The sequence below is a fragment of the Limisphaerales bacterium genome, assembly GCA_014382585.1.
In the GTDB taxonomy this organism is placed as follows: Bacteria; Verrucomicrobiota; Verrucomicrobiia; order Limisphaerales; family UBA1100; genus JACNJL01.
In genome coordinates, this window is record JACNJL010000037.1 from 1 (window position 1) to 57,671 (window position 57,671).

Here is a 57,671-nt window from a genome sequence, read left to right on the forward strand (position 1 = left end):
ACGGTTTACGTTGGATCTAAGGACAAAAAACTCTATGCCATCAAGACCGACAGCAAAGGTCTCGCCAAAAGCCCGTGGCCCATGCGTGGGCAGAATGCTCAGCACAACGGTCGCGCATCCACGAAGGAATAAAACCCAATTAACGCGCGGCACCTCGGCCTTGCCGCTCGCCGTGGCTGGCCACAGTGACGAGGTAGGGCGGTTTCTCCGAAACCGCCTCGGCGCGCTCGGAGAGCATGCCCTCCCTTGGCTTATGCCAGAATCTCGCGAACGACTTTCCCGTGCACATCGGTCAGGCGATAATCGCGACCGGCGTGGTGGTAGGTGAGGCGTTCGTGGTCGAGGCCCATGAGGTGCAACAGCGTGGCCTGCAAATCATGAATGTGCACGGGGCGATCGGCGATGTGGAAACCGAGTTCGTCGGTGGCGCCCAAGGTCACGCCGCCGCGGACACCGCCGCCGGCGAGCCATAGACTGAAGGCCTGCGGATGATGATCGCGGCCTTGCGAACGGTTGAGGGTGGGATTGCTCTCGACCATCGGCGTGCGGCCGAATTCGCCACCCCAAATGACTAGCGTGTCGTCGAGCAAACCGCGTTGCTTGAGATCCTGCACGAGCGCGGCGCTGGCTTGATCGGTGGCGCGGGTGTTGTTGGTAATGTTGCCAGCAACGTTGGAGTGGGCGTCCCAGCCGGAGTGATAAATATTCACGCACCGCACGCCGCGCTCGATCATGCGCCGCGCCAGCAGACAGGCGCGGGCGAAAGAGGGTTTGGCGGGATCGGCACCATAGAGTTTGAGGGTCTCGGGGCGTTCGCTTTTCAGGTCCATCAACTCGGGCGCGCTGGCCTGCAGGCGGTAGGCCATTTCATAACTCTCAATGCGAGTGGCGATCTCGGGATCATTTTCGATTTCCAATCGACGCCGATTGAGCGCGCCAATGAGATCGAGTGAATCGCGCTGAAGCTCGGCATCCACCCCGGCTGGCCGGCTGACGTTGAGGATGGGATCGCCGGAATTGCGGAAGCGCACGCCGGCGTGTTTGCCGGGCATAAACCCGGCCGACCACAGGGCCGAGCCGCCGCTGATGCCGCCGCCGGTGGAGAGCACGACAAACGCGGGGAGATTGTCCGTCTCCGCGCCGAGCCCGTAGCTGAGCCACGAGCCGAGACACGGCCGGCCGGGCTGGGCGAAGCCGGTGTTCAGGAAAATCTGGCCGGGCGCATGGTTGAATTGATCGGTATGCATCGACCGAATGATGGCGATGTCGTCCACAACCTTGGCGAGGTGCGGCAGTTTATCGGACAACTCCGCGCCGGATTGGCCATGGCGCGCGAAGGGAAAGCGCGGCCCAAGCACGGCGGCATCGCGCTGAATAAAGGCATAACGTTGATCACCGATGACCGAGGGCGGCAGCGGTTTGCCCTCCAGCGCCTTGAGCTGGGGTTTGTTGTCGAAAAGCTCCAGCTGGCTCGGCGCGCCGGCTTGAAAGAGATGGATGACCCGCTTGGCTTTCGGGGCAAAATGCGTGCCCGCCGGTTTGCCAAAGGTATTGGATAGCAACCCCGCCAACGCCAGCTTGCCCACACCATACCCGCACTCCCGAAAAAAGTGCCGGCGGGTTGGGTTGGCCGCGGACTCGGGCACGGCTGCGGACTCGCAGGCTCGTCCCTCCATTTTAATTGCGCCGATGGAGGGACGAGCCTGCGAGTCCGTTGGTTTATATTCAGAATTCATCACGCTGCCTCATGCCATCTCAAGACATTCAACTCCCCTTGATAGGCCCATGGTTCACTCTCTTCAACCAAGCCCGCCCGCACTGGGTTGTTTAACACATATTGCCACTTCGCAGAATAGCTCTGTCCCATCCGCAATTGCCGGTCAAAAAAATCCTTTTGCCAGATTGGTTTTTGACTGGCGACCGGCCATTGCCGCGTGGCCTTGCCTCGCCACTTAAAAACCCAATCGCGCAATGCCGAAACTGGATGGGTGGCTGGGGCACAAAACAAATGCAGATGATCCGGCATCAGCACATACCGGCCGACCAACCATGCCTCAGAATCTTTCCAACAGCTGACCAGCAATTTGTGGATTTCATTTTGAGCCAGCAACATCCTTCGATCCTTAACGCAGACGGTTAGGAAGATGATCACCGATTGGTTGGGACGACGGGTTGTTGCATGATGCGGGAGCGTTTTGCGTTTGGGGTGGGGTTCGGGCACGGCCGCGGACTCGGCTGCGGACTCGCAGGCTCGTCCCTCCATTTTAATTGCGTCCATGGAGGGACGAGCCTGCGAGTCCGTTGGTTTTGTTTTATTCATTCCAGCTAATTGCGGGTAATAAATTCATGGGTGTTCAGGAGCACATGGGCGAGGGAGGCCCAGGCGGCGATGGTTTCCGCTGGGGAGGGCGGCTGGGGGCCGGCGATTTGCGCGGCCATTTTTTTATCGGCGGTGAATCGCCTTTTTTGTTTGGCGACATAGTCGCGCATGATTTTCATCTCACGCGCATCGGGCGGGCGGGTGAGGACGCGTTGAAACAAAGCGCGCATCACGGCCGGCTCAGCGCCTTTTTCCTGCGCGGCCCATTGGCCGAGGGTGCGGCTGGCTTCGTTGATGAAATTGTTGTTCAGCATCAACAACGCCTGCAGGGGCGTGTTCGACGCTTCGCGGCGGGCGACGCAGGCTTCGTGGCTGGGAGCGTCGAAGGTGTCGTGCATGGCGTAGGGCATGGAGCGTTTGCGATGGGTGTAGAGACTGCGCCGATAACGATCCGGGCCGGTGCTGGTGCGCCAACCGCCGCCGCCATAGATGCCTTCGCCGATGCTCTTGGTCTGCGGCGGAAACACGCTGGGACCGCCGAGCTTGGGATGCAGCAGGCCACTCACGCGCAGCACCGAATCGCGGATTTGCTCGGCGGACAAGCGAAAGCTCGGGCTGGTTTGCTGGCGGTAGGTGGCGCTGGTGACGAGGCGGCGCAGGAGTTTTTTGCGGGACCAATCCTGACGCATGAACTCCAACGCCAGCCAGTCGAGCAGCTCGGGCTGCGTGGGGGCGGCGCCGGTGTAGCCGAAATCCTCCAGCGTGGGCACGATGCCTTCGCCAAAGAGCGCGGCCCAGTAGCGGTTGACCACCACGCGTGCGGTGAGCGGGTTGCGCGGATCCACCAGCCAACGCGCGAGCCCTAGCCGGTTGCGCGGTTGCCCCTCAGCCAGCGGCGGCAGGAACGGCAGCACTTCAGGCCGGACCAGTTCGCGCGGAGAAAGGAATTCGCCACGATGATGCCGATGCGTGAGGCGGGTGTGCAGCAGGGGCCGTTCCTGCATCACCAGGGTGGTGGCGGGTTTGGGAAACTTTTTGCGCAACGCCTCGATCGGCTTGCGCGCCGTGGCCAAATCGTTCGAGCTTTCGAGATACCAAAACTTCAGTAACGCCCGGCTCTGGCCGCCCACCGTCTCGGCCGGGCGCGCCAGCAGGGTTTCAAACTCCGCCGGCATATCCTTTGCCTTCGCCGGCCGCTTGCTGGTGGTCACTGCGATACGGAATCGTCCGAGGCTTGCGGAGTAGTGACGGCTGAAATCCATTTTGATTTTCAGCGATTTCGCCGTGAGCGGCGCCTTCAACTGCCACACCGCCTGACTCGTCTTGCCCTCGCGTCCGCTCACCGACCAGCCGGTTTGCAAATCGCCATCCAACGCCGCCATGGCGCTCGGCTTGCCGCGGCCGATCCATTGTTTGGCGTAATTTTCCGTGCCGTGATGCAGCCCCACCGTTTGGCCATCGGCGGTGACCTGCAATTCGCTCAGGAAAAAATCGCCCTTCGGCCCTTCATAATACGCGCGGCCCGGGCCCTGTTTCGGCAGGCGATCATCGGGCAACGCCTCCAGTCGCAGCGCGGTGATGCCCGCGGGCAAATTGCGAAACTCCAGTTCATAGGTGTCGTGTTTGGAGGCATCGCCCTGCACGAAAATGCGGCCGGCATCATCCAGCTCCATCCAACTCCGGCTGGCCGTCCCGTCGAAGGGCTTCAACGTCCGCCACTCAATCGCCTCGGCACGGCCGGCCGCGAGCCAAGCCTCGAATTTCTTTTCGTCCACCGGCATCTTGGCCATCGCCTCGGCCATCTGCTGATGCAGGCGTTCCTCCTCGGCGGTCTGCGCGGGCGTGGGTACGGGCAGCTCGGGTTCGGCGGTGTTGTTCATGAACGCCATCATCTCGTAGTACGATCGATGCGGCACGGGATCGAACTTGTGCGTGTGACATTGCGCGCACCCGAGCGTGAGGCCCAGCCACGTGGTCGCTGTGGTGTTCACTCGATCGACCATTGCATGAAAACGAAACTCGAGCGGATCAATGCCGCCCTCTTCATTGACCATCGTGTTGCGATGAAAGCCGGTGGCCACGCGTTGGGCGCGGGTGGCCTTCGGCAACATGTCTCCGGCCAGCTGTTCGATGGTGAATTGATCAAACGGCAAATCGTTATTGATCGCCTGAATCACCCAATCGCGCCACGGCCAGATGGAGCGGGGGCGATCCTTTTCGTAGCCGTTGGTATCCGCGTAACGCGCGAGATCCAACCACGGCTGCGCCCAGCGTTCGCCAAAATGCGGGCTGGCCAGCAGCCGATCCACCAGCCGCTCATACGCGCCCGGTTTTTGATCTGCCACAAACGCCTGCACCTCCGCCGAGGTGGGCGGTAACCCAATGAGATCCAGCGACACGCGCCGGATCAACCGATATCGATCCGCCTCGGTCGACGGTTTTTGTCCCGCCGCTTCCAGTCGCGCCAATGTAAACCGATCCAACTCGTCCCGCACCCAGCCCGCCTGTTTTACCTTGGGCAAAGCCGGTCGTTTCGGCGCGATGAACGCCCAATGCTCCGTATACACCGCCCCGCCCTGCACCCAATCGCGCAGCACTTTTTTCTGGGCCGCACTCAAGGGCTTCTTTGCCGCCACCGGCGGCATCACCTCATCGGGATCCGCATGATCAATCCGCTCCAGCACCTGCTGCAACAGCTCTGCCTCGGGCCGTTCATCCAGACGCAGCTTGGCCTTGCGCGTGTTTTCATCCGGCCCATGGCATTTGAAACAATGCTTCGCCAAAATCGGCCGCACCTCCCGCTGAAAATCCGCCGCGTGCACCGCGCCGGAAACCAGCACGCAGGTCAATTCAACCCACTGACGGATGCTATTCACTATTGTTTGGCGGGTTTGTAGATCAGTTTGCCGGGAGACTTGGCCGCCACAAAGTAGTGCAATACGGCGTTGGTTTTGTCGTCTACGAGTCGCCAAACGTGGCCTGCGTAGGTTTGTTGCTGAGTATGATCGGTGGGGCGCATCTCGGCTCCAAACGAACGGGGATTGCCGTTGAAATCAATCCACTCCAGACGGATGGATCGTTTGCTGGCATTGGATATATAAATGCGCGTGCGATCGGGTGTGCGTGGCGAACGCCAATTTTCTGACTTGGGCGAAATGAGTTGCAGCGTCAGGGCGTTGTCCGGCGCAAGGGATTCCAGCCCGGATTCGAATCGCTTGTACCACGCTTTTGATGGGGCACTCCACGTGAAGGTGGGCGCCTTTCTGGCATCGTAGCCCTTGAGGTGCGTCGACGCGGGCTTGCGATCTGCCGGGCGTTGATAGCGCCATTTGCCATCGCCAAATACTTCCTTCACGAGCTTGGCGAGGCGTGGATCGTATTGTTTCAGCTCAGCGCGCGTGTTCACGTGGTTGTGGTCGAAATCATTTTCCCGGTTGGTGCCGAACCATGATTGCACGCCCTCGGCCCAGTACTCGTAATGGTTGCGGCCGGCATATTTCCCTTTCCAGAGCTGCTGCTTCACGGCGGCCTTATAAGTTGCCTCGAGCCGGTCATCAAAGGTGGGATCGGTTTCCGAGAGGCCCATCTGGTGGATGGCGTGGGCAAGTTCATGGATAAGAATATTTTCCGTTGAGTAGGGATCTTTCGGGTAGAGCAATAGATTTTCCTCGCCACAGCTTACAGCCGGCCGTTCAGGCGTGGCGCCCAAGCCACGCGCGCGCTTGTTCCAATAGAGCCGTGGCTGCAGGTTGCTATGCTCGGGAATCTGCGTGGTGTATTCGTGATGGGCCATGATGGCAAAACGCACCTTGTTCTTGGCCATCGCTTTCAGGATATCATCGCGCGGGCCAACCATTTGCCGGATGAGATACGCCGCCTCCAACAGTGCGTAGTCAGAAACATTTTTGGAGGACACAATCGAGAACCCGCCCACGTCCAAGTGCTTTTGGTAAAACGCATCCAGCTTGAGTGCCGCCCGCACTTTGACTGGGGGCGCGGTGACCTTTGATGGGGGTGCTGCTGCTAACAGCAATGCGGCAAACACGGAGGTGCAAACAAACAATCGTTGAAACAGCATATCGCCTGATAAACTGCCGCACCGCTACTGACAAGCCGAAACGTGTTTTGTGATGTGTGAATCGGCAATGGGTTTTGGAGGGACGAGCTTGCAAGTTCGTTTGGATCGCCCAAGGACTCGCAAGCTCGTCCCTCCATCATATGCTCACTTCACCGTTTCGGCCCCGGCAATTTCTGGGTTCTTGTAGGCCGTCTTAATCAGCTTTTTCAACGTGGGCAGGTGGGCGTCCTCGAGCTGGTTCAGGTAGAGGCAGGATTTGCCGATTTTGTGTTTGCCCAGTTTGGCGAGTAGCGCGGTTTGCTTTTCGAGCACGCAATGCAGATAGAGCGTCAGGTTTTGTTTGCGCGGCGAGAAGCCCACCGGGAACCACTCCCCCTCACTCGTCTTGCCGCGATACCGGAAGCTCCCGAACCCGACGATGGTCTTCCCCCACATCGCCGCCGGCTCGCCTGTCAATTTTTGCATTAAGGCCAGCACCGCCAAACAATCCGCCCGCCGTTGCTCGTCTGTGATGCTTGCCAGAAACGCATCCACTTTTGCGTCATTCTTTTGTGTTATTAGTGCCATGCGCAAAGCTCACCACAGAAACTGGTTTTTCGCCAACCAGAAAAGGCATTTCAAATAATCAGATAGCCTTCAATTCAACCATGAATAGGCGCTTGTCTTGCGCGTCTATTGGTACAGGGTTTTTTCCACTAACCCGCCCCATCAACCTAAATAGTTATGAAGAAAATTATTGTCTCGCTTGCTCTCACCTTCGCGGTGGCGCTGGTCGCCAACGCGGAATCACCCAAGGCTAAAGTTAAAACGCTCAAGGTGGGCGATGCCGCACCGGTTTTTAAAATCAAGGACACCAACGGTAAGCAAATTGACCTTGCGCAACTGACGGTCAAGGGGCCGGTGCTGGTGCGGTTGACCTGCGGCTGCCTCGGGTGCGACCGCGAGCTGCCGTATTTCCAGGCCTTGCACAAGGCGTATCAGAAGGAGGGCATCCGGCTGGTCGCCGTTTTTGCCGAGCCGGATGAGAAATTTGCCAAGTACGCGAAGAGCAAGCAGTTTAAGATGCAGTACGCGCTGGATCCAAAGCGGAAGAGTTGGAATATCTTTGGCACCAAAACGATGCCGAGCAATTTCCTCATTGGCAAAGGCGGCAAAGTCATCGCTATCAGCAAAGGCTGCGATCCCAGCGGCCTCATCGCGCGCAATCTCGGCAACCAGACCGCCACGCTGTTGAACACCGCGCAGGTGGACATCAAAACGCAGGTGGACAAAAACAAGAAGCCGACGCAGAAATCACAGCCGAAGAAATAGATTATTAGTTACTCAAAGCGCAGGGGTTACCCTGCGCTTTTTTATGGCTGGCACCGTCCGGCTGCTGGACTATAATTCCCCCATGCATCATTGCGGGCAGTTTACAAATTCATCGCTCACGCGGCGCGCCATGTTGGCGCGTTGTGCGAATGGGTTTGGCGGGGTGGCACTGGCGTCGTTGCTAGCCGATGAGGCACAGGCGAATGCCAGCAACCCGCTCGCGCCCAAGCCGCCGCACTTTGCGCCCAAGGCGAAGAGCGTGATTTTTCTCTACATGGATGGCGGGCCGTCGAGCGTGGACACCTTCGACCCCAAGCCGAGGCTCACGAAAGAAAACGGCAAGCCTTTCGGGCTCAAGATGGAGGCCACTCAGTTCAACAGCCGCGGCAAGACCCTCGGCAGTCCGTGGAAGTTTAAAAACTACGGCCAGGCCGGCATCCCCATCAGCGATCTTTTCCCGTACGTGGCCAAGCAAGCGGACAAGTTGTGCGTGATCCGCTCGATGACCTCCGCCTTTTCCGAGCACACCACCGCCAATTATTTTTTGCACACCGGCTTCGGCCAAGTCGGCCGACCGAGCATGGGGTCGTGGTTTAATTACGGCCTCGGCACGGTGAACCAAAATTTGCCGGGTTTCGTTGTGCTCAATGGCGGACTCATTCCGCCCGGCGGGCTCGGTTGTTTTTCCAATGGCTTTTTGCCCGCTGCATATCAGGGCAGCATTTTCAAATACGGCGCCAAGCCGCTGGCCAATATCGTCCGCACCGAGCGTACGCAGGAGCTGCAGCAAAACAAACTGAACCTGCTTCGCACACTCGACGCCGGCGTGGTGGGCCGGCTCGGAAAGCTGGACCAAATCGAATCGGCCATCGCCAACCACGAACTGGCCTTTCGAATGCAAAGCGCCGTGCCGGAGTTGACGGGTCTCAAAGGCGAAACCGACGCTACTCAAAAACTGTACGGCCTCGATGCCAGTTTCAAAAACACCGCCACCTTTGGCCGCAACTGCCTCATCGCGCGGCGGCTTGTCGAGCGCGGCGTGCGGTTCATTCAACTCACCTGCCCCGGCGGCAATGGCGATCGCTGGGATCAACACGGCGGCCTCAAGGCCGGCCACGAAAAAAATGCCAAGTCCGTCGATCAAGGCATCGGCGCGCTGTTGCAGGATCTCGATAGCCGCGGTTTGCTCGACAGCACGCTCGTCGTTTGGATGGGTGAATTCGGCCGCACCCCCTTCGCCCAAGGCAACAACGGACGCGATCACAACCCCTTCGGCTTCAGCCTGTGGATGGCCGGCGGCGGCGTGAAAGGCGGCATGACTTACGGCGCCACTGACGAGTACGGCTACAAAGCCATCGACAAGAAGCTCGAAATCCATGACCTCCACGCCACGATGTTGCACTTGCTCGGCATGAATCACAAAAAACTCACCCTCAGATTCAGCAGCCGCGACATGCGCCTCACTGATGTGCACGGCGAGGTGATCAACGACATTTTGGTTTAAGGGTTCAAAGGTAGGGCGAGCTCTCCGAGCGCGCCAAGGCGGTTTCGGAGGAATCGACCCAACCCTCTCAACGCGAAGGCTCCGGTGGCCACACGACCGAAAGCAACCGACCCGTGACTTTGCCGAGGTTGGCGTGCTCGGAATTGCTCATCACCACCACAGCCATTTTTTGCGCGGGCCAGAGGGCCATATGCGTGCGCGTTTTTTCTTGCGCGCCGCTGTGACCCACGAGGAGCACGCCTTGGCCGTCGGCTTTCCACGAACGCACCTCAGCCTCGTGATATTTCTTGAAACTGAACCCGAGGCCGTAGCCGGTGAGTTGGTCGTTGTTGGTTTTTTGTTGGGTCCACATTTTGGCGCGCGTGGCGGGCTTCACCAACTTTCCATTCAGCAATCCCTCGGCGAACTTCGCGAGGTCGCCGATGTTTGAGATGAAGCCGCCGCCGCCAAGCTTCCAGCTCACGTCGGTGTCGGTGGACACCGCCACTTTGCCATCGTGCTTGCGATAGCCAACGGCACGGTTTGGGGTTTTCTTCCACTGATAATCCGGCTGCAGCGTGGTCATTCCCAGCGGTTTCGCAATGCGGTCGCGCACTTGATTCGCAAATTTTTGTTTCCCTGCGCGCTCCACCGCCGCGCTAAGCAGGATGAATCCGTGCGTCGTGTACGCATACTTTTCCCCCGGCGCATTGACCACTGGCGAATGCTTAAATGTATCCAGCGCCAACAACACATTTTCAAATGGATGGGCCTGTTTGTACTCGCGCACCGTCACCACCACCGGCCCGTTTGAGTAATGCACAATGCCCCCCTGATGACAGAGCAAATGCCGCACCGAAATGGGCGCGGGCTTGGCGGGAAACTCCGGCACATACCGTCGCACGTCCGCTTTCAAATCCAGTTTCCCATTTTCCCAAAGCTGCATCGCCGTCACGCCCGTGAGGCTCTTGGAAATGGACGCCCAGCGAAACAGCGTTTGCTGCGTCACCGGCGTTTGCTTCTCGCGATTCGCCCAGCCGTAGCCATTCAGATATTCAACGCGCCCGTTTTGAATCACCCCCACCGCGAGCCCCACCAATTTCTGCTGCTTCATCTCATTCCGCATCGCGGTATCCACCGCCTCCGGCAAGGTGGCGGCGGAAACGTGAAGTAGGCAAAGGAAAAATGTGGCGACTGATTTCATGTGGCGGACAACAGTTTCTGTATCCCCAATCCCGGCACGTCGAGCAATTTTACGAGACCCTGTTCAACTCGGACACCCTCGGCGGCGTCTTGGGCGAGGAGCACGGCGCCGTCGAGGTCGGCGTAGTTGAGCAGTGGGGCGAGCTGGGCGGCGGCGGAGATGCCGACCGAGCTTTCGGTCATGCAGCCGATCATCACTTTGAGGCCGAGGTCGCGGGCGGTGGTGATCATGCGGCGCGCGGGGGTGAGGCCGCCGCATTTGCAGAGCTTGATATTGATGCCGTGGAAATGGTCGACGCAGCGCGGCACGTCGGCTTCAGCCGCACAGCTTTCATCGGCGATGAGTGGCAGGGCGGATTCGCGGAAGAGTTGGGCTTGGGCTTTGTGCGCTTCGGACCCATCGGGTTCGAGCGGTTGCTCGATGAACTCCACGCCTTGCCGCGCCATTTCGCCGGAGAGCGCGGCGGCTTCGTTGGGAGCCCAAGCGCAATTGGCGTCCACGCGGAAGATGGCCTCGGTGTGTTCGCGGAGGGCGGTGATGATTTCCAGATCGCGCGGGGTGCCGAGCTTGATTTTGTAAATTGGCCAACCGGGCATTTCCGCGAGCTTGGCAATCATCACGTCAACCTCGTCAATGCCGATGGTGAAGGAGGATTTCACCGCATCGTTTGGGTCGAGCCCCCACAGCTGATGCACGGGCGCGTTTTCCAGTCGCCCCCAAAGGTCGTGTGCGGCGCAGTCCAGCGCAGCGAGCACGAATGGGGCGTCGGCGAGGTGCTCGTCGGCGCAGAGATTCCAGAATGTTTCCGTGTCGTAGAATGTGTGGTCGGCGAGCACGGGTTCCATGGCGGTGAAGCGTTTTTTCATATCGGCCATGGCGGCGTCGTAATAGGCGTTCACCGTCGCCTCGCCGTAGCCGCTCACGCCGTCCTGTTGCAGCTCGATGATGATCGTGCCCTGAGCCGTGATGGTGCCGCGCGAAATAGTGAACGGATGCGTGAGCGGGAGATTGTATTCGTGCAGGCGAATTTTCATTTCAATCCTCCAGCATCCCGCGCGCGGCGTTCACCAACGGTTCCGCGCCTTCGCGGAAGACATCGGTGGCGGGGAGATTCCATTCGGCCTCGATGCGGGATTTCTCTTTTTGATAGGAGGAGGAGTCGACGTTTCGGCTGTTGATGGCCACCCCGATGAATTCGCAAGGGTGGGCAGCATTGGCCATGGCGTGGACGAGATCGCGCTGGGATTCCATATCGGGCAAGGCGATGTGGTCGACGCCTTTGACGTTTTTGCGGCCCATTTCGTAGCAGTAAATGAGTGCGTGCGGCAGGCAGCCGTGTAACAGACCCAACGTAACAGCCGAGTAACACGGATGAGTGAGGCTGCCTTGGCCCTCGATGACGAGCACGCGATGGTGCTGGTGCGCGAGGATTTGTTTCTCGACCGCGCCGCTGATGAAATCGGCAACGACCGCATCGACCGGGCAGCCGTCGCCTTCGACGAGCATTCCGGTTTGGCCGGTGGCGATGAACTTGGCGTCCACACCCGCGGCGCTCAAGCCGCGCGCCAGCTCGATGGAGACGACCATTTTGCCGAGGCTGCAATCGTGGCCGACGGTGTGGATGCGGAGGCAATCGTCGGAAATATTATTGCGTTGGGCGACGTCGCGTTCGTCGTTGGCGCGAAGGTCGCGCAGGGTGGCGCCGCTGGTTTTTGCGGCGGCCACAAACTCGGCGTCGTCATTCAAGAAATCGTGCAAGCCGGATTCCACATCCATCCCGCGCGCGATAGCGGCGAGCACCAGCGCGCGCATTGGCGCGGGCAGTCCGCCGCCGGTGGGGGCAATGCCGATGAGCAGCACATTGGCCTCGGGCACGGTCTCGAGGGAATTGACGATGGGCAAATCGCCGCCCACCTCAAGCAGGGCTTGCGCGGGTTGCGGCGGCACGGTGGTGTCGAGTACACCCACCACTTCATCGCGCCGATAGCGAATGACGCTGCATGCGGTCTTGGCCGAGTTCGGGTTGCTGAGGCCCTCGGTGAGGATGAGAATTTTTCGTTCCACGCCGCGCGGATGGTAGCAGAGCACTTCCGGCGGCAAAGCAAAATGGCGTTTTCGCTTGCGGGCGGGCGCGGGTTCGGTAGCCTTGAGGCACACCATGAATTCCATGAAACATTTTCTCTTGCTCACGCTTGCTTTTGTCCTGAATTTTTCTGCGTTGGCGGAAAAGAAACTGGTGAAGGTTTTCATCTTGGCCGGACAATCGAATATGGAGGGCAAGGGCGGGATTGATCCGTTGTTGAACCATCAAATCAAGGCGCCGGAGACGAAGGCGTTTTTTGCGCATCTGCACAAGGAGGGGAAGTACATCGAGCGCGATGATGTTTGGATTAATTATTTGAACCGACGCGGCAAGTTGACGGTGGGTTACGGCTCGCCGGGCAAGATCGGGCCGGAGCTGGAGTTTGGCCACGTGGTAGGCGATCACTATGAGGAGCCGGTGTTGATCATCAAAACCGCGTGGGGCGGCAAGAGCATTGGGCGTGATTTCCGGCCGCCGAGTTCGGGGCTGCAGTCGAAGGAAAAGATTGCGGAGTTCATCGAGAATATGTGCAAGCGTGATTTTAATAATCAGATTCGCAACGAATGGAACAAGGCGAAAAAGGATAACCCGAAAATCACGCGCAAGGAAATTGAGGCCAAGAGCAGCGCCTCACTCGACGCCATTCGCAAAGCCAGGGCCGGTGAGTATCGCAAACAAGTGGAGGAAAGCTACGGCCATTATTATCGGCTGATGATGGAGGAGATAGCGGTGACGTTGAATGAGTTCAAACAACGCTTTCCGGATTACGACGGACGCGGCTATGAGCTGGCCGGTTTCGTGTGGTTCCAAGGATGGAACGATATGTACAACGGATTTCAGGATGAGTACGCGGCGAACATGGCGAACTTCATCCGCGACGTGCGCAAGGATTTGAAGTCGCCAAAGCTCCCCTTTGTTATCGGCCTCATGGGCCAAAATGGATTCAAAGAGGCGCAAGGAAATATGGCCCTCGTGAAGGCGGCGCAGTTGTCGATGAACGACATCGCCGAATTCAAAGGCAATGTGAAAGCCATCCCGACGGATGTTTACTGGGACAAAAAAGCGGATGCGGCCTATCCAACGTGGCGCAACAACTTCGAAGCTTGGAAAAAAATCGGTTCCGACCGGCCTTATCATTATCTCGGCAGCACCATCACCTTTTCCAAAATCGGCCGCGCCTTTGGCGAAACGATGCTGGAGTTGCGCAACGGCAAATAGGAACGGCAAATAGGAACGGCAAATAGGAACGGCAAATAGGAACGGCAAATAGGAACGGCAAATAGGAACGGCAAATAGGAACGGCAAATAGGAACGGCAAATAGGAATGGCGAACAACAAAAGAAAGCCATTGGTCGCGGTGCTCGATTGGAAAACCGCGCCGGCCAGCAGCAGTGGAGTGGATATCGAGGCCAAGGTGCTTGGCAATATCTCGCGCACGAAATATTTCCTCATTAATTCCGAAAACGATTTCACGGCGGAAATTCTTAATGCAGAAGTATTGGTGGTTTGGCAAAACACGCGTATCACCGAGCGAACCTTGTCGCGGTTAAAAAACTGCCGCGCACTTATTCGCAACGGTGTGGGGTTTGATTCGGTGGATATTGACGCTGCGGCGCGCGTCGGCATTCCCGTTTGCAACGTGCCCGATTACGGCACCGAGGAGGTGGCCGATCACGCCATTGCGCTGGCCTTGGCGCAGGTGCGGCAGCTCTTTCCGCTTAACCGCGAAGCATTATCGCTCGGCTGGACGCTGCACGTGAAACACAAACTGCGCCGGTTAAGCTCGCTCACCCTCGGCATCGTGGGGCTGGGCCGCATTGGTACGGCGAGTGCACTGCGTGCGAAGGCGCTTGGCTTCCGCGTGGTATTTTATGATCCGTATCTGCCCAGCGGTGTGCACAAGGCGGTGGGCATTGAGCGCGTGGATGCTTTGACCCAACTGCTGAAGCAATCGGATGTGGTGTCGCTGCATTGTCCGCTAAATGACGAGACGCAATATCTCATTGCGGAAAAGGAATTGGCCCTGATGAAGCCGACGGCGTATCTCGTAAACACCGCGCGCGGGGGGGTGGTGAACAAGAAAGCGGTGCTTGCCGCGTTGCGAAAAGGCGTGATCGCCGGCGCGGGGCTGGATGTGATTGAGGACGAGCCACTCAAAACCAAAGCCGAAGCGCGCACGCCCAATCTCATCGCCACTTGTCACGCGGCGTTTTGCAGCGTGGAGGGCATGATTGAAATGCGCACCACTTCCGCCCGCATCGCCAAGCAAGCGGTGCTGGGCCAGCCGCTGGACAACGTGGTGAACGGGCTTTAATTGTTCGTGGCGGTGCCGGGGCGGACTTTGTCCTGCCACTCTTTGGGCTTTTCCGAAATATCGCTGTCGTCCTCGTAATGTTTTTGCAGGCCGCGCAGTTTCTTTTTTAAATCTGCGGCGAGCTTGCCGGTGCCTTTTTTGCCGTAGAGATTTTGCAGCTCATCGGGATCGCTTTGCAGGTCGTAGAGTTCCCATTCATTTCCAAACTGATAAAAGTGCATCAGCTTGTAACGCTCGGTGCGGATGCCGTAGTGGCGGGGGATCATATGCACGCTGGGGTATTCGTAGTAGTGATAGTAAATGCTGTTGCGCCAGTTTTTTGGATCTTGCCCGCGGAGCAATGGGACGAGCGAAGCGCCCTGCATATCGGCGGGGATTTTTGCGCCGGCGATGTCGAGAAAGGTTTCGGCGTAGTCGAGGTTTTGGATGAGATGCGTGTCGCGCGCGCCCGGCTTGGTGACGCCCGGCCAATTCACGATGAAGGGCATCATCAGCGATTCCTCGTACATCCAGCGCTTATCGTACCAGCCGTGGTCGCCGATGTAAAAACCCTGATCGGAAGAATAAATGACAATGGTGTTATCGGCGAGGCCCAGGTCTTTGAGCGTGGCGCGCAGCCGGCCGACGCTTTCATCGACGCCCTTCACGCAACGCAAATAATTTTTCGCATAGCGCTGAAACTTCCATCGTACGAGTGCCTTGCCGGTGAGGTTGGCTTTGTGGAACGCGGCGTCCTTGGGCGCGTAGGCAGCCCGCCATTGTTTCAACTGCGCGGGCGTCATGCGTTTCATGTTGCGCCACGCGGAACGGTCCTGACTTTTTTGCGATGGCGGCTGGTCATAATCCGGCGTGAGATCGACAAAGAGGTCGTAGTTCAAATCCATATGCCGATCGATTTCCAGTTCCTGATGGCGCGCGGGCGGGGCGTTGTCTTTCCATTGGTCGAAGAGCGTGGCCGGCTCAGGAATCTCGATGTCATCATAAAGATGCAAATGGCGCATCGCGGGCATCCAATTGCGATGCGGCGCCTTGTGCTGCACCATCATCATGAAGGGTTGGTTATCCTTACGCTGTTTGGTAAGCCATTCCACTGCAAGATCCGTCACCACATCCGTGCAATAGCCGTCAATGCGCCGCCGGCCATTGGGAAAAATCATATCCGGATTATAATAGAGACCCTGCCCCGGCAGCACCGCCCAATCATCAAACCCCTGCGGTTGGCCCTTGAGATGGCTCTTGCCGTAGATAGCCGTTTGATAGCCGGCCGTTTGCAATAGTTTTGGGAAAATCTGTTGCTTCCAGTCGAAGCTATTGCCGTTATTCATGAAACCGTTTTTGTGGCTGTGTTTGCCGGTCATGATCACCGCTCGGCTCGGGCCACAAATGGAGTTTGAGCAAAAACTTTTCTCAAACAGCATACCCCCTTTCGCCAGCCGATCAATTTCCGGCGTTGGGTTCACCGATTTCAACCAGCCATTGTACGCGCCGATGGCGTGCGGCGCGTGGTCATCAGAAAAAATGAACAAAATATTGGGCCGCTGATCTTTGGCGTGGGCCAAAGCCGCTGCGAATACAAAAGCGATGAGAATGGGAACAGATTTTTTCATAGCATACAAAAAAGTGAAACCCGAATGTACCGGCGTTGTTCGGAAAGTCAAACTCAGGCACGCGATCGTTTGCCGTTGAGCATGGTGCCGATGAATGTGTAGCGGACGACGAATTCATAAATCACCAATAGCGGTAGGGTGGTGAGGGCGCAGGCGATGAGGAATTTCAGAATGCTCGGCAGCGCCCACGGGCTGATCCACGCCTGCACCAGCATGATCACCGGCAGGTGCGCGATGTACAGCCAGTAGGACGAATCGGAGATGTACCGGATGAATTTGTTTTCACCGGAGAAAAATTTGCGGAAGAAACCGATAAAGCCGAAGATCATCAGCCACGTATAAGCCACCGTGCAGGCGGCTAGCAGCGCGCCGTTGTTTCTGCTGCGCACGAGGCACAGTCCCGCGAGCAGCAAGGGTACCGCGAGCGCAAAACTCAGCGGCCATCGTTGGCCCACTTTGTTTTCAAATGAGTCGCGTCCAAAACACATTGCACCGAAGCCGAAGAAAATCGCGTAATAAATCAGCAAAGGCGGCCACGGCAAAAAACCCACCGCGGTGGTTGGCCCAAAGTCTCCGGGCATCATCAGTTGCGGCACAAAGGTGACCGGCAACAGCCATAGCCAACGCCACGGCGAGGTGATCCATCCATCGGACAACGCCTTCCACTTAAGTTTGCCGAGCAGCCACGTGATCAAAAGGAAACCTGCCACCAACCACGCGAGATAATAAAGGAACCACAAATGATGAAACACCGGCGCGAAAAAGATAAGCATCATCAGTGGTCCGCCAAGCGCGCCCTTGAGATTGCCGCCTTCGGATTGTTGGCCGCCCGCCTCGGTGAGCATTTTGGCGATGACCGGTCGGGTGGCTTTGACGCGTTCCAAGTCCAAGTTCAATTGAAACAGGCCGTCAACAAATTTGTAAATGCCTTCCACTTCCCCCCATTTCCCACTGACATTCGAAAGCGCGGTGTCGCCTTTTTTATTTTTTGCGTTCACCTCCGCGCCATTTTTCAGCAGCAGCGCCACAAAATCTGTGTGGCAGAAAAAAGCAGCCAAGTGCAGCGCGGTATCGCCTTCCTTATTTTTCGCATTCACCAGCGCGCCGCCTTCCACCAGCAGCCGTGCCGCCTCGGTGTTGCCGTACAGCGCAGCCACGATCAGCGGTGTGCTGCCGCCGGTGGGCTCGCGCGTTTCCAAATCCGTGCCACCCGCAATGTGCCGTTTGAGTGCCCCCGCATACTGCGGATCCAATGCGGTAAAAATATCCACGTCCGCAGTTTCGCCGGGATTCTCCAGTCTGGATTCTGCTTGCATCGCCGCCACTTCTTTTTTCTTTGCATCACCGTACATCCCGGCGGGAATGATGGCGCCCCAAACCAGCGGCAGAGCAATTGCGAGCGGCAGCAGAATCCGTTTGGCGCGATGTTTGGCCAGTGATTTCAAACCGCGATTGCGCCACAGCATTGCGGTAAAAAAGCCACTCACCAAAAAAAACAATTGCATTCGAAAGCCATGCACCGCGTGCAGAACAAACTCATACGGGCTGTAAGTCGGCGGCGCGTCGAGCCCCGCAGCCTCAAGCGGCGTAGCCAGCGCGGCGGGCACTTCCACCACCGGCTGCTGCAAATCCTGTGCCGGCCAGATGGGCACGGGAAAAAACGAAAGCACCCCGTGCAGCACAATGCCAAGCAACATCGCGAATGCACGCAGGGCATCCAGGTCGTGGAAGCGTTTCTTTTCCAACACCGGCAAAGGTGATGTGGACTCAATGACAGGAGGTTGCTCCAAAAAGTTTCCCAGTGCTAACTCAGCATCTCGGCGATTTTGGGCCGGGTTTGCTGGATTCGATTATAATCCAACGGAATCCCAGCCGGTTTAAAAAGGATTCCGTTTAATAAATCATAGATAGGCTTGACCTGATCCCAAGGTGCCAGCGCTCCATCGAGTGCGGTTGCACCTGTGTTGGATTTGATTGCTTTATCCGCGCCCGCCTTTAGGAGTGCCTTCACGATCTCGGGGTGACACAGGAATGCGGCCGTATGCAACGCGGTATTGCCATCTTTATTTTGGAGGTTCAAGTCCGCCTTGGCTTCAATAAGCATCTTGGCAGCTTCCGCTTGCCCCAAGCCAGCGGCCGCCATCAGTGGGGTGGTTTTTTGGCCATCCGTCGAACGCTGATTCAGGTCGGTGCCGGCTGCGATATGTTGCTTAAGTGCCTCAAGATTCCCTTCACCTGCTGCCTTGAAGACATCCACATTGGGTGGGGCTGGTTTCGCGGTTTCTTCTTTATTGCCGCAGCCAATTAGCAGCGCGGCAATCAGTGGGGTTATGAGTAGTTGATTCATTTGTTTCAATTCAGTCCATCTTGTCACTTTTACTACGCGTGTCTGGCGGACTTTGTTACCATTTTTCTCGAAGTTTATTTGCTGCCGCCCCGAATAACCCCTTGCTGTGCCGCTTCGAGTCCGGCGTCCATTTTGTTGAGGACACTGTTGAGTTGTGGATGATCAAATTCGTCACGGAAATTTTCAATCAACCGGCGGCGGTTGGCAATGTTTTGTGCGGGTGCCTCGTTGATGCCCTGCATCAGCGCGCTGAGCGGCAGTTTTATCGCTCCCCAATTTAACGCTCCGCTTTCTTCCTGCTGGGCCATCCCTTCCCGCATGGTTTGCATCAGCAACACATCCGCCTTCGGATCCGCGCCAATGTGACGGAGGATCGCATCGCGAATGGCGTACCGGTCAAGGTCGTCGGTAAGCCGATCATCGTTCATCACGGTATGAAAAATTGGCAACGCATCCGTTCCCAAAACCTGCCGCAGATAACGCAGCACATCGCCATCGAGCCGGCCGTCAGCGGTGATGAGCAGTGTCTTGGCGGTGTCCACAAAAACGAGGTCCTTGTATTTCACGAGGATGGCGTAGAGAAAACCTTTTGCGCGGCGATCCACCGCCATCGAGTCGGCCGTGATGGGCGGCAGCTCCGTGAGCAAGCGCCGTGTGGCCTCGAGAATTTTGTCCACGTACAGGTCACGCGCGATTTCTTGCAGGGCGGTTTCGAGATAGGCCACCTCCACACCGCGTCGGGTGTTTTCCAAAATCTTTAGCAGCAACTGCTCCGCCTGTTCCGAGCCGATGGCCGCCACCACCTCCAGCAACCCCAATCGCAGTGTGGCCGGAAATTCATCGTTTGGTTTCGGAAACGGCCGGAAATAATTCCAGGCTGATGCGGCAAGTTTCTTACCCTCTTTGCCGTTGCTTTTGTCTCCGGCAGTTTTCTTTTCTTTGGCCGCTTGCGCTTTGGGGGGGTCCAGCGATCCTAATTCCAAATCTACATTCCGCTCCAAAAAATTTGCTATCCCCGGCAGCGCCGCATCCCCCCGGTCGACCAGCGATTCCAGAAAATACACCGCCCGCCGTTTCACCCGTGTGTCGCCCGGCTTCAACTCCTGCAACCGCGCCAGAATTTCTTGCACTGTGGCCACTGTGGGTTCCTGGGCTTCATGGCCATCCACGGTAACAATCACCGCCGCCCGCGCTTTCGCCGCATTCAACTCACCGCGCATCCCGGCTTTGGTCTCCTCATTGGTGCGTACCAAATCTGAAGCTGCCTCATCCCGGGCTGAGGAATGTCCCGTCGAAACCATCCAGAACGTGGCTCCCGAGGTCAACCCCGCCGTCACCAAAATTAGAATCATATTTTTCATAACAGGATGATGGTGAAACTCTGGCTCAAGGCCAATTTCAAATCAATACGCCAAAAAGGCAAAGTGGTTACATTCACTGAAATAAAATAGTCGAATGTTTTATTGATAAAAAACTACCCGTGAATGACCACCATTTTGGTTTCGGTCATTTCCTCGATGGCGTACTTGGGGCCTTCCTTGCCGAGGCCGCTGTCTTTGAGCCCTCCGTAGGGCATGAGGTCGGCGCGCCACATGGGGCCCCAGTTGATGTGCAGGTTGCCGCTCTCCACCTCGCGGGCGAAACGCAGGGCGGCGTCGAGGTTTTCGGTGAAGATGCCGGCGCTGAGGCCGTAGGGGGTATCGTTGGCCAGCGCAATGGCTTCGTCAATGTTCGCTGCGCGTGTGACGCCGACAGCGGGACCAAAGAGTTCGTCGCAGCTCAGGCGCATGTCGGGGCTGACATCGGCAAGCAGCGCGGGCTGGACGACTGCGCCGTCGCGTTCGCCGCCGCAGAGGAGGCGCGCGCCGTTGGTGGCGGCTGCGCCAATCCACTCTGCCACGCGCACGGCGTCACCTTCGCGCACGAGCGGCCCGACGTTGGTGCCTTCGGCCAACTGATCGCCCGCGGTGAGGCCAGCGACGCGCGGCTGCAGTTCGTCGAGCAGATTATCGTGAATGCCCGGCGTGGCGATGACGCGTTGGCAGGAGATGCAAACTTGTCCGGCATTGGCAAAGCCGGTGGCGACGGTGGCGGCGGCAACCTTCTCGAGGTCGGCGTCGTCGAGCACAATGAGCGGGCTGTTGGAGCCGAGCTCCATGGTTACACGCTTCAGCCCGGCGGCGGCGCAGATGGCCTTGCCCACCTCGGCACTACCGGTGAAGCTGATTTTGCGAATGCGATCCTCCGCGCAGATTGCCGCGCCAATGGAACTTCCCAGGCCGGTGAGGCAGGCGATCGCTTCTGGAGGCAGGCCAGCCTCGAGCAGAATCTCCACTAGCTTCAAGGCCGAGAGCGGGGTGTCGGTGGCGGGCTTAATGAGGACGGCGTTGCCTGCGGCAATGGCGGGGCCAATCTTGTGCGCCACGAGGTTGAGCGGAAAGTTGAAGGGCGTGATGGCCGCGACGATACCCACGGGAACACGTAATGTGAATCCGAGCTTGCCTGCACCACCGGGCGCGGCATCGAGCGGCAGCACCTCGCCGGTGATGCGCCGGGCTTCGTCGGCCGAAAGGTCAATCGTCTCCGCCGCGCGCGTGACCTCGAGTTTTCCCTCGGCCAGAATCTTGCCTTCCTCGGTCGATAAAAGTGTGCCGATTTCATCTTCGCGCGCGCGCAGGAGTAGTGCCGCCTTGCGCAAAATGTCGCAACGCTCCAGCGCTGGCATTGCCCGCATGATCTTCGCGCCCTCGACGAGGCCGTCGACGGCAGCGGTCACATCCGCTGGCGTCGCCGCCGGCACGGTATCGAAGGCTTCGCCGTTGAACGGATTGACCACGTCGATCCGCGAGTCGCGCTCGGCCCATTTGCTTTTTAAAAACATTTTCATAAATCAAAACGGCGGACTCGCTGCGAGTCCGTTTTATTTTCACTAATCACTCTCACTTCCCGGTGAGTTTTTTCACCAGAAAATCATTCACGCCACGGTACGCCTTGATGGGCGGGCCACCTTTGTATTGCACGTGGCACTCGATGCCGAGCTGGTCCATCGCTTCCTTGAGCTCGATGCCGAGGCGCGGGTGGTGCACCCACTGGTTTGGATTGGTTTTTTCGGTGACTGGCGAATCAGCCGAGCCGTAGGTTTGGTAGCAGGGCGGGTCGTCGCGCGTGAGGTAGGTGATGGGGGAATTGATGCGGGCGCGTTCGGTGAGTTGCGGCGTCCACTCAATGTCCCCTTCGCCGCGCAGGCCGAAGATTGCACGCATGGCGGGATGCGGGATGAGATTTTTCACGCCAAACCATTTGCGAAAAGTCACGGGGCTGAGGGTTGGTTGGCCTCCGCTGGGGGCGAGGGCGATGAGGCGGGTGGATTCTCGTTTAACGGGATCAGCGTTGTCCGGATCGGCAAGGTCATTGTGGAAGCCGAGCCACATGAGGATGCACGCGCCGGCCGAGCCGCCGGTGGCGGCGAAGCGGGTTTTGTCGAGGTTGTACTTTTTTGCGTGATGCCGCAGGAATTGCAGCGCGCGGCCCGAGTCGTGCATCGCACCGGGCAGCGGATTGTTGCCACCCTCGGTGAAACGATAGTTGATGGCTGCCACCGAGATGCCCGCGGCGTGCATGCGCTTGATGAGGTTCACCTGCCGGTGGTAGCTGCTCTTGTCGCCTGCGCGAAAGCCGCCGCCGTGGATGCAAATGAGTAGCGGTGTGGGGCGGTCGTTCCTCACGAGCCAAAGGTCGAGCTTGTGCCGTGCGTGTGTGCCGTAGGCGATGTCGGCATTCGTGGGCTTGAGCACGGGGCGGTTGGCCTCGCGGTTGCTCCGAAGTTTCTGAAATGCCTTTGCCTCAGTGTGCGTGAGGATGCCGTCCTGATTGGCATCGGCGGCGGGGTAACGCTTGAGGATGCGCTGGAGATTTTCATTGGACTTGGAGGTGGGCTCGGCGGCACCGCAAAGCACAGCCGTAAATAATAAACAGAGAATGCGGTTCATGGGGTAAGTCTGCCTGAAAATCGCCGTGCGGCAAATGGAAATCAGCGGCGCAAGTCGATCATTGCCTTGCCCAGCGCGTCGCCAATTAAAAAATAACTCTCCGCATTGCCGAACCAATGATGCCCGTGGCCGACGTTGGGCGATTGTTCCTTGGGCCGCGCGAAGGCGGTGGTGGGGACAAACAATACATTGCCGCGAAAATCCCTCCGTTCCGCCGCCGCCTTTTGCGCGGCGCGAATGGCGAGCATGTTGGCGCTTCCCTGCGGGCCGCCGTTGCCCAGCTCGCCGATGATGACGGGCAGCTTGGGCACCTTAAACTCCGTGCGAACGTCCTTGATGAGGTGCACAAGATTGGTTTCGTAGTCCGCAAGAGCCTCCTTGTTGAACATATCGTTCCAGCCTTGAAACCAAATGAAGCCGGCGATCTCCAGTTCCTTGCCGGCCAGCGCGGGGAACTCCGTCGCGGCATTTGCCAAGCCCTCGCGTACCTCGGCCAGCATCTTTTGATAAAATTCACCCGTCTCGCCGCCGGCGCTGGGCGGGCGAAAATCCTTGTGTAAACTCTTGCCGCCCCACGCGGTTTTAATGAGCAACACCGGCGTCTCAATCGCGTCGCCAAGCCGATGGCCAATTTGAAGTTCCGGCCCGATATGATGCCGGCTGTTTTGCGAACCGTAGCCGGTGAAGCCAATCGTCAACCCACCGGCCATCACGCCGCTCCGGTTTCGGAAGCGCACGAAGACATCATCGCGCACGGTCCAAGTGCCGTTGGCGTCCTTGAGATGAGCGTAGCGGGTTTTGTTCTCCGGCGTGGTCATGACGTTTTTCAAAATGCCCTTGCCGCCGTTGTAGTTGCGCGGGTGGTCGAGGTCCACCACACCCTGTCCTTCCATGTTGGATTGGCCGGCCAGGATGAACACCTGCACGGCATCGGATGACGTTTGACAACCGGTGATGATGAATGCAGCCAGCAATAGCGCGAGAGGCATGAAAGGGATTCGCATACCGGAACCTAACCGCAGAGCGGCCGAGGGCACAGGGAAAAAATCGCCGAGCCCTTTCTAAGCCAATCAGCCGACCAACTCGCGGATGGGCTTGATGCCGCTGTCCACGAGGTAATGCGGACGACCCTGAGAATCGGTGACGGTGGCGGTGGCGGTGTTGATGCCGAGGCAATTATAGAGCGTCGCAAACACTTCCTGAAATTTCACCGGTCGATCGTTGGGCTCGTTGCCGTGTTTGTCGGTGGAGCCGATGACTTGGCCGTGGTTCATACCGCCGCCAGCCATAAAGACGAAGTTGGCGCGCGGCCAATGGTCGCGACTGTTGTTTTTGTTGATCTTCGGCGTGCGGCCAAACTCGCCCCACATCACGACGGCCACGTCCTTGTTGAGGCCGCGTTCCTTGAGGTCGGTGAGCAGCGCGGAGAGGCCCTGGTCCAGCAGTGGCATTTCCTGGCGCGAGCGCGGGAAGTTCATGCCGTCGCCGCCGTGCCAGTCCCAGCGGCTGTAGTTCAGCGACACCACGCGCGCCCCGGCCTCCACAAGACGGCGGGCGATGAGAAAGTTGCGAATCATCCTCGGCGCACCATCGCGTTGGTACTTGGAATCATTCACGCCGTACCGCTCGGCGATGCGCGGGTCTTCCTTGGAAACATCCAGCGCGTCCATGAGACCGCTGTTGGACAGGATGCCGAGGGCCTGCGCGTTATAAGCGTCGAGGTCGGACTGTTGGCCGGTCGCATCGGCGGTGGCGCGGAACTTGTCAATGGCACCGCGCAGCCGGTTGCGGTCGTTCAAGCGGTCGAGGCTGATCCCCTCCAGCGCGAGGCTTTGCGCCTTGGCGTTTGGATTTTTCTGCACCAGCTGCATCGGCGAATGGGCCGCGCCGGTGAAGCCGCCGTTGCCGGCTTGGCCCCACGTGCGGTTGCCGGTGGGGTACATCAGCGAAAGATTCGCCGGCACGCCCGCCTGCGAGCCTTGCAACTTGCTCACCCACGAACCCCAGCTCGGCCAGCCGCCTTGCGGCGCATTGCGCTTCTCGCTTTGGCGCCGACCGGTCATGCACTGGAAACAATCGTGCGCACCATCGGAATCGGCCAGTGAACGGATGATGGAATACTGGTCGGCCATCTTCGCGAGGCGCGGAAACATTTCACAAATCTCCACGCCGGGCACGTTGGTTTTAATCGGCCGGAACTCGCCGCGGATTTCCTTGCCCGCCTCGGGCTTGAGGTCGAAGAAATCCAGATGCGACGGACCGCCGGGAAGGTAAATATTAATCACCGCCTTGTGCGAGCGGCCGGTTTTTTGCGCCGCCTCCACCTCGAGCAGTTGCCCCAGCGAAAGCCCGCCCGCGGCCATGCCGCCGACCTTCAAAAAATCGCGCCGCGAAAACCCATCGCAATGGGCTTGGCCGCCATCAGAGTTGCCAAAAAGATCAACCATAACAATTCGTAAACTATGCGATTTTAAGACGCATAGCGAGGGTGAATTTATTCACCCAAGCAGATGACTTCACCGGTTTGTGTGGTGTAAAATAATTTCCCATTTGCCACGGCGAGGCTGTCCCACACGGGGAGGGCGGGGAGTTTGTGGGTGGCTTGGGTGGCGCCGGTTTTTACGTTGATGACGAGCAAAATGGCGCCTTGTTTGCCTTGGAGAGCGGCGGCTTGGGCGGTGAGAATTTTCTGCACCTTGGGATCGCCCTTGGTGAGTTTTACAAAACTTTCCTCTTCGTCCACGAGGTCCGGCGGGCCGATGACATAAAGCGTGTCGCCGGCTTTGGCCATTGCGCGGACGAGGATGGGGAGGTCCGTCGTCCAATCGTACGGCACGCTTGCGCTGCCGGCGGCGGCCCCGGCGGTGGCTTTGAATTGCATCGCGAGGCCGCTGGCTTCGTCACGTCCCAAAACGGAGCGGGCACCAATCAACTGGCCGTGATGGTTTTTGCCGGAGGCGTCGGTGGCTTTGCCTTTTTCAAAATCGCAGGCGAGCATCAACGCGGGATCATTGGCGGGGGCTTTGTCGGCGTGGAGCGCGGCGACTTCGTCATCGCTCAGGGCGCGATGATAAATTCGCACGGTGTCGATAGTGCCGCTGAAGGTGTTCGGACTGCGATAGGCGCCCACGGGGCTGCCGTCGTCAGAGCCGATCTCGAGGCCTTGTAACGGCGTGCTGGCTATGAGACCGGTGGCTTTGCTGTGGCCGGCGGGTTGGCCGTTGATGTAAATATGCATTTGTTTGTTGGCATCGAGCACGCCGGTGACGTGCACCCATCGCCCGCCAAACTTGCCGCGGGCGGTGACGCTGGCGAGATTGTCTTTTGCGCGAATGAGAAATGCTGGCGTGCCGTTTTGCATCACCAATGCGAAACCGTTTTGCGGGCCGCCGCGGGCGAGGATGACTCCGCTGGGGCGCTTGGCATTAACCCACGCGGAAACGGTCAGTGCTTTGCCGGTGGGATCCATCGTCCTGGGCACGCCGAAGCTAACCATTGCGGCCTTTGCGGCAGGGCGCTTGGGTTTATTGGCGGCGGGCGGCGGGGCTTTTTGAACGCGATTGGCAGCGAAGAGTTGATGCTCGAGGACAGTGGTCCACTTGAGGTACTGCGGTTTGCGACCGAAGCCGTAAATTTTTTCCTGATCAAAAACCAGCAAGCGTCCCGAAGGCGCGAAACGGCCGGCTTGATAATAGCCCGCGTGACCGCCGGCAAAGCTGCGACCGTAAACCCAATAGCTGCGGTGGAACCATGTGTCATCGAGAAAACCGGTGGGGCAAAACACGTGCGCGGTGTCGCCGCCCTGTTGGCCGCCTTGCCCGGCGAAGTCGCCGGTGTGCGGGCCGAGGCCGATGCGCTGGCCTTCGCGGTCGAATTTTTGCGACTTCATATAAATGAATTTGTCATCGCTCGAAAGAATGTCCGGCAGGCCAACGGGCATTTGCAAAATCTGAATTCGCTCCTGCAAATTTTTGTTCTCGCCCGGCTCCTTTTCGTCGAGCACGACCTCGATATTTTTTTTGCCGGTGAAAGCATCGAGCGCAAACCAGCGCATTCCGCCATCGAGAAAATTGGAACGACCGGCCACGAAATAAATTTGGTCATCGCGAATGAGCACACTGCCGTGCACGGGCCAGACGCTTTCGAGCTGTTCGTAAGCCATCAGTCGGCGGTCCTCCGGCGCGGCACGGAACCGCCACGCCAACGCGCCATCGCGTGCGCGCAGGCAATACACCCAGCCATCGGCGCTGCCAAAATAGGCGCGCCCGTCGCGAATGCTCGGCGGCGAATCCACGCGCCCGCCCGCGGTGAAGCGCCACAGCTCCTTGCCGGAGGTTGCGTTCAGCGCGACGACTTCGTGGGCGTCCACGCGGGCGACGAAGAGTTTGTTTTCGGCAATCGTGACGGCGCTGAGTTTGCCTTCCAATTGTGTGGCCCAATTTTGGGCAAGTTTTTCGCCGACACTATTTTTTGAAAACCCGCTGCGCAGATTGTCGTGCCGGTAAGTGGGCCAATCGCTTTCGCCAATGCCGCCGGTGTCGGTGGCCTGCCCGAAGGCGGGGCCGCGCTCGAGGCGGTTGGATTCGATGACCTTGCCCAGCGCGCGGGATGGCGAGGCGGAGGCCAGCGCGTTGAAGCCAAACAGTTTGGCCTCCGGATAACACGCGCAGTTGTGCGGCGGGGCGTAGGTCAATCCATTGGCGGGCATCACGCCGTAGAGACAGCCGCCGCGGACCCAGTGATTGATGTCCCAGTTTTTGGTGTCGGGATCGATGAACTCGATGCCGGTGCGCGAGGGCATCAGGAAATTATCTGTGGCCTTGGCGATGTAACAGCGGTGATGGAACCAGTAGGTATCCACGTTGGGCGGAATCTCGACCCTCACTTTGCCGGTGCGCAGATCGCGTCCGGTGAAGATGCCGCTGTCGCGGCCACTGGTGGTTGGCGCACTCCAAACCATCCCGCGCATCACCAGCAAATCCTCCGGGGACTGGTAACCGCCGCGAGCGTGCGGCGCCTCCCAAAGTTGCTCGCCGGTTTTGGCGTCAATGGCTTTCATCGTGCGATCGCCGCCGGCGTAGAGCACCACGCCGTCGTGGCTCACCAGCTTGGGGCCGAAATTAAACCGCACCACTTCTGGCAAAAACGACTTGCCCGCGTTCCACGCCACATCACCCGAGGAACGATTGAGCGCCACTACTTTTTCGCCGTCGTGAAAAAACACGCGATGTTCATCGGCCGTCATCGTCAATGGCGCGACTTTGCTGTTGTGCCCCCAAATGCGTTTGCCGGTCACCGAATCGTACGCCTTTACCTCGCGCTTTTTTTTGTTCCACGCGAAGTCGCGCCGCACGCGCGCCTGATCGCCGGTATTATGAAACGGCAAAAACGAATTGAGTTCCCATTCCTCTGTGCTTTCCAAAACAAAAACCTGTCCGCCCTCGACGATGACCTCCTCCGCGCCTTTGCTGCCGGGCAGTTCGTGGATGAGTTCGCCGGTGGCGGCATCGAGCACGCTCACCGGTTCATCGACGCCGAGCGTGATGTACACGCGATCCTTCACCGCAACCAACCGCCGCGCCAATTGCGTGGGCCCGCTCTTCAACGGCCACAAATGGCTGTGCCATTTTTTCATCGGCTTCTTCCAAAGAATCACGCCGTTAAACGCATCGCGCGCCACCAACGTCCAGCGTGCGGGCAATTGGATGGACACGCGTGAGCCTTCGTCCATCACATAAAATACCCGCCCGCCCGTGGAAACCAACGCGCTCATACTCGCCATCCGATCGTGATGCCGGCTCCAACGCGGACTGCCCAGCCACTGCAAATGCCGCGGTGGCCCGACTTGTTTATCGTGCGCCACCGCGTTGCCACCGGCGTCGTGGAGATAGTGCGTCCATTCGTCAATGTCCTCCGGGCGCGGCTTGGTTGTCGCCTTCCATTCGCCGCCGTTCTTAATATAGGCAACTCCTTCCGGCGCGAGCACGCGCAACACCTCCGCCATCGGCACGGGGCCCAGATTTTCTGCCACCAACAGGTTTACCATATTGTCAATGTACGGCAACGAATTGCCAGCGAGGCGGTCAATTGAAATCGCGCCGTACACGTCCGCCGCCCTCACCGCGGCGCGGGCCTTGGCAACATTAGCCGGATTGGCATCAAGGCCGTGCACTTGAAATCGAGAATTGGGCCGGAGCGTTAAAGTGAGTTTGCCATCACCACAACCGAGGTGGACGACGAAGCCGCCTTTGAGGTTGAGCGATTGGGGGATGCTTGGCGCGGCGTGCGTTGTGGAAATCAAAATGAATCCGGCCAACATCAATCCGGCAAGAATTCGAATAGGTTGCATCTGGTGATTATGCCGCGCGCGCAGGAAGACACAAGCCTTGCTTGCCAGCGCCGCCGCCAACGCCGATGCTGCGCCGCCGATGATAGCTTATGATCGCCAAAGGCTCGGCCTGGATTACGACCGGTTTCCCGGAGGCATCTTTAATCCATCGCTCGCGCAACACGCCGATGCCGTCTGGGGCATCGCCCGCTGCGAACCGCATGATCAAGCTGCGCGCAACGCCGACAAGTCGTTAAATTTTTTGCCGATCCAAGCCGTGCTTTTTCGGTTGGACGATTCGCTTGCCGTGGTCGAGGCACATTACGATGTGCGCTTTGAAAATTTCCCAAACCTCCCGTGGCGCACGGAAGATTACCGATTGTTCGTTTTTCAAAATCAACTTTACTGCACCCACATCCTTTGGGTGCAAGGCTACAACATTGGAATGGCCCTCTCACGCGTTGATGTAGCTGCACGCACAATCTCGTTGATTCGCCCCATCACAATTGAGGGATTCGAAATCCAAGGCATTGAAAAAAACTGGGTGATGATTCCCCGCGCGGACTCGCTCTATTGCCTTTACAGTTTTTACCCCGAAACCACGCTGGCGAGTTTGGCCGATCTTGAAACCGCCTGTTTTCGATTGGTCAATAAAACAAAACTCCAACCTCCGGCCAACGGCCTCGCCGATAAAATGATTTCCCTCAGCACCGTCCCCCAACGCATCGGCGAGGCACGGTATTTATTAGTGCACCAAAAGGACGACCAAATGATTTATCGCGATTTTCTGGTGCGTCTCAATTCCGAAACCCTCGCGCCCGAAGCGATCAGCCAAACCCCCGTCATCACCGGCGGCGACTGCGAAGGCTTTTGGCGCGGCTATCTTACAGTGTATTCGCTGCTCGTGCAGGGCAACCGCGCCGTGGTCAGCTACGGCGAAGGCGACCGCTTCGCTGGCATCGCCACCGCGGCGTTGGAGGATTTGTTGTTGGTCCCGATGCTGCCCTTGCACCGATAGGGATGTGCTGAAATCCGCGCTTGTTTTTTGAACATTGGAAACCTACCCTCCGTCAATTGAACACGCCGTTGAAATCACTGGCGAACAAACGTTAACATGAAAAAAACACTCATCATCATGGCTGGATTTCTCACCACCCTTCTTGGCGCGGCGGATCTCAAGGTCGGCGATGCCGCCCCGGATTTCGCACTCCAAGGCAGTGACGGTAAAACCTACAAGCTCTCCGATTACAAAGGCAAACAGGCGGTGGTGATCGCTTGGTTTCCCAAGGCATTTACCGGTGGCTGAACGGCCCAATGCAAGTCGTTCCGTGCGAACGGCAATGAACTGAAGAAGTTTGATGCGGCCTACTTCACCGCCAGCTGCGATCCCGCCGATGGTAAAAAGGGCAACATCAATTTCGCTAAATCGCTGGAGCTGGATTATCCCATCCTGAGCGATCCCACCAAAACCACCGCCAAAGCCTACGGCGTGGTGACGGCCGCGCGGCCATTCCCACATCGGTGGACGTTTTACATCGGCAAGGACGGCAAGATCCTGAAGATCGATAAAAAAGTAAAAGCCGGCCAGGACGGCGCCAATGCCGCCAAGACACTCAAGGCTTTGGGCATCGGTGCGAAGTAAATTGAATCATCAATTTAACGGAAAAGGCCCGCCATTCAGCGGGCCTTTTTTTGTGTTACCCGGAAAAATGAGGGCCATTAAATCGTCCAGCCTTCGCGGTAATCGCGGCGGATGTATTTGGCGGCTTCGGGAGCGTTGGTGGCTTTTAAATGATTCGCGTCCCATTGCAATGTTTTGCCGACGCGGTAGGCCACGCTGCCGAGCAGGTTATGCTCGATGAGGCTGCCGGAGTATTCAAAATTGCAAGTGGTGGGTGCGCCGGTTTTGGCAGCGTGAATCCATTCCTGATGATGGCCCAGCGATTTGGTAATCCACGGCTTGGGCGCTTTGTGGTCGGCAAATTTTTCTTTCGGCAGCAGAATCCGTTTGCCGTAATCGGCGAGCAACATTCCTTTGTCGCCGACGAATAAAATGCCGTTAAACCATTTGCCCAAGTCCATACCGGTGTTGATGGTCGGCCGGTCGCGTTTGCTGCGGCCGCCGTGGTACCACACGACTTTGACTGGGGCGCGATGCGGCCCTTTGCCTTTACGGGCGGCGTGTTCCCACGTGACGCGCATCCACGGCGGGCACGCGACGGGGTCGGCATCGGGCCCGTGCGCTTCGCAGGTGAGTGGCGTTTTGAGATCCAGCGCCCACCATGGGAGATCGATGAGGTGGCTGCCCATATCGCCGAGCACGCCGTTGCCGTAATCCCAGCGGCGGTTCCAGTTGAGGTTGCCGCCTTTCCAGTAACCTTGATTGTGATCGCGATCGGGCGCGGGCCCCTGCCATTCGTCCCAGTGAAACCAATCGGGCGGCGACTGGCGTTCGAGCACGGGCGCGCCGATGGGATTGATGGTGCGGCTGCACCACACATGCGCCTCGCTGACATTGCCGATAGCGCCGCTCTGCACCAGCTCGACGACGCGCCGATAATTATCGGTGGCGTGAATTTGCGTCCCCATTTGCGTGGCCACACCCGTCTTGGCGTAGGTCTCACGCATCACGCGCGCCTCGTGCACGCTGTGGGCGAGCGGTTTTTCGCAGTAAACGTGCTTGCCCGCGCGCATCGCAGCCACGGCGGCCAGCGCGTGGCAATGGTCGGCGGTGCTGACGGTGACCGCATCGATGGATTTGTCCTCCAACAATTTCCGCCAATCAAAATACGCCTTGGCCTTCGGATGTTTTTTTTGCGCTGCGGCGAGCGTTTGGCCGTTTACATCGCAGAGCGCCACGATGTTTTCCGAGGCCACACCGCGCATATTCGCCGAGCCGCGTCCGCCTGAACCAATGATGCCGATGTTCAGTTTTTCGTTCGGCTTATCCTTAGCCGCGCCAAGCAAAAGATTGGGTGCGGCGGAGCCCACAAAGCCGGCGCCGATAGTGGTCTTGAGAAAGGTTCTGCGTTTCATAGTTTATTGAGTGTGTCAGGGAGAATTGTGCCGCCACACGGCAATAGCATCAAGGGCCAAAGTGCTTGATGGGGACGCGCTACCGCGTGTCCAGACCGACGCACCATCTTGTCTTTTGGCGGTGGCTGCCTTGGCCAAACCAACGCGGGGCTTGACAGGTGTGTGAGTACGCGAGTTGATGTTTCCACGCAATTTGATGAATCAAGGCACATCTAATTCTGAATATCCAAATTCCGGCGAAGACTTGAAAGGAGATTCACAGGACCAATTTGAATCAAATTACACCGACCCGGTCAGTCCTGAGGAGGTCAGTTCTTCGCTAGAAACCAATCAGCAGGTAGACAAGAAGCGCGATGAATTGAATATCAGTACCGACCCAACGATGCTCGATGGGTTGAAGGCTTCCGACGAATGCTTACGCAATCAAGCAAGCCACGAGTTTAATCTACGATACCGAGAATACATCGCATTCGCGGCCCGCAAGTCGGGCCTAAACGATCAGCAGGCGCTGGACATCGTCAACACCGTGCTGGAAAAAGTCTTCCGGAAAATCACCCAGTACACCAAACATAAGGGTCGGTTCCGCAACTGGCTATGGACGGTAACCAAGAGCACAGCGATTGACGTCCTTAGAAAAAAAATACCCGTTGAAACCGAGTTGGAAACGGGTGGGGTTTCTTCGGTCGAAGAATTTGAGGAATGGTGGAGGCGTGAGGAAATTCGGTATCTCACCAAAACTACGCTGAAGAGAATGCGTGATGTGCATGGGATAAAAACGAAGCGGCTCAACATTTTTCTTGAATACGCTGGGCGGGGCAGGAGAGCGAAGGACGTGGCGAAGGAATTTCAAGTTGCAGAAAACGCAGTGCGCCTTACCAAGCATGAGTTGATGCCGATTTTTGAAAAGATGGTAAAGATCGTACATTACGAGGAAGCGGGCGGGGGTGCGTAATTTTTTGGCCGCCAACCTCCCAGCCTCCCTGTTTTTAAGGTCTCTTCGGTTGTGCTGAAATTTTTTTGAATTTCACCAAATGTTTTGGGTTTGGATCCCCGTTTATGATGGCATATGAGCGAAGTTATAAATGAATCCAAAACCACAAGCCCCCTCCTGGTTCGAAACGTGAACGAAGCTCGGCAGTTGCACGGGGAATTCGACGCGGTCATCAGCGTGGTCAGCAACCCGGGCAGTCTGAAGTTTGCGCATCCCAATCATCATCGGGAATTTTTTGATGACATCTGTGAGGACTTCCATTGGGGGCGGGAACCGCGCCGGGAACAGGTGGAACGGATTCTTGAATTCGTCCGCAAACAACCTGAGGGCACGCGTTTTCTCGTCCACTGCCAAGCGGGCATTTCTCGCAGCACCGCCACAGCGCTGGGGGTGTTGGCGGCGCTGGGCTGGGACGAGAATGAGGTGGTAGCTCGGCTTGCCGCCGATCATCCCGAGGGTCGTCCGTTTTGGCCGAACCGGCTGATTCTCCAACACTTTGACATAGTGTTGAAAACCGGGCTTGGCGCCGCGGCCAACCAGTTTTTGGCCGGGCAACCAGACCGACTGCTAGGGCGGCTGGCAGTTAGTGAGCGGAGGTCCGTGTGATGAAGTTTTGCGAACCGATCCTCGCCGCCGAGCCGGGAGATCTGTGTTGGGCTTATTGCGTCGGCGCAATCCTGGGCCTAATCTGGCGGATTGTCAGAAATTACTACAATTTTTAACCCAAAACAAAAGGAACAACATGAAAAACAACAAGACACACATCACCGTTCTCCTGGACCGCTCCGGATCGATGGAGGAAATCCGCGAGGAAACCATTGACGGATTCAACTCCTTCCTTGCGCAGCAACAGCAGCAACCCGGCAAGGCCGCGCTGACGCTCGTGCAGTTCGATGACGTCGATCCATTTGACATCATACACCGGTCCGCGCCCATCGGGAAGGTCCCCAAGTTGAATCGGGAAACCTACGTGCCCCGCTCCGGAACACCACTACTGGACGCCATCGGGTACGGCATCCGTAGTTTGGAAAAGTCCCTCGCCCGCAAGCCGGAATCTCACCGGCCCGGCAAAGTCATTATGGTCATCATCACTGACGGCCAGGAAAACTCCAGTCGTCGTTATACCAAACAAAAGGTGGCGCGAATGATTGAGGAAAAGCAGGGAGAAGGCTGGCAATTCGCCTTCCAGAGCTCGGACATGGCATCCATCAACGACGCGATGGATTATGGAATCAATCGCCACTCGACACTGTCCTTCGACAAGACTCGCGCAGGAACGGCCATGGCGTGGAACTCCATTTCCTCGGCCATCTCCAGCTATCGACAAGGGGGGCGCGAGGAGGTTTCCTTTCGCGATGAGCCTGTGGATTCACCCAGCTCAGCCTCCGACTGGAATTCGCTGCACAAAAATTAACCGGATCCAACAGGTCGCGGTGCGTCAGTTTCTCTCCGGCGCACTGCGGCCGGTGCGTTTGAATTCTTCGAGCTGGGTTTTGAGTGTCTGGGCGCGCTCGGTTTCTTTGAGGTACAAATTGGTCGTCTCGCCCGGATCGGTTTTGAGGTTGTACAATTGTCCCGGCGCGCCGGGCGCGTTCTCGGGCAGGGCAAACTGTTTCATGCCCCATTCGCCGCTGCGGTGGTAGTTGTTGCCGCCGGAGCCCTGATGATCGAGATACTTCCAATCGCCATGGCGGATGGCCAGCGCAAGGCTGATGGTTTGGTGCAAGGTGTATTCACGCACCGGCTCGCGGCCACCGAACAGTGCGGGGAGTAGATTAAAACTATCCTCACCGGCATTGTTGGGCAGCTTGAATTCCGTGATCGCAGCGGCGGTGGCCAGAAGGTCGGTCAGGCAAATGGTTTGATCTGCCGTGTGGCCGGCGGGGATGCGGCCGGGCCAGCGGGCAATGAATGGTACGCGATGGCCACCTTCCCATTGATCGCGCTTCACACCGCGCCACGGACGAGCCCCATCGTGTTGGTGATCGCGTCGCATGGCGATGGTGGTGGGCACCTCGGGGCCGTTGTCGCTGGAGAAAATAACGAGCGTATTCTTGGCGAGACCATGCTGCTCCAGCGTCTTCATCAGTTCGCCGACAATGTGGTCCATTTCAAAAATGAAATCGCCATGCGGCCCAGTCTTTGTCTTGCCCTTGAACGCGTCGCCAGGAAAGGACGGTAGATGCACGGCCTGCATGGAGTGAAAGAGAAAGAACGGTTTGTCGGGGGATTCCTTGGCGTGTTGCGCGAGGAATTCCTGACTCTTCTTAAGGAACACCAGGTCGACCTCTTCCAGATCGAAATCCGGCGCGATCATTCCAGGGCGGTTGTCGCGTGAGTACGGATGCTTGGGCAGCGGCCCGCGATCCACAATGCGCGTGGGTGGTACGGGAATTTTATCGCCATCAATATAGGCGTACAGCCAATCGGTCGTCGGACACGAGGCCGTTCCAAAAAACCGTTCGAAGCCGTGATCCAGCGGCCCGCCTTTGATTGGGCGCGCGTAGTCCATCCGCTGCACAGCGGCCAATCCGTTCTGGTGGATGGGCTTGCCCTCCTTATCAAAGGCCGTGAGGCCCACGTGCCATTTGCCAAACATGGCCGTGGCGTAGCCCTGTTGTTTCAACAAACTGGCCAGCGTCATCCGGCCGGGATTGATTAGGCACGGCCCGCCCACGCCGGTAAACACTCCGCGATAATTCAGCCGAAACGCCATGCGGCCGGTGAGCACGCTGTAGCGCGTGGGCGTGCAAACTGTCGAGGGACTGTGCGCGTCGGTAAACCGAATGCCCTCCTTCGCCAACCGATCCAGATGCGGCGTGGGCACCTTGGAGTGCGCGTTATAACAGCCGACATCGCCGTAGCCCAAGTCGTCGGCAAGGATGAACAGGATGTTGGGTTTGTCGGCGGCGAAACCCAATTCACCACAGAGAACACAGAGGAACACAGAGAGAAAAATTGGAAAGCGGCGTGCTGGGACAGCTTGCCCCACCTCTGTGCGCTCTGTGTCTCTGTGGTGAAAAATCACTTCAATATTTTCTCCAACCCATCAAGATTTTCCCGCAAGGCAATCTCTGCATCCGTATCACTGCGATGATCGAGAATGCCAATGGGCCCCGTGTAGCCGGACTTGCGGATGGTGGCGATCATCGCCACCTCATGCTTGCCGCGACCAAGCTGGAGAATCTTCGGCTGCGCGCCATCGTTCATGCCGTTGAGGTTCAGGCAATGGAGATACGGTTTCATTTGGTGCAGCGACTTTTCCCAGTCGGCAATGTGGCCGTGGCCATGGTGGAGGTTATAAACGATGCCCACATGTTTTGCATCGTGATGTTTACGCAAATATTGGCACACCGCCGCGAGATTGGCCGGTTCACCGCTCCAGCCGCCGTGATTGTACAGCCCGAGTTTGCTGCCCATTTTTTTTGTGCGCGCCACGAGCGGCAAAAGTTGTTTCGCCGCTGCCGCGACTTTTGCCTCCTGCGAACTGCCTTTAGGCGAAGGGAACATCGACCAGATTTGCGGTGAGATTTTGTGCTTCTCGAACAGCTGGAACGCTTTTTCGTGAACAGCCCAGAACGCGAAGAATTCCAGACCGTGTTTTTTGTACTGCAGAATCTCCTCCTCAAATTCCGGTACATGCTTCGCCCGCCAATCATACGCCACCCGCTTGAGTCCCAGCCGCTGCAACATCGCCGCGCGCTCGGCCGGCCCGCGCTGCTTGGCGTCGAAGGGGACGATGCACCACGCGACTAGTTTGTCTTTGGCGAAATTGTCCGCCGCATTTCCCCCGACACACAGGCCGGCCAGTAGAACGAAAAGGATTCTATTCATCGGTTCATGATGGCCTCGATTTCGTCTGCTTCGATCGGCACTTTGTCCATCAGGTTCACGGGGCCGTCCTCGGTGACGACGATGTCGTCTTCCAAACGCACGCCGAATCCTTCGTCCGGCAGATAAATGCCCGGCTCCACGGTGAGCACGGTGCCCGGTTGAAATGGTACATTTAGATTTCCCACATCGTGCACATCTAAGCCCAACGGATGGCCGAGGCCGTGCATAAAATATTTGCGGCAGGCCGGGTTTTCCGGGTCCTGTTTCTTCACCTGTGCCGGCTTAAGCAGGCCGAGCTTGAGCAGTTCCTCATTGGTGTGCGCCTGCGCTTCCTTTTGCCAATCCTTTTGCAACTTGCCGACGGTGGCTCCCGCGATGCTCGCCCGCAGCACATTGAGCACGGCGTTGTACACCTTCTTTTGCCGGCGCGTAAATTTGCCGCTCACGGGAATGGTGCGCGTGAGGTCGGCGTTGTAATTGGCGTAGCTGGAGGCCACGTCCATCAACAGCAGTTGCCCTTTTTTGCAGACCTGATCGTTTTGCAAATAATGCAGCACGCAGTTGTTTTTGCCTGCGGCGACAATCGGGGTGTAGGCAAACTTGCCGCGGCGCTTGATGAATTCCCGTGCCAGCTCGGCCTCCACTTCATATTCGGCCACGCCCGGCTTCACAAACCGCAGCGTGCGGCGAAAGCCTTTGGCCGTGATGTCCACCGCCTCCTTCAGCAGCTCGATCTCCAAATCCGTTTTCACCACGCGCAGTTCATGCAGCAACGGCGCCAACCGCCGGTAGGTGTGCAGCGGAAAATCTGCCTGACACTGCTTGATGAAGCGCACGTCACGCGTCTCCATCTCCACGTGTGCACGCTTGTACTCGTTGCTGTTCAGGTACGCGCTCTCCGCCTCGCACATTAGCGACCGGAAAATCACCGGGAACTCCGAAAGCCATTGCACATTCTTGATGCCCGAGATCTTGCGCGCATCCGGCTTGCTGTGTTTGTAGCCCTCCCAAATCTGCAGATGCTCATTCGGCTCGCGCACAAACAAGATCTCACGCTGCTTCTCATCCGCCGCATCCGGAAAGAGCACCAAAATACTTTCCTCCTGCTCAATGCCGCTCAGGAAAAACAGATCGGCATTCGGCTGCATCGGCAACGTGCCATCGGCATTGGTCGGCAGCACATCATTGGCATTCACCACCGCCAACGCCTTTGGGGCCATCTGCGCCGCCAAGCGTTTGCGGTTCTCAGAAAAAAGTTTCGATTGAATCGGTTTATGTCGCATGGGAATTGGAGGCAACAGAGTGCGCGAAAGGGTCCGTCACGGCAATCTTTTCAGCGCGACCGCATTGTCAGGGCCGGATTTTTTCCGCGGTGCGAATCAATTTTTCCAAGGCCAGATCGATGGTTTTTTCGCCGGGGTGCCCCACCCACTTGTGGCGGATCACACCTTGATGATCGATAACGTAAAAGGTCGGCGTAGCGGGGTGATTCCATTGGCGGACAATCTCCCCTGAATCGGCGAAGGACCGCCAATTGAGTTTTTCCTTCACCATCACGGCCTTCAGCGTTTTGGGTTCGTGCCGAAACACATCCACGCCGAGCAGCGCGAAGGGTTTGCCTTTCAGTTGGTTCACGAGCGACCGCTCGTGGGGCCAATGGGCCCGTCACGTGAGTCAGTATTCCATCCAGAAATACAGCAGCACGACTTTCCCGCGATACTCACTTAGCTTGAAGGCGCGGCCATCCTGATCCTTGCCCTTGATGTCTGGCGCCACTTTTCCCACGGACAAATGACGGATGCCTCGCAGTTCCATCTGAGCCTGAGCGGCCACCGTGCCGCCGCGCGGGGTTTTCACGTCGGCAAATTTCGTGGCCTGTTCAAACAGCGTCTCAATCTGCTTGGCCAATCCGTTCCGATGGCGCTGTTTCAATTGCGGAAGATAGTTTTCGCCAAACACCTTGTTGCTGAACTCGACCATTCCCGGCCGATCCGCGGCCAGCTGCACTGCACGAAGCCGGTCATTCAGAAAACGCGCCAACGCCAGACACGCCAGCCCTTGTATTTCGGGGTGGGCATTGTCACGCAGGACGGCGCGCAGGAATTTTTCGAATTCCAACCGGTATCCATACCGCATCCGGTCGATGACCGGGCCCAGCTGATCGCTGTGCAGGTGATCACGTAACAGCAGGGTCACCACCTTGCTGGGCGAATTATCCGTGATCCCCACGGGGATGGTGGCATGATTCATTTCCCACGCAATCTGCGACGCCGAGTCGGTTGAGCCGATGGCTTGAATCGCCTGCCGAATGGCCTTCAGGGCAATCGGATCTTGCGGATGCTTTTCCGCCAAGGCCAAAAACCGCGCCGGGAATTTCCCCAACCGCTCCACATGCAATCGACGTTGCTCATCGGTTTTCGCCGTACGAATGCCGCCGCTCGCCGGACCGTATTCTTTGAACAACGCGGCGTATTGCGCGGCCGGCGTGCCCGTGCTGGCTGGGCCACCGTGCGCGGTCATCGTAAGGGCGAGAATGATCCCCCCGATTATTCCAAAAACAAACTTCATGCGACGGTCTTCATTATTCCCATGATCGGGGCACTCGAGCAACGGTTTTCAACATCCAACTCGTCACCGATCCGGCGTCTCGTAATCATGCCGCTCGCGCGGGTCGTCGGAGAGGTACTGCACAAACTCCCAGTCGTTGCCGTCCGGGTCCATGAAATAAACGCGCACGCGGTGCGGATGACGGTTTGGCACGGTCGAATCTTCGTAGCCCGCCGCCTGCATTCGCGCGCGCAACGCCTCCGCGTCGGCCACTTCAAAGGCCAAATGATTTACCCCCGGCTTGCCGGTGTACGGCTCCCAAGGCTCGGCCGGTTCCACCGTGGATTGGTTGAGTGCCAGATACGTTTCGTCTGTGCCCACATGCACCCACCGCGTGCCATCCGGATCGCGCCCATCATATCGAATGCCGAACTCCGGAAACGCCGTCTGCACAAACGCCAAGGTCGCGTCGAGGTCGCGCACCAACAGATTCGCGTGTTCCAGCCGGGGATTCATGAGGCCGCCACCAGTGTCTTGTTGCGTTTGCCTTTGCCTGAAAAGGTCACTTGCAATTCCACATCCAATGCCTCCGCCACTTTGCGCAGCATGCTGAGTGAATGCCCTTCGTACGCGGGCGATTCCAGCCGACTGATTTGTTGTTGCGACGTGTTCAGGCGTTCGGCCAGTTCCTTTTGAGACAAGCCCGCTTGGCGGCGCAGTTCGGCCAGTTGCAGCGCCACATCCCACGCCGCACCCGCCTGCTCAAAGCGCTCGGCAAATTTCGCATCCGTCATTTGCCGTTCCAAGTATCGGTCAAAATTTGTTTTCTTCATGTCCCATTCCTTTCCTGCCAATCCACCATCCGCAAATGGGCTGTGCGCAACTCGCGTGCCGGAATTTTCCGGCCCTTATTACGCACTCCATGCACCGCCACGATCCGCCGCCCTTTCATAAAAAACCAAAACACGCGCGTGTTCAGTTTCCCAACGTGCCGCAGCTCAAACAACCCGTCACTCAACGCCTTGCTTAAGGGCGGCCGATGGTTTTTCCGATCACGCAGCTTGGCCAAACCGGCCAGAACCGCCGCATGATCTCCGGGATCCGTTCGCGCCAGTTCTTCGAGAAACGCCTCCACTGGGCTTTTCCCGTCGATTGTCTCGTAAAACTCTACGCTGAAAACCATGTCACAGCAACATCAATTTTGATGTTAACCCATTAACCAAACGTTTCCAAATATTGCCCGATGAGTTCCTGCAGAGGCGGCGGTTTGGGTAGGCCGAGGGCGGCGGCGCGTGTGCCGTCGACGGCGGTGGGCCAGGTGTCGACGATGGCTTGGATGCGCGGATCAAAGGCGTCCTCAATCGGCCCGAGCGTCAGACCGCGTTCAGCAGCCACCTCGGCCAGAACGGTTTCGGCCAGCTCCGGCGTCACCTGATGCGCGGGTAGACAGTAGCCGCGGTCTTCGCCCAGTTGTTCGGGAGGCATTTCGTGCAGCGCGATGAAGCTCTCCACCACGGTGCGAAATCCGGTCATCGGATGCGGCTGCTGCCGATGCACCGGCAGCGCGCAGGGTTCGCCCTTGAGCGGTTCGCGAAACATGCCACTCGCCCAGCCGGACGCCGCCGCGTTGGGGCGACCGGGGCGGATGATCACCGTTGGCAGGCGCACAGCGCGCCCGTCAAGATGTCCTTTGCGCACATGATCATTGAGCAGCAACTCACAGATCGCCTTGGTCATGCCATAGGTGGTGCGCGGGGTGTGCTTGGTGAGATCGCCCACCGGCGTGGGCATGCCTTCGCCGCCAAAACTCGCCACGCTACTGGCAAACACCACGCGCGGCTGGCCGGCCGCGGCACGGGCCGCCTCAAAAATATGCCGACCGCCATCGAGATTCACCCGCAGCGCATCATCGTAGCGCTCTTCGCATTCGCCGCTCACCATCGAGGCGAGGTGGAAAATGGAAAAACTCGCCGCGTCCCCGATGGCTTCCTCAATCACCGCGCGCTCGGCCACATCGCCTTCCATCCGCCGCACCGGCGCGGCGGTCGGGCCGCCGCCAAAATGCGCGTCCAATAGCACCAGTTCCTCGATTGGTTCTGCGCTACCGGAGGCCCCGATCAATTCCCCGCGCGCCAATAACGCCTCGGCCAATTGCGATCCCAAAAATCCGCCGCCGCCGGTAATGATAATTTTCATGCGCCCTCCTGTTCTTCCAACCCATTGATTGCCTCAAGATGCGTGAGCAAGCCGCTGTGATCCATGTCGCCTTTGCCGCTCGCCACCATCGCGGTGAACAGCTCGTTGGTGAGGCGCGTGATCGGCAGGTCCAACCCCAGCCGTTCGGCCGCCGCGAGGGCGTTCTTAAGATCCTTCACCTGAAACTTGGCCGGACCACCCGGCTCAAACTGGCGCAGCACCATGCGTTGCCCGTGCTCGCTAAGAATCCGGCTGGAGGCAAACCCGCCCTGCAAGGCCTCACGCACCTGCGCCCGATCCGCGCCGCCGCCACCGGCCAAGATAAACGCCTCACTCACCGCGCCAATCGTGATGGCCACGATCACCTGATTCGCCAGCTTGGAAAGCTGCCCGCACCCATTCGGGCCCACGTGCGTTCCGCGACCCATCGCGGCAAAGACCGGCTCCATCGCCGCAAACGTCTCCGCCGCGCCCCCGGCCATGATGGCTAGTTCACCGGCCGTGGCGCCCTTGGTGCCGCCGCTCACCGGCGCATCGAGATACGCCACCCCGCGTGCCAAGTGCCGCTCGGCATGATCCATCGCCTCGTCCGCGCCAATCGAGCTCATGTCAATCCGCGTCGCCCCTTCAGCGATGGCCTCGGCCACGCCTTGATCGAACATCACCTCCGCCACAGCCGGGCCATCGGACAACATGGTGATCACCACGTCCGCGCCCGCCACGGCTTCCGACGGCGTACCGGCCACGGTCGCGCCATCGGGCTGCAGGGCCTCGGCCTTGGCGGCAGACCGGTTCCAAACGGTCAGGTCAAAACCGGCCGCCATCAGGCACCGGCACATCGGCGCGCCCATCAGGCCCGTCCCGAGAAATGCAATTTTGGGTGAGGATAATTCTGTCATTTTAAATTTTCAATCAACGGACTCGCAGGCTCGTCCCTCCACCAGTGCGGCCAACTTGACAAGCCCATGGAGGGACGAGCCTGCGAGTCTGGGCCTTTCAATTCGAGTCATTTTTTAAATTGGATTTTGTACGTGGAAAAGTCTGGTTCCACGAAGTGAAGTAAACGCTCTCCCTCCTGTTTTAACTCCGCCTTGACCTTCGCGGGCAGCGGAGCAAACGGCTCCATCACAAGCGTCGCGGTCTTGCGCGCGCGTTCCACTTTCCACATGCCGGCCACGCGGCCATTTACCAAATAGGTGGCGCGCACGAGAAGGTTTTTGCTGACGAGCGCCGGCCGAAAGGCGTCATCCACAATGCGCGTGCGATCGGCATGAGACAGGATGAGATTGTCGAAGTCCGGAATGAACCGCACCGGCGCAGGCGTCTCCGCCGCCGGCCGCGGTGCACGCGGCAAATCAAACAGCTCCTGTCCTTTCTCGTTCCGAAACACTTTCAGCTTCGGCCGTAATGTCTCGAAGACCTCGCGCAAACCGGTACAGCCGGACCATGTCTGCGCATCGGCCGGCGTGGCGGGCCCGAAGGCGGCCAGATATTTTTTGACCAGCGCCACGCGATCCTCCGTCATCGGCACCGGCTTGCCCAGCCAGCGCTCGGCCACCAGCCATTCGGGCACATTCGTATAGCCCCACGGCGCGTCGGTGGGCACCTGCACTTTGGGCACATTCAACCGCACCGCCACGGCGGCAATCCGCGGATGCGCCTTGGGGAATTTGGCTTCGAGATGCGCCACCAATTCGCTGAAAGAGCGTGGTGCGTTTGCGTAAAAAGCGTGACCGGTTTTCAGAATCGCTTCCAGCGGCGCACCGCCCAGCGCCTTGGTTTTGCTCGGCGGAATGCACGCGGCCAGCATGGGATGTAAGGTGCCGCGCAGGGCGCAGTAATCGCGCGTGGTCATCAGGTGCACGGTGGCGCGCATCAGGGTAGCGCGCACCACGGATTTGCGTTTGAGAAGTTTGATGAGATCGGTGCGCGAGAACTGTTCCAGCCGCGTCCACAATCCGACGAACGGCGGACGCGCCTGTTGCGCCTGCATGCCGGCTAATCGCTCAATGGCTTTGAGCGGCGACACAGTCTCGCGCGCCAACAACATCTGCCGCGCCAACAATGCGCGGTTCAGATCGTCACGCGTGAGAAGTTGAGTGCTCACCTTACAGGTCGCCGGCGCGATGCTTGAGCAGGCTCACAATGCGCTGGGCCAGCGGGCTCTGTTGACCGCGCCACAGAGCGCCAATGCTGACGGCCGGAAATCCCTCGAGCGGCAACACGCGCACGCCCTTGGGCGCCTTGGCGCCGGGCATGGCAAGACTGAGGCCGATGCCGAAACCGTTGGCCACATAGGTTTCGATGAGGTCGATGGAGTTCAACTCAATGCCAATCGGCCAATCGATTTTGCGCCGGGCGAGTTCCTGCTGAAACGCGCGGCTGATGCCCTCGATGGCGGGCAGGCTGATGAGTGTTTGCGCGATGCGATCCTGGCCGAGGATGTCGTCGACGGACTTGATCTTCATCTTGGTCGGCACCTGCAGCACCATTTGCAGCTCGAGCAGTTTCTCGGACTTCAATTCGGAGGGCGGCTTGGAGCCGAGCACGGTGACGCCGAGATCCACCTCCGACGCCAGTAGCCATTGCTCGATCTCCGGCTGGATGCCCACGCGTAGGCTGGGATGGAGTCCGGGAAATTCCCCGCGCGCGGCGTTGAGAATATCCGGCAGATGATCGCGGAAAATGGTGCTGGAAGCCGCGATGCGAATGGACTGCGCCACGCCGCCGCGAATCTTGTCGCTCATTTCCTCCAAGCCCTCGAAGAAGGGCTTCACAAAGTCGTATAGCTCTTTGCCCGCCGGCGTCAGCTCAAACGGCCGCCGCTGAAACAGCGCGATGCCGAGATCATTTTCCAGCTGGATCACCTGCGCGCTGACTGCCGGTTGCTGGATGCCATACGGCATATTGCGCACAGCACCGGAGATGCCTTTGTGCTTGGCGACATAGTAAAACAGCTCGAGATGGTGGATGTTCATTTTGAATTTGGAGCCGGCGCCTTGTAGGCCGGATTGGGCACGGGCATTTTGGCCTTCATGGTTTTCTGCCAGGCCTGCAGCTTGGCGCGGAGTTCGGCAGTCTTGTTCGGTTCACGCGCGGCGAGGTTCTTCTGTTCGCCGATGTCGTCGGCCAAGTTGTAGAGCTCGACCTTGTCGTGGTGATAAAACTCGATGAGCTTCCAGTCGCCGTCACGGATGGAGGCGCCGGGTTTCCAGGAGGACCCGTGGTAATGCGGGTAATGCCAGTAGAGCGTGCGGCGGCCGGCGTCGTTGCCCCGAAGCTGGCTCAGGAGGCTCTGGCCGTCGGCGTGCAGCTTGGGTTGCGCGGGTAACCCGGCAAGATCGAGCATGGTGGGAAAGAAATCCATGCTGACCATCGGCTTGTGCGACACACTACCGGCTTTGGTGACACCCGGGGCGCGAATGATGGTGGGCTCGCGAACCCCGCCTTCGTATAGCCAGCCTTTGCTCGCGCGCAACGGCAGATTGCAGCCGGGGCCGATTCGCTTGCCGCCGCGCGTACTGAGGCCGCCGTTGTCGCTGAAGAAAATGACTACGGTATTTTGGTCGAGCTTCAGTTCCTTCAATTTGCCAAGCAACGTGCCGACACTGTCATCCACCGCCGCGACCATCGAGGCCAAGGCAGCGTTGTCCTGCCGCATCCGCGTGGAGCCCTCATGCTCTGGCTGCGTGGGTGTCTCGCCTTGAAACATTTTTTCAGCCTTGGCGTTGTAATGCGCGATACGTTTTTTGTACGGCTGAATGGGCGTGTGAATGTTGTAGTAAGACAGGTACAGAAGGAACGGCTTGCGCGCATCGCGTTGCTCGAGGAATTTGACCGACTCTTCCGTGAGGCGTTCGGTGAGGTATTCGCCGGGCTTGTTGGCCTTGAGCGCGGGATTGGTCCACGGCGCGTAGTACCCGCCCGGAGGCGAACCACGGTGGTGGCCGCCGATGTTGATGTCGAACCCCTGATCCTCGGGCCAATGGCCTTCACTGCCGAGATGCCATTTGCCGGCAAAGAAAGTTTGGTAACCGTGCGTCTTCAGCTGTTCGGCGATGGTCACCTCCCGATGCGCGAGATTATCGCGGTCACTCGGATGCAACAGCTTGTTGGTGGCTTGATTGCTCTGGCCGGGAATCCAGTCGGTGATGTCCACCCGCACCGGATGCCGCCCGGTCATGATGCTCGCGCGCGTGGGGCTGCACACCGGACAGGCCGCATAGCCCTGCGTAAATCGCATGCCACTGGCCGCCAACCGGTCAATGTGTGGAGTCTCATGAAACCGACTCCCGTTCACCCCGATATCCGCCCAGCCCATATCATCCACGAGCAAGAACAGAAAGTTGGTTTGCTTGGCAGCCGTAGCGGAAATGGAACTACAGAGGATACAAAGAAAAACCGAAACACGAACGAGGGTTTGCACGGGGGCACCCTACCCGCTCCCTTGCCCGCTGGCAACGACTACCGATAACGAGCCGTGAGCGCTTTGGCCAGGGCCTCGTAGCCTTTGACTTTGAGGCGGGCGACCTGGGCCTGATCGCTTTCTTCGCGATTGAGTCGGGCGCTGGTGGCGGTGTCATCGTACGCCTCGGGGATGACAAATTCCCAGGTGCCGGTGGCCACATCGATCACGGCTGCCTTGAGCCGGATGCGGATTTTTTGTTTTTCATCCGGCACCATCCGGCCCACGACCGGCACCCACGAAATGATCTTGGTGCCGTGCTCTTCGCGTCCGCTCTCCAACACGCCCCAGTATACAATCAACGTCTTCGCGCCCGCTTTGGCTGCGGCCAGGCGCAGTGATTTATCGAGCGGCTGCTTGGGACCTGGCGGCTGCTCCCGATAACGCCGGTCTGTTGTCGGCACGCCACTAAGCGGCACCACGGAGTACAGAGGCTCCAGCGCCTTAAGCATGGGATCATCCGGGAACTGCGCGCCACTTTGCACGACCACCACGCGATCGCCGCGCCGCAACGTCACCTTCGCTTCCGCCTCCAACGCCGCGGCAATATCGGCCTCCGTGATCTGTTCATCGGCCGCCACACCCAGCACTTCGAGTTCGCTCAACTCGCCGCGGTACATCCATGAGCCGTGGTAGTCGCTATTGGAAATCGATCGCGTCTGGCAGCCAATGGTGCAGGCGGCCACGCATAGGATGAGGAGCAGTGGTTTCATGATACGCTAGTCCAGTTTCTCTTTTTCGTAATCACTGGGCAACACCCAGCCGGTACGGATCTTTTCGCCGCGTTGATATTTTTCGTAGAATTGATCCCACATATCAAAGGCAAACCCGTATTTCTCAAACACATCACCCCGGCCGAACATCCGCGGGTCCCCCTGTTTTTTAAGCTCGGCAAAGAGTTGTTTTTTCAACGACGCCTTGAGCGCGGCCTGCGGCTTGGAGTCCGCCAGATCCTTCACGCAATCGCGATCGGTCTTCACGTTAAACAATTCTTCCGCCGGACGTTTACCAAAGTTAAGCTGCCAATATTTGTAGTTCCCTTCACGGCGTTGGTTGAGCAACAGCGTTTTGATCGGACTGGCGTCGGTGTTCAGATAACCGGTCTCCGGATTGCCCACAGGCCAGCGGTTGGGCTCGAAGTTGTGCAGGTACAGATGATCACCCTTGCGGATGCCGCGGATGGGGTAGCCTTGATTGTTCGGTCGACCGACATCGTGGCGTTCCTTGCCCAGCACCACGTGATCGCGCGAGGCAATCACTTGACCGGATTTCGGCGAAGCAAAAATATCAAACAAACTCCGGCCGCTCATCGGCTGCATGAGAGGCGCGATCTTGTTCACGCCGGCCGCCTGCAAAAAGGTCGGCGCCAGATCGGTGAAGTTGACAAAATCAACCACCGTGCGATTGCGGCCCTGAATGCCTTTCGGCCAACGGATGGCGAGCGGGATGTGGTTCGAGTAATCATACGCCTGCCCTTTGCAACGCGGAAACGGCATGCCGTGATCGCTGGTGGCGACGATCAGCGTGTTGTCCAGTTGGCCGGCCTTCTCGAGCGCGGCGAGGATGCGGCCGAGGTGCCGATCGTAGTGCTCCACCTCAATGGCGTAATCGAGCATGTCGCCGCGCGTCTCGGCGTTGTCCGGCCAAAACGCGGGCACGTGATCGATGTCCGAAAGCTTCTTGCCCATGCGCAGTCCCACGCCTTTCTCGTAAGCGCGATGCGGCTCGTGCGTGCCGAACCAAAAACACCACGGCTTGCCCTTGGCCGCGGTCTTTAGAAACTCCTCGAAGTTGCCCGCGTAATCGCGATTGCTCATCGCCTTGGCCGGCGGTTTGGCAAATCGCTTGTTGATGGGCGTGCCGGTGATCAACCGCCGTTTGCCATTTACATCATTGGCAATGCCGGGCCCCCAACCCTTGCCCGTGCAAGCCGTCGTGTAGCCATTGGCCGCCAGCACCTCCACGAAGCTGCCAAACTTGGCCGGGAACACATTCATATGATTGGCCGCCTCTTCCAACTGCCACGAGTAACGCCCCGTAAGAATGGTCGCCCGGGACGGCGCGCACTTGGCGTTGGGCGTGTACGCGCGCGTAAACAAAATGCCCTCCCGCGCCACGCGATCAAACGCCGGCGTCTTCACCCATTGGGAGCCGTACGCGCTGGCATCGCCAAACCCCCAGTCATCGGCAATGGCAAAGAGGATATTGGGGCGCTCTGCAGCTTGGGTATTCGTGGAACCACAGAGGACACAGAGGAACACCGAGAGAAAATAAAACGCGGATCGCATGCGCTGGTGATACGGTAATTCGGCGGGTTTGCCAACGCCCTTTCGATCTCACGCAGAGACGCGGTGGCGCGGAGGTTTTTAGTAAGGGACGAGGGGGAACTCGTCCCTCCCGGGGGGGGGCAAGTTCCACCTTGCCCCATTTCATTTTCTCCGCGGCTCCACGGGCGAATTTGAATAAAACCTATTTCCCCGGAAATGCTTTGGGGGGCGCAGCGATGTTTTTCGGCAGCTTGCCAGTGAGCGAGCGCAGGAAGGCGACGATGTCCGCGCGATCTTCCTTGGACAAGTCCTTGCCTAACTGATGCGCGGCCATGCGCTGCACGGCGTCCTCCAGCTTGTCCGACGAACCATCATGGAAGTACGGGCCGGTCTTGGCGATGTTCCGCAGGCTCGGCACTTTGAAAAACATTTTGTCGGCCTTCTTTTTGGTCAGATCAAATCGGCCCTGATCTTTTTGGTTGGGCCACGGCTTCTGCACGCCGAGCTTTTGGTAGGCATTGCCGCCGAGCAAATTGCCCGTGTGACAGGCCACACAACCGATCGATACAAACTTCTTCAGCCCGCGCAATTCCGGCTCTTTCAACGCCTTGGCCTGACCGGCCAGTAATTGATCGAACCGCCCGGGCGTCACAAAGAGGCGCTCGTAGGCGCCGATCGCGTTGCCGACGTTGTCGTAGGTGATGGCCGGTTTGCTTTTGGGAAACGCCTTTTGAAACAGCGCTTCGTAGCCATCGATCTTGCCGAGCTTGGCCACTACGGCCTCAGCCGAAGGCATCGCCATTTCGCCGCCGGCCAGGATCGGCCCCTTCGCCTGCTCCTCCACCGTCGGCGCGCGGCCATCCCAAAACTGCGCGAGGTGCATGAAGGCATTGAAGCTCGTGGGCGAATTTCGACCCGTGCGATGGTTATCAAAGCCCAGCGAAAATTTCTCGCCATCCACGCCAAAGCCCGTCGTGCTGTGGCAGGAATTGCAGGAGATGGAATTATCCCGGCTCAACCGGTTCTCATGATACAACGTGCGGCCCAGCTCCACCTGCGCACGCGCCACCGCATCTTTCGGCAGCTTGGCTGCCGTCAGAGGTTTACCAAACACCGGCAACAACGCCTTCACAGCGTCATCCGCCACCGCGGCCAACGGGGCGCTGCCAAGCAACACGGGAATCATCAGGGAACGAATGATCTTCATCGCCGCGAAGGGTAGATGAGCGGCCAAAAAATGCAACCTCATGCGGTGCCGCTGGCATGAATACAAGGACGAGGGGGAACTCGTCCCTCCCCGAGAGGTGCAAGTTCCACCTTGACCCCATCTTCTCCGCGTCTCCGTGGGCGCCTAAAGAGAAACCTTGGCCTCTGGGCCTCTTAACGGTTCAATCCCGCACCACATATGGCCGCCGAACCTCAACTTCAACGCGTGATTGGCCTGCCGGGCGCGGTGTTGCTGGGGCTGGGCTCGATCATCGGCACGGGCGTGTTTGTGAGCCTCGGTATCGGCGCGGGCATGGCTGGGGCTGCCGTGCTGCCGGCCATTGCACTGGCCGGTCTGGTGGCCATGTGCAACGGCCTCAGCAGCGCGCAACTGGCCGCCAATCATCCGGTCAGCGGCGGCACCTATGAATACGGCCATCGTTGGCTGAATCCATCGCTGGGTTTTGTGGCCGGCTGGATGTTTCTCAGCGCCAAATCCGCCTCCGCCGCCACCGCCGCGCTGGGCTTTGCCCTGTACCTCGCGCCGGATCATCAAATGGCCGTGGCGCTGGGAACCGTGGCGCTCACCACTGGCGTCACCCTCACCGGCATGCAACGCAGCAACACGGTGAACGCCCTCATCGTGGGCGCCGTGCTGCTGGCCTTGTTCGCCTTCGTGGCCCTGGGCGCGCCGGCCATTCGCGCGCATCCTGAGCGCTGGCAAACCGCGCTGCAGCTCGATCAATTGGATCAACTCCTGCCCGCCGCCGCCCTGATGTTTGTGGCGTTCACCGGTTACGGCCGCATTGCGACCTTGGGCGAGGAAGTCACCGAGCCGCGCCGCACCATTCCCCGCGCGGTCATCACGACACTGGCCCTCAGCATGCTGCTCTACATCGGGGTCGCCTGGGTGAGCTTGGCCAATGCCGGAAATGAATTTGTTTCCCTCGCAAACATCGCCGAATCCATTGCCGGCTCCGCGCTCGGCAAGGTGATGCTCGTGGCAGCGGCCATCGCGATGGTGAGTGTACTGCTCAATCTCGTGCTCGGCCTTTCGCGCGTGGTGCTGGCGATGGGGCGGCGTGGGGATTTGCCCAAGGCGACCGCCCACATCCACGACACGTCCCGTGTGCCCACCGTGGCCACGGCAGTTGTGGGCGGGCTGATCGCGGCGCTGGTTTGCCTCGGCGACCTGAAACTTACCTGGACCTTCAGCGCCTTCACCGTGCTGGTGTACTACGCCCTCACCAACCTCTGCGCCCTGCGCCTGAAACCGGAGGAACGCCTGTACCCCACTTGGACTGCCTACGCCGGCCTCATCGGCTGCGGATCGCTGGCGTTCTTCGTGAATTGGAAAGTGATGCTCGCAGGGCTGGCCCTAACCGCGATTGGGCTGATTTGGAAAATGCTCTTCAACCGCGCTCCCTCGATTGATCGGTAGGCATGGTGTCGATATTCAATTGCAAATTTCTCCATCTATGAAACCACGTGTCAAACTGGCTGAGTCAACCTTTACAGGGGAAACATTATCTCTCGTCGAGCACGATGGCTCGTATTCGATCTCTCTGGATGGCAAGGAGTTGATGCATTCTCGGGCCAACGAATCTGAGCTCCTACTCGGCAGCTTGGGTGTCGCTCGATTGAACGATGAGGCGGGCGAGCGGGTCTTGATCGGGGGACTTGGGCTTGGGTATACCCTCAAGAGCGTCCTGGATTCGGTCGGGAATAAACCGATCGTTGAGGTAGCCGAAATGATCCCGGAAGTCATCGAGTGGAATCGAACCTACTTGAAAAACCTAAACGGTTCGCTGCTCGACCATTCACAGGTGGAGATTCGAAGAATGGATGTGGGCCGTCTGATTCAGGAGGCCAAGCCCAATACCTATGACGCCATTTTGCTGGACGTTGATAATGGGCCCAATGCCATGGTGAGTGAGACTAATGCATCTCTCTACTCCAAAAACGGAATCCGATCCATCTGTAGGGCATTGAAGAATAGTGGGCGACTGATCGTGTGGTCGGCTGGGCCGGACCACGGATTTGAGAAGCGTTTGGAGCGAACCGGACTACGGGTAGAAGCCGTCCGCGCCAAAGCCCACGCAGGCGCCAAAAGCCATTCTCATTTTCTCTTTGTGGCTGACTGTTAGCCCTTAAGCATCACGACAAACGTAATCGTGAGGAATCGCTGCTCCTTAATTCCACTACGCCAGCAGCGACTTCAACCTACCTGAGCTGTCGGCGAAACGGTCTTGTTTCAGGCCGAAGGCCTGCATTTGAGTGAGCCAGAGATTGGCGAGCGGCAGGCCTTGCTTGGGGTTCACGTAGTTGCCGTTCACCTTGGCGACGGGGCCGGTGGTCTCGGAAAGGTTGAGGTGCGCGCCGGTCTTGAGGCGGCCGCCGGCGCTGCCGGCCACAATGATGGGCAACGCGCTGTACTGGTGCGTGGCACCGTCGCCCAGACCGGAGCCGTAGGTGAAGAGCGTGTTGTCCAGCAGCGAGGTGCCATTGGCTTCCTCGATGGCATCCATCTTTTCCAGCAGATAGGCAAACTGCTGCATATGGAACTGGTCCACCCGTTCCAGGTCCTTGATGAACTTGTGCTGGTTGTGCGACATCTGGTGGTGGCTGCGCGGTTTGTCGAACAGGCTCTCGTACAGATACGGCGTGTCCCAGCGTTCGGGGCCGACCATGAAACTGGCTACATTGGTGAGGCCGGTTTGCAGCGCCACCACCATCAGATCACCCATCAGGCGGATGTATTCGCCACGCGGCAAATGCGCATCGACCGGCTCATCGAGCTGCACTTTCTGCAACTCGGATTTCATGCGCTCCAGCCGGTCCACCTGCACCTCGATGGTGCGGATGGACTCGAAATATTCATTGAACTTCTGCTGGTCCGCATAGCCGAGCGCGCGCTTGAGCGAGCGCGCATCCTCCAGCACGAGGTCGGTGATGTTGCGGTAGGCCTGCAGTTCGCGTGTCCCGAATAGACGGCGATACGCCTTGCGTGGATCGCGCATACTCGGGGCCACGTGCTCGGTGTCGTACCAGGAAATGTTGTCGAACTGGATCGACTCGCGGTTGTCCTTGTGGCTGTTGCTGCTGAATTCCAGCGTGCGGAACGGCGTGTGTTGACCCAGCTTTTCAGCGAGCACATGATCCAGCGTGCGCGCCTGCGGATAGGGCGAGCGCTTGACGCTGAAGGGCGCCGCGCTGGTCAGGAAGCAGGAGGCACATTGCGCGTGCACATCGGTGCCCGGCTGAAAATCGCGGTCCAGCCCGGTGATCAGTGTGACCTTGTTCTTCATCTTAGCCAACGGCTTCAGCGTGGCCGTCAGTTGCAGCGGATGCGTGCCCACCTTCAGGTTCGCAGTCTTGAAGGACTCCTGTTTATTGCCGCCAAACTTGGGGACAATCTGCTCCGCTTCCCCCGGGAAAAACGAACGCCGCACCACGCCGATGGGCACATAAAAAAATGCCGCGCGTTGATCGGGTTGTTGGGCCGACTGCTGCCCCGCCGCCGTCCCGAGGCTCTCCAGCCACGGCAGGGCCAGAGCGGTCCCGCCCAGCCCCTGCAAAAATGCGCGTCGCGACGTGTGCTTCATTGGCGATTTATTTATCAGAATCCAACAGCTTGGCCGAGGCTGTTTTTGCCAGCGGCCAATTCGTTACTCAAACAGCGCGGCCACCGGTTTTCCGAAATCGGTGATGGGGACGGGGCGGGAGCTGTCGAAGAGTTCCTTGTGAGGGTGCACGCCGAGGGCGGCGTGAATGGTGGCGTGAAAATCGGGAATGGAGACGGGGGCCTCGATGATTTTCTTGCTCAGTTCATCGGTCACGCCATAGGCACCGCGGTGTTTCAGACCGCCACCGGCCAGCAACAGACTGAAACAGGTGCCCTGATGTCCGCGGCCGCCGCGGCCGTCGTAAGTAGCGGGACGGCCGAACTCGGTGCCAACGGCGATCAGCGTCTTGTCCAGCATCCGCTTGGCTTCCAGATCGGCAATGAGCGTGGACAGGGCGTGGTCGAGTTCCTTGATGAGCAGATGCTGGTTTTGCTGGCCTTCGTTGTGGGTGTCCCAGCCCGTGCCGTTGATGAAATTCAGATTGTGCGACACCTCGATAAAGCGCACACCGGCCTGCACGAGCCGCCGGGCCAGAAGACAGCGCTGGCCGAATTCGCCGCCATAGCGGTTGCGCAGCTCGGCGGATTCGTCCTTGAGTTGAAAGTGCCGCATGAAACCGGGGCCGGCCAAGCGGAGGGCCTCGTCCTGCGCCGCGCGATATTGGGCAAGAACGGAGCCGGCGGGGATGCGGTCGGTGAGCGGCTCAAGCAGGCGCTTGCGGCGTTCGACCCGGCTGGGCGTGACGTCCGTGGGGCGCGAGAAGCCGGCGGGACCACTTTCGGTATCGACGAGATAAACGTAGCCCGCCTTGGCGCCGAGATAACCGGGACCGCGGCTCACGTTGGGATACCCAATGAGCATGTAAGGCGGCACCTTGGGATCGGCGGCGCCGAGCACGTGACTGGTGATGGAGCCAATCGAAGGATAGGTAATGCTGCCGCTAATGGGCCGGCCGGTGTGCACGAAATTGGTGGCGAAGGCGTGTTCGTCAACCAGCTTGTGGTTGATGGTACGCATCACGGTCAGGCGATCGGCGAGCTGGGCGGTTTGCGACAGGTGTTCGCAGAACTGCACGCCGGGGACGGCAGAGTCGATGGCGGCGTATTCGGCGCCGGCGACCTTCGGCGAGGCCTTGGAATCCCCCCGCCGTTTGGGATCGAAGGTATCGATCTGTGACATGCCGCCGCCGAGCCAAATAAAAATAACATGCTCAGCCTTGCCCTGGGGCATGGAAGCAATGGGGGCGGCCGACAAGGCTGTCGCGCCCGTCATGGCGAGGCCGGTTGTTTGGAGAAAGTGGCGGCGGTTCATGGCGTGTACATCCATTCGGGTGAGTTCAACAAGGCCCAGAGAGCGTCTTCCATTCGCACGCGCCAGTCGGCGGTCAATGCATTCGTCGGCGGATCGCCTCGGCGGGCCGCTTGCTCTTTTTCGAGCGCGAGGGCATTGGCCGGACCATCCACATGATTCGACCAAGTGACGTAGCGTTCCGGTTCGCGTTTGCCGGGCTTGGGCGACACTCGCTCCGCCTTGGGGATGACGCGCGTATCATAGCCGGCCGTGAGCAGTTTAGTGAAACGCGCTTTTTCCGCCGCGTTGGGTTTGCGCGTCAGCAGGCGCAGAAAGAGGCGGTCGACAAGCTGCTCGACGCTCTGCCTCTCCAAGGCCAGTTGGGTCATGCCGTGGCGGTCGCTGAGGCGCGTAAGCCAAGTACCCATCACGCCATTGGCGAAAATCGCGGGTTGCAGAATGTTCGGCTCCGTTTCACGGAGACTGACCGGATCCTGCCGGGCACCGCGCCAGCCGAAGGTTTCCAGCACGCTGGTGACGGCGGTGATACGCGGCAGCCCGAGGCTGGGCCGGTCGCGTTCATTGGAGGTCGAGGCCAGCATCCAGGATCGACGAGGTTTGCCGAGGTTTAGCGCGATGGCGACGTTGCGAACGCTGTCGAGATCGAGGTTCACCGGTTCGAGATCGAACGGCGTGCCCGTGGCGTGGAAAACGGAATCGACGATTTGCTCGGCCTGCAATCGGCGCGGCGCGGGAGACACGAAGAGCGGGCTGGTCTCGGCGAGGACGGGATCGGTGGCGCGTTGGTAGGCGTGCGAGTTGAGGATCAGCCGCGAGATGGCGTTCACGTCGTAGCCGGATTCCACGAAGCGATGGCCGAGCCAGCGGAGCAACTCCGGATGGGACGGGCCGGACTTTTCCCAATCCGAAATCTCCGGCACCAAGCCGCGGCCCATGAGGCGTTGCCAGATGCGGTTGACCATCACCTGAGCGAAGCGCTCGTTTTGCGGCGCGGTAATCAAGGTGGCGAGCCGGTCGCGCGTGTTCTTTGGATCCTCGGCCAACTGATCCGCGACCGTTTCCTCGGCAAACCGCGCGAACGGCCAGGCGGGCTGGATGATTGCATTCGGTTTGAGGCTCACTTGAATCAAGGGCTTGCGCCCGCCCTGATGCAGGCGGTCGGTCGGCACACTGCTGGTAATGGGCAATTTGACCGACTCCCGTTTCAGCAAGGCCGCAAGTTGCAGGAGATCCTTCTGCTTGGAGACATGGGCGGGGGCGTCGTGACAGCGCGCGCATTTCATTTCCACGCCCAAAAACGCCGAACTCACAATGATGCCCTTGGCCGCCATCGGCAGGTCGTTCTGAGTCGCGGTGGCAAACCCGGCGGGACCACCGAAGCGTTCGCTCCCCTCCATTCGGATCAGCTCAGTGACGAAGAGGTCGGCCGGTTTGTTGTCGAGTAACGATTCGTAGAGCCACCAGCGAAACGGGCCGGTGTTGTTGAGCGTCGGATTGATCAGGTTCGGATTCTCGGCCAACGCATCGAGCCAGTAGCCCATCCAATGATCGGCCCGACGAGGATCATCGAGCAGGCGGTTGATGGCCTTGGCGCGGCGCGTTTCGGGGGTGTCGGCCAGAAACGCTTTCACCTCCGTCTCGGTCGGCGTAAGACCGATCGTGTCGAGGCTGGCCCGGCGCAGAAAGGTCAGGTCATCCGCCAACGGGTTCGGGCGGAAATTCGCCACATCGAACTGCGGCCAAGGCGCGCCGGATTGAATCCAGCGCTTCAGGATTTCAACTTCCGCCGGCTTCAGCGGCTCCCCTTTCGGCGGCATGATTTCGTCCTCGTCCGTGGCCGTGATGCGATGCATCAAGGCGCTCTCCGTCGGCTTGCCTCGCACGATGGCGGGCCCATCGGATTTGCCGCCCGCGAGCAAGGACTGGAGGTCATCCATCCGAAGACCGCCCTTGGCCTTGCCGCCTTGATGGCAGTCGTAGCAATGCTGCTCCAGAATCGGCCGCACCTCCTTGAAATAGTCCACCCCGGAATCGCCGCCTTGCTTCGCTACGCCCGCGGCCGTGGCAATGCGGGCGCCGATGAAGTGGTCAATCGGGTTGTTCGCGGGAAACCCAGCGGGCAATTCGGGAACGGAAACAGGCTTCACGCCAGCCAGCCAAGTCTTGGCCGCCTGACGGCGTTTGGTCCAGTAACCCGCATGTTCCGCGCGGAGGTCGGCGCGGGCCTTGGTATTCACGCGGGCAAGCCACTGGCGACGTTCGGCCTCGTAAGCCGCCCAGCCTGCGTCCGTGTAAGAAACGCGGCGTTCGCCCGGGCTGAGGAGCGACCAGTGTTCGCTTCCCGCCAATGAAACGGCCACGACGGTTTCGCCTAACTCGGGCCGGTGCTTGTTCTTGCCGGTCATCCCGCCCAGCAGCGTCTCCAAAATAACCAAGTGCTCGCCGCCCTTGGTCTCGAACGTAGCCCAAGCATCCCGATTGCCCGGCGGCGCGAAACGAAAATCAGGGCCGAGGTCCAGGTACTTGTCCTGCGCCGAGAGCAGGCCGTGCCCTGCCGGATCGCCGGGGCGTTGGCTGGTTTCGAGAAGTTTTTTTCCATCAACCATCAACCGCGCCTTGCCGCGGCCGCGCAACAGCAACCGATGTTTCCCCGCCGGCAAACGCACCAACGCCGAGGCTCGCACCAGCGACGGATTCGCGCGCTCCCCGCGCACGCCCGTGGCAACGTATTTGTGCGGTAGTTCGAACAGGCCGAAGACAGGGGCTTCGAACGATTCGGTCACCTGCGGCGCTTCCGGCCAGGCATTGGATTGGGCAACGCCATTCTCGCTGACCTGCACCAGCACCTTGCCCGCCGGCAACATCGCCCGCGTGACCGGCGGGGGCGGCGGGACGTAACGGTAGCGGCCCGCGATTTCTTTCGGCTTGAGCACGCCACGATAAATTATCAAGTCATCCACCCAACCGTGAAACGAACTGCCCCCGGCGCGGGTGTAGCCGGTGCCGATCACCAGATCCGCCGCATCCTGAACCGGCGGCAAGTCGGTGTCTCCGCCCATGTCCCAGACACCGGCCACCGGTTGGCCATCGATAAATGCCCGCAGACTTCCGCGGCGGCCGAACGTGTA

General features: G+C 59.0%; 48 protein-coding genes (1 of these 48 running past the window's edge). 11 read left to right on the forward strand and 37 right to left on the reverse strand.

What is annotated here, in order from left to right; translation table 11 throughout:
• Positions 1-251: 251 nt before the first annotated feature.
• From H8E27_07260 to H8E27_07280, 5 genes are all read right to left on the reverse strand, one after another.
• A complete protein-coding gene (locus H8E27_07260; protein MBC8325407.1) occupies positions 252-1,676 on the reverse strand; it encodes a DUF1501 domain-containing protein in 1,425 nt (474 codons plus the stop codon).
• Positions 1,677-1,735: 59 nt separating this feature from the next.
• The gene (locus H8E27_07265) at positions 1,736-2,278 is read right to left on the reverse strand and encodes a hypothetical protein (GenBank protein ID MBC8325408.1); all 543 of its coding nucleotides are present in this window, start codon (positions 2,276-2,278) and stop codon (positions 1,736-1,738) included.
• A 47-nt stretch (positions 2,279-2,325) separates the two neighbouring features.
• Complete coding sequence (locus H8E27_07270) at positions 2,326-5,187, reverse strand: PSD1 domain-containing protein (GenBank protein MBC8325409.1); 2,862 nt, start codon at positions 5,185-5,187, stop codon at positions 2,326-2,328.
• Between the two features lie 8 nt (positions 5,188-5,195).
• Complete coding sequence (locus H8E27_07275) at positions 5,196-6,398, reverse strand: hypothetical protein (GenBank protein MBC8325410.1); 1,203 nt, start codon at positions 6,396-6,398, stop codon at positions 5,196-5,198.
• A gap of 144 nt (positions 6,399-6,542) precedes the next feature.
• A complete protein-coding gene (locus tag H8E27_07280) occupies positions 6,543-6,965 on the reverse strand; it encodes a DUF1801 domain-containing protein (protein ID MBC8325411.1) in 423 nt (140 codons plus the stop codon).
• Positions 6,966-7,121: 156 nt separating this feature from the next.
• Here H8E27_07280 and H8E27_07285 point away from each other — a divergent pair, with 156 nt between their 5' ends.
• Both H8E27_07285 and H8E27_07290 read left to right on the forward strand, forming a co-directional pair.
• Entirely contained in the window at positions 7,122-7,709 is a 588-nt protein-coding gene (locus tag H8E27_07285) for a redoxin domain-containing protein (GenBank protein MBC8325412.1), read from the forward strand.
• 82 nt (positions 7,710-7,791) lie between these two features.
• Entirely contained in the window at positions 7,792-9,213 is a 1,422-nt protein-coding gene (locus H8E27_07290; GenBank protein MBC8325413.1) for a DUF1501 domain-containing protein, read from the forward strand.
• 67 nt (positions 9,214-9,280) lie between these two features.
• Here the strand turns inward: H8E27_07290 and H8E27_07295 are convergent, their stop codons facing one another.
• Genes H8E27_07295 through H8E27_07305 form a run of 3 tightly spaced genes read right to left on the reverse strand, consistent with a single transcriptional unit; the run spans position 9,281 to position 12,460 of the window.
• Complete coding sequence (locus tag H8E27_07295; GenBank protein ID MBC8325414.1) at positions 9,281-10,396, reverse strand: beta-lactamase family protein; 1,116 nt, start codon at positions 10,394-10,396, stop codon at positions 9,281-9,283.
• The gene (locus H8E27_07300) at positions 10,393-11,430 is read right to left on the reverse strand and encodes a dipeptide epimerase (GenBank protein ID MBC8325415.1); all 1,038 of its coding nucleotides are present in this window, start codon (positions 11,428-11,430) and stop codon (positions 10,393-10,395) included. Before H8E27_07300 ends, H8E27_07295 begins: the two co-directional genes overlap by 4 nt.
• Position 11,431: 1 nt before the next feature.
• Complete coding sequence (locus H8E27_07305) at positions 11,432-12,460, reverse strand: DUF1611 domain-containing protein (protein MBC8325416.1); 1,029 nt, start codon at positions 12,458-12,460, stop codon at positions 11,432-11,434.
• A gap of 94 nt (positions 12,461-12,554) precedes the next feature.
• On the opposite strand from H8E27_07305, the gene H8E27_07310 reads away from it, so the two are divergent.
• Together H8E27_07310 and H8E27_07315 are read left to right on the forward strand one after the other, a co-directional pair.
• On the forward strand, positions 12,555-13,697 hold the full coding sequence (locus tag H8E27_07310; GenBank protein ID MBC8325417.1) for a sialate O-acetylesterase: 1,143 nt from the start codon (positions 12,555-12,557) through the stop codon (positions 13,695-13,697).
• A 106-nt stretch (positions 13,698-13,803) separates the two neighbouring features.
• On the forward strand, positions 13,804-14,793 hold the full coding sequence (locus H8E27_07315; GenBank protein MBC8325418.1) for a C-terminal binding protein: 990 nt from the start codon (positions 13,804-13,806) through the stop codon (positions 14,791-14,793).
• On the opposite strand, the gene H8E27_07320 is transcribed toward H8E27_07315, so the two are convergent.
• From H8E27_07320 to H8E27_07360, 9 genes are all read right to left on the reverse strand, one after another.
• On the reverse strand, positions 14,790-16,400 hold the full coding sequence (locus tag H8E27_07320) for a sulfatase (protein MBC8325419.1): 1,611 nt from the start codon (positions 16,398-16,400) through the stop codon (positions 14,790-14,792). The two genes, H8E27_07315 and H8E27_07320, sit on opposite strands and share 4 nt — an antisense overlap.
• A 53-nt stretch (positions 16,401-16,453) precedes the next feature.
• Positions 16,454-18,190: an acyltransferase family protein gene (locus H8E27_07325; GenBank protein ID MBC8325420.1), complete on the reverse strand. Its 1,737-nt coding sequence runs from the start codon at positions 18,188-18,190 to the stop codon at positions 16,454-16,456.
• A 14-nt stretch (positions 18,191-18,204) separates the two neighbouring features.
• The gene (locus tag H8E27_07330; GenBank protein ID MBC8325421.1) at positions 18,205-18,747 is read right to left on the reverse strand and encodes an ankyrin repeat domain-containing protein; all 543 of its coding nucleotides are present in this window, start codon (positions 18,745-18,747) and stop codon (positions 18,205-18,207) included.
• A gap of 74 nt (positions 18,748-18,821) precedes the next feature.
• On the reverse strand, positions 18,822-20,099 hold the full coding sequence (locus H8E27_07335) for a hypothetical protein (protein MBC8325422.1): 1,278 nt from the start codon (positions 20,097-20,099) through the stop codon (positions 18,822-18,824).
• A 122-nt stretch (positions 20,100-20,221) separates the two neighbouring features.
• Positions 20,222-21,634, reverse strand: a complete 1,413-nt coding sequence (locus H8E27_07340; protein MBC8325423.1) for an aldehyde dehydrogenase family protein — start codon at positions 21,632-21,634, stop codon at positions 20,222-20,224.
• A 52-nt stretch (positions 21,635-21,686) separates the two neighbouring features.
• Positions 21,687-22,736, reverse strand: a complete 1,050-nt coding sequence (locus H8E27_07345) for an alpha/beta hydrolase (GenBank protein MBC8325424.1) — start codon at positions 22,734-22,736, stop codon at positions 21,687-21,689.
• A 41-nt stretch (positions 22,737-22,777) separates the two neighbouring features.
• A complete protein-coding gene (locus tag H8E27_07350; GenBank protein ID MBC8325425.1) occupies positions 22,778-23,740 on the reverse strand; it encodes a sialate O-acetylesterase in 963 nt (320 codons plus the stop codon).
• Between the two features lie 66 nt (positions 23,741-23,806).
• The gene (locus H8E27_07355; GenBank protein ID MBC8325426.1) at positions 23,807-25,183 is read right to left on the reverse strand and encodes a DUF1501 domain-containing protein; all 1,377 of its coding nucleotides are present in this window, start codon (positions 25,181-25,183) and stop codon (positions 23,807-23,809) included.
• A gap of 47 nt (positions 25,184-25,230) precedes the next feature.
• The gene (locus tag H8E27_07360) at positions 25,231-29,085 is read right to left on the reverse strand and encodes a PQQ-binding-like beta-propeller repeat protein (protein ID MBC8325427.1); all 3,855 of its coding nucleotides are present in this window, start codon (positions 29,083-29,085) and stop codon (positions 25,231-25,233) included.
• Between the two features lie 37 nt (positions 29,086-29,122).
• Here H8E27_07360 and H8E27_07365 point away from each other — a divergent pair, with 37 nt between their 5' ends.
• On the forward strand, positions 29,123-30,082 hold the full coding sequence (locus tag H8E27_07365) for a hypothetical protein (protein MBC8325428.1): 960 nt from the start codon (positions 29,123-29,125) through the stop codon (positions 30,080-30,082).
• Positions 30,083-30,178: 96 nt separating this feature from the next.
• Positions 30,179-30,706 (forward strand): redoxin domain-containing protein, encoded by a 528-nt coding sequence (locus H8E27_07370; GenBank protein MBC8325429.1) that lies wholly within the window; start codon positions 30,179-30,181, stop codon positions 30,704-30,706.
• 77 nt (positions 30,707-30,783) lie between these two features.
• On the opposite strand, the gene H8E27_07375 is transcribed toward H8E27_07370, so the two are convergent.
• A complete protein-coding gene (locus H8E27_07375; GenBank protein MBC8325430.1) occupies positions 30,784-32,100 on the reverse strand; it encodes a Gfo/Idh/MocA family oxidoreductase in 1,317 nt (438 codons plus the stop codon).
• A gap of 196 nt (positions 32,101-32,296) precedes the next feature.
• Between H8E27_07375 and H8E27_07380 the strand changes: the two genes are divergently transcribed.
• The 3 genes from H8E27_07380 (at position 32,297) to H8E27_07390 (ending at position 34,505) form a co-directional block, all read left to right on the forward strand.
• Positions 32,297-33,052, forward strand: coding sequence for a sigma-70 family RNA polymerase sigma factor (locus H8E27_07380; protein ID MBC8325431.1), 756 nt, complete (start codon positions 32,297-32,299; stop codon positions 33,050-33,052).
• A gap of 168 nt (positions 33,053-33,220) precedes the next feature.
• Positions 33,221-33,697 carry a dual specificity protein phosphatase family protein gene (locus H8E27_07385; protein MBC8325432.1) on the forward strand — a complete coding sequence of 159 codons (477 nt, stop codon included), beginning with the start codon at positions 33,221-33,223 and terminating at the stop codon, positions 33,695-33,697.
• 136 nt (positions 33,698-33,833) lie between these two features.
• On the forward strand, positions 33,834-34,505 hold the full coding sequence (locus H8E27_07390; protein MBC8325433.1) for a VWA domain-containing protein: 672 nt from the start codon (positions 33,834-33,836) through the stop codon (positions 34,503-34,505).
• A 24-nt stretch (positions 34,506-34,529) separates the two neighbouring features.
• Here H8E27_07390 and H8E27_07395 read toward each other — a convergent pair whose 3' ends face one another.
• From H8E27_07395 to H8E27_07470, 16 genes are all read right to left on the reverse strand, one after another.
• Entirely contained in the window at positions 34,530-35,981 is a 1,452-nt protein-coding gene (locus H8E27_07395) for an arylsulfatase (protein ID MBC8325434.1), read from the reverse strand.
• 134 nt (positions 35,982-36,115) lie between these two features.
• Entirely contained in the window at positions 36,116-36,892 is a 777-nt protein-coding gene (locus tag H8E27_07400) for a hypothetical protein (GenBank protein ID MBC8325435.1), read from the reverse strand.
• 29 nt (positions 36,893-36,921) lie between these two features.
• Complete coding sequence (locus H8E27_07405) at positions 36,922-38,208, reverse strand: aminopeptidase P N-terminal domain-containing protein (protein MBC8325436.1); 1,287 nt, start codon at positions 38,206-38,208, stop codon at positions 36,922-36,924.
• 67 nt (positions 38,209-38,275) lie between these two features.
• Complete coding sequence (locus H8E27_07410) at positions 38,276-38,560, reverse strand: redoxin domain-containing protein (GenBank protein ID MBC8325437.1); 285 nt, start codon at positions 38,558-38,560, stop codon at positions 38,276-38,278.
• Positions 38,561-38,599: 39 nt separating this feature from the next.
• Positions 38,600-38,740: a redoxin domain-containing protein gene (locus H8E27_07415; GenBank protein ID MBC8325438.1), complete on the reverse strand. Its 141-nt coding sequence runs from the start codon at positions 38,738-38,740 to the stop codon at positions 38,600-38,602.
• Between the two features lie 816 nt (positions 38,741-39,556).
• A complete protein-coding gene (locus H8E27_07420) occupies positions 39,557-39,988 on the reverse strand; it encodes a VOC family protein (protein MBC8325439.1) in 432 nt (143 codons plus the stop codon).
• The gene (locus tag H8E27_07425; protein MBC8325440.1) at positions 39,985-40,305 is read right to left on the reverse strand and encodes a helix-turn-helix transcriptional regulator; all 321 of its coding nucleotides are present in this window, start codon (positions 40,303-40,305) and stop codon (positions 39,985-39,987) included. The genes H8E27_07420 and H8E27_07425 overlap by 4 nt, the downstream gene beginning before the upstream one ends.
• Positions 40,302-40,655: a type II toxin-antitoxin system RelE/ParE family toxin gene (locus tag H8E27_07430; GenBank protein MBC8325441.1), complete on the reverse strand. Its 354-nt coding sequence runs from the start codon at positions 40,653-40,655 to the stop codon at positions 40,302-40,304. Before H8E27_07430 ends, H8E27_07425 begins: the two co-directional genes overlap by 4 nt.
• Positions 40,656-40,687: 32 nt before the next feature.
• Positions 40,688-41,668, reverse strand: coding sequence for an NAD-dependent epimerase/dehydratase family protein (locus tag H8E27_07435; protein ID MBC8325442.1), 981 nt, complete (start codon positions 41,666-41,668; stop codon positions 40,688-40,690).
• The gene (locus H8E27_07440) at positions 41,665-42,567 is read right to left on the reverse strand and encodes an NAD(P)-dependent oxidoreductase (protein MBC8325443.1); all 903 of its coding nucleotides are present in this window, start codon (positions 42,565-42,567) and stop codon (positions 41,665-41,667) included. The genes H8E27_07435 and H8E27_07440 overlap by 4 nt, the downstream gene beginning before the upstream one ends.
• Positions 42,568-42,674: 107 nt before the next feature.
• On the reverse strand, positions 42,675-43,718 hold the full coding sequence (locus tag H8E27_07445) for an AlkZ family DNA glycosylase (protein MBC8325444.1): 1,044 nt from the start codon (positions 43,716-43,718) through the stop codon (positions 42,675-42,677).
• Positions 43,719-43,776: 58 nt separating this feature from the next.
• A complete protein-coding gene (locus H8E27_07450; protein MBC8325445.1) occupies positions 43,777-44,646 on the reverse strand; it encodes a LysR family transcriptional regulator in 870 nt (289 codons plus the stop codon).
• On the reverse strand, positions 44,643-45,989 hold the full coding sequence (locus tag H8E27_07455) for a sulfatase (protein MBC8325446.1): 1,347 nt from the start codon (positions 45,987-45,989) through the stop codon (positions 44,643-44,645). The genes H8E27_07450 and H8E27_07455 overlap by 4 nt, the downstream gene beginning before the upstream one ends.
• Positions 45,990-46,132: 143 nt before the next feature.
• Positions 46,133-46,846: an aminopeptidase gene (locus tag H8E27_07460; GenBank protein ID MBC8325447.1), complete on the reverse strand. Its 714-nt coding sequence runs from the start codon at positions 46,844-46,846 to the stop codon at positions 46,133-46,135.
• Between the two features lie 6 nt (positions 46,847-46,852).
• Positions 46,853-48,421, reverse strand: coding sequence for a sulfatase (locus H8E27_07465; GenBank protein MBC8325448.1), 1,569 nt, complete (start codon positions 48,419-48,421; stop codon positions 46,853-46,855).
• A gap of 181 nt (positions 48,422-48,602) precedes the next feature.
• Complete coding sequence (locus H8E27_07470) at positions 48,603-49,607, reverse strand: c-type cytochrome (protein MBC8325449.1); 1,005 nt, start codon at positions 49,605-49,607, stop codon at positions 48,603-48,605.
• Positions 49,608-49,805: 198 nt separating this feature from the next.
• On the opposite strand from H8E27_07470, the gene H8E27_07475 reads away from it, so the two are divergent.
• Both H8E27_07475 and H8E27_07480 read left to right on the forward strand, forming a co-directional pair.
• Positions 49,806-51,047 (forward strand): amino acid permease, encoded by a 1,242-nt coding sequence (locus H8E27_07475; protein ID MBC8325450.1) that lies wholly within the window; start codon positions 49,806-49,808, stop codon positions 51,045-51,047.
• 37 nt (positions 51,048-51,084) lie between these two features.
• Positions 51,085-51,753 (forward strand): spermine synthase, encoded by a 669-nt coding sequence (locus H8E27_07480; GenBank protein ID MBC8325451.1) that lies wholly within the window; start codon positions 51,085-51,087, stop codon positions 51,751-51,753.
• 54 nt (positions 51,754-51,807) lie between these two features.
• On the opposite strand, the gene H8E27_07485 is transcribed toward H8E27_07480, so the two are convergent.
• From H8E27_07485 to H8E27_07495, 3 genes are all read right to left on the reverse strand, one after another.
• The gene (locus tag H8E27_07485; GenBank protein ID MBC8325452.1) at positions 51,808-53,211 is read right to left on the reverse strand and encodes a DUF1552 domain-containing protein; all 1,404 of its coding nucleotides are present in this window, start codon (positions 53,209-53,211) and stop codon (positions 51,808-51,810) included.
• A gap of 63 nt (positions 53,212-53,274) precedes the next feature.
• The gene (locus tag H8E27_07490; protein MBC8325453.1) at positions 53,275-54,543 is read right to left on the reverse strand and encodes a DUF1501 domain-containing protein; all 1,269 of its coding nucleotides are present in this window, start codon (positions 54,541-54,543) and stop codon (positions 53,275-53,277) included.
• On the reverse strand, positions 54,540-57,671 hold the 3' portion of the coding sequence (locus H8E27_07495) for a DUF1553 domain-containing protein (protein ID MBC8325454.1). Its footprint extends 552 nt past the window's final position; the window shows 3,132 of its 3,684 coding nt (coding positions 553-3,684); the start codon falls outside the window, past its right edge — the gene reads right to left on this strand; it ends in the stop codon at positions 54,540-54,542. The genes H8E27_07490 and H8E27_07495 overlap by 4 nt, the downstream gene beginning before the upstream one ends.

What these genes read in the sequence shown, in the direction of transcription:
- H8E27_07380 (MBC8325431.1), top strand. Translation starts at nt 32,297, where the DNA reads ATGAATCAAGGCACATCTAATTCTGAATATCCAAATTCCGGCGAAGAC.
- H8E27_07405 (MBC8325436.1), bottom strand. Translation starts at nt 38,208, where the DNA reads ATGCGACATAAACCGATTCAATCGAAACTTTTTTCTGAGAACCGCAAA.
- H8E27_07340 (MBC8325423.1), bottom strand. Translation starts at nt 21,634, where the DNA reads ATGAAAATGTTTTTAAAAAGCAAATGGGCCGAGCGCGACTCGCGGATC.
- H8E27_07375 (MBC8325430.1), bottom strand. Translation starts at nt 32,100, where the DNA reads ATGAAACGCAGAACCTTTCTCAAGACCACTATCGGCGCCGGCTTTGTG.
- H8E27_07355 (MBC8325426.1), bottom strand. Translation starts at nt 25,183, where the DNA reads ATGGTTGATCTTTTTGGCAACTCTGATGGCGGCCAAGCCCATTGCGAT.
- H8E27_07435 (MBC8325442.1), bottom strand. Translation starts at nt 41,668, where the DNA reads ATGAAAATTATCATTACCGGCGGCGGCGGATTTTTGGGATCGCAATTG.
- H8E27_07425 (MBC8325440.1), bottom strand. Translation starts at nt 40,305, where the DNA reads ATGAAGAAAACAAATTTTGACCGATACTTGGAACGGCAAATGACGGAT.
- H8E27_07485 (MBC8325452.1), bottom strand. Translation starts at nt 53,211, where the DNA reads ATGAAGCACACGTCGCGACGCGCATTTTTGCAGGGGCTGGGCGGGACC.
- H8E27_07430 (MBC8325441.1), bottom strand. Translation starts at nt 40,655, where the DNA reads ATGGTTTTCAGCGTAGAGTTTTACGAGACAATCGACGGGAAAAGCCCA.
- H8E27_07360 (MBC8325427.1), bottom strand. Translation starts at nt 29,085, where the DNA reads ATGCAACCTATTCGAATTCTTGCCGGATTGATGTTGGCCGGATTCATT.
- H8E27_07490 (MBC8325453.1), bottom strand. Translation starts at nt 54,543, where the DNA reads ATGAACCGCCGCCACTTTCTCCAAACAACCGGCCTCGCCATGACGGGC.
- H8E27_07475 (MBC8325450.1), top strand. Translation starts at nt 49,806, where the DNA reads ATGGCCGCCGAACCTCAACTTCAACGCGTGATTGGCCTGCCGGGCGCG.
- H8E27_07335 (MBC8325422.1), bottom strand. Translation starts at nt 20,099, where the DNA reads ATGATTCTAATTTTGGTGACGGCGGGGTTGACCTCGGGAGCCACGTTC.
- H8E27_07260 (MBC8325407.1), bottom strand. Translation starts at nt 1,676, where the DNA reads ATGGAGGGACGAGCCTGCGAGTCCGCAGCCGTGCCCGAGTCCGCGGCC.
- H8E27_07330 (MBC8325421.1), bottom strand. Translation starts at nt 18,747, where the DNA reads ATGAATCAACTACTCATAACCCCACTGATTGCCGCGCTGCTAATTGGC.
- H8E27_07290 (MBC8325413.1), top strand. Translation starts at nt 7,792, where the DNA reads ATGCATCATTGCGGGCAGTTTACAAATTCATCGCTCACGCGGCGCGCC.
- H8E27_07415 (MBC8325438.1), bottom strand. Translation starts at nt 38,740, where the DNA reads ATGGAACTGCGAGGCATCCGTCATTTGTCCGTGGGAAAAGTGGCGCCA.
- H8E27_07440 (MBC8325443.1), bottom strand. Translation starts at nt 42,567, where the DNA reads ATGACAGAATTATCCTCACCCAAAATTGCATTTCTCGGGACGGGCCTG.
- H8E27_07295 (MBC8325414.1), bottom strand. Translation starts at nt 10,396, where the DNA reads ATGAAATCAGTCGCCACATTTTTCCTTTGCCTACTTCACGTTTCCGCC.
- H8E27_07315 (MBC8325418.1), top strand. Translation starts at nt 13,804, where the DNA reads ATGGCGAACAACAAAAGAAAGCCATTGGTCGCGGTGCTCGATTGGAAA.
- H8E27_07465 (MBC8325448.1), bottom strand. Translation starts at nt 48,421, where the DNA reads ATGCGATCCGCGTTTTATTTTCTCTCGGTGTTCCTCTGTGTCCTCTGT.
- H8E27_07470 (MBC8325449.1), bottom strand. Translation starts at nt 49,607, where the DNA reads ATGAAGATCATTCGTTCCCTGATGATTCCCGTGTTGCTTGGCAGCGCC.
- H8E27_07310 (MBC8325417.1), top strand. Translation starts at nt 12,555, where the DNA reads ATGAATTCCATGAAACATTTTCTCTTGCTCACGCTTGCTTTTGTCCTG.
- H8E27_07390 (MBC8325433.1), top strand. Translation starts at nt 33,834, where the DNA reads ATGAAAAACAACAAGACACACATCACCGTTCTCCTGGACCGCTCCGGA.
- H8E27_07455 (MBC8325446.1), bottom strand. Translation starts at nt 45,989, where the DNA reads ATGGGCTGGGCGGATATCGGGGTGAACGGGAGTCGGTTTCATGAGACT.
- H8E27_07460 (MBC8325447.1), bottom strand. Translation starts at nt 46,846, where the DNA reads ATGAAACCACTGCTCCTCATCCTATGCGTGGCCGCCTGCACCATTGGC.
- H8E27_07345 (MBC8325424.1), bottom strand. Translation starts at nt 22,736, where the DNA reads ATGAACCGCATTCTCTGTTTATTATTTACGGCTGTGCTTTGCGGTGCC.
- H8E27_07480 (MBC8325451.1), top strand. Translation starts at nt 51,085, where the DNA reads ATGAAACCACGTGTCAAACTGGCTGAGTCAACCTTTACAGGGGAAACA.
- H8E27_07280 (MBC8325411.1), bottom strand. Translation starts at nt 6,965, where the DNA reads ATGGCACTAATAACACAAAAGAATGACGCAAAAGTGGATGCGTTTCTG.
- H8E27_07445 (MBC8325444.1), bottom strand. Translation starts at nt 43,718, where the DNA reads ATGTTGTTGGCGCGCGAGACTGTGTCGCCGCTCAAAGCCATTGAGCGA.
- H8E27_07285 (MBC8325412.1), top strand. Translation starts at nt 7,122, where the DNA reads ATGAAGAAAATTATTGTCTCGCTTGCTCTCACCTTCGCGGTGGCGCTG.
- H8E27_07350 (MBC8325425.1), bottom strand. Translation starts at nt 23,740, where the DNA reads ATGCGAATCCCTTTCATGCCTCTCGCGCTATTGCTGGCTGCATTCATC.
- H8E27_07300 (MBC8325415.1), bottom strand. Translation starts at nt 11,430, where the DNA reads ATGAAAATTCGCCTGCACGAATACAATCTCCCGCTCACGCATCCGTTC.
- H8E27_07265 (MBC8325408.1), bottom strand. Translation starts at nt 2,278, where the DNA reads ATGGACGCAATTAAAATGGAGGGACGAGCCTGCGAGTCCGCAGCCGAG.
- H8E27_07275 (MBC8325410.1), bottom strand. Translation starts at nt 6,398, where the DNA reads ATGCTGTTTCAACGATTGTTTGTTTGCACCTCCGTGTTTGCCGCATTG.
- H8E27_07450 (MBC8325445.1), bottom strand. Translation starts at nt 44,646, where the DNA reads ATGAACATCCACCATCTCGAGCTGTTTTACTATGTCGCCAAGCACAAA.
- H8E27_07420 (MBC8325439.1), bottom strand. Translation starts at nt 39,988, where the DNA reads ATGAATCCCCGGCTGGAACACGCGAATCTGTTGGTGCGCGACCTCGAC.
- H8E27_07320 (MBC8325419.1), bottom strand. Translation starts at nt 16,400, where the DNA reads ATGAAAAAATCTGTTCCCATTCTCATCGCTTTTGTATTCGCAGCGGCT.